This is a genomic window from Stenotrophomonas sp. 3(2025), assembly GCF_052665395.1.
The window spans coordinates 1-56,978 of sequence record NZ_JBQOIF010000017.1; the positions used below are offsets into that span (position 1 = coordinate 1).

51 protein-coding genes (1 of these 51 running past the window's edge) are annotated in these 56,978 nt (G+C 65.6%); 31 read left to right on the forward strand and 20 right to left on the reverse strand.

From position 1 onward, the window contains the following. Positions 1 to 340: 340 nt before the first annotated feature. Positions 341 to 2,452 carry a glycosyl hydrolase family 18 protein gene (locus ACUXVE_RS13525; protein ID WP_445514573.1) on the forward strand — a complete coding sequence of 704 codons (2,112 nt, stop codon included), beginning with the start codon at positions 341 to 343 and terminating at the stop codon, positions 2,450 to 2,452. A gap of 117 nt (positions 2,453 to 2,569) precedes the next feature. On the opposite strand, the gene ACUXVE_RS13530 is transcribed toward ACUXVE_RS13525, so the two are convergent. Next, entirely contained in the window at positions 2,570 to 3,361 is a 792-nt protein-coding gene (locus tag ACUXVE_RS13530; RefSeq protein WP_032977259.1) for a thioredoxin fold domain-containing protein, read from the reverse strand. A gap of 100 nt (positions 3,362 to 3,461) precedes the next feature. Then, entirely contained in the window at positions 3,462 to 4,439 is a 978-nt protein-coding gene (gene xerD, locus ACUXVE_RS13535; RefSeq protein ID WP_222390798.1) for a site-specific tyrosine recombinase XerD, read from the reverse strand. 56 nt (positions 4,440 to 4,495) lie between these two features. Between xerD and ACUXVE_RS13540 the strand changes: the two genes are divergently transcribed. Beyond that, entirely contained in the window at positions 4,496 to 4,984 is a 489-nt protein-coding gene (locus tag ACUXVE_RS13540; RefSeq protein WP_025879355.1) for an RDD family protein, read from the forward strand. A gap of 82 nt (positions 4,985 to 5,066) precedes the next feature. Here ACUXVE_RS13540 and lptG read toward each other — a convergent pair whose 3' ends face one another. Beyond that, positions 5,067 to 6,173: an LPS export ABC transporter permease LptG gene (lptG, locus tag ACUXVE_RS13545; protein ID WP_132825998.1), complete on the reverse strand. Its 1,107-nt coding sequence runs from the start codon at positions 6,171 to 6,173 to the stop codon at positions 5,067 to 5,069. Further along, positions 6,170 to 7,252 (reverse strand): LPS export ABC transporter permease LptF, encoded by a 1,083-nt coding sequence (gene lptF, locus ACUXVE_RS13550; RefSeq protein WP_222390800.1) that lies wholly within the window; start codon positions 7,250 to 7,252, stop codon positions 6,170 to 6,172. The genes lptG and lptF overlap by 4 nt, the downstream gene beginning before the upstream one ends. 104 nt (positions 7,253 to 7,356) lie before the next feature. Here lptF and ACUXVE_RS13555 point away from each other — a divergent pair, with 104 nt between their 5' ends. The 5 genes from ACUXVE_RS13555 (at position 7,357) to ACUXVE_RS13575 (ending at position 13,440) form a co-directional block, all read left to right on the forward strand. Further along, entirely contained in the window at positions 7,357 to 8,835 is a 1,479-nt protein-coding gene (locus ACUXVE_RS13555; protein WP_445514574.1) for a leucyl aminopeptidase, read from the forward strand. Positions 8,836 to 8,932: 97 nt separating this feature from the next. After that, positions 8,933 to 9,358: a DNA polymerase III subunit chi gene (locus tag ACUXVE_RS13560; protein ID WP_445514575.1), complete on the forward strand. Its 426-nt coding sequence runs from the start codon at positions 8,933 to 8,935 to the stop codon at positions 9,356 to 9,358. A gap of 19 nt (positions 9,359 to 9,377) precedes the next feature. After that, positions 9,378 to 9,569, forward strand: coding sequence for a YqaE/Pmp3 family membrane protein (locus ACUXVE_RS13565; protein WP_025879360.1), 192 nt, complete (start codon positions 9,378 to 9,380; stop codon positions 9,567 to 9,569). A 34-nt stretch (positions 9,570 to 9,603) separates the two neighbouring features. Next, complete coding sequence (locus tag ACUXVE_RS13570; protein ID WP_445514576.1) at positions 9,604 to 12,462, forward strand: valine--tRNA ligase; 2,859 nt, start codon at positions 9,604 to 9,606, stop codon at positions 12,460 to 12,462. A 156-nt stretch (positions 12,463 to 12,618) separates the two neighbouring features. Then, positions 12,619 to 13,440: an EamA family transporter gene (locus ACUXVE_RS13575; RefSeq protein ID WP_222390806.1), complete on the forward strand. Its 822-nt coding sequence runs from the start codon at positions 12,619 to 12,621 to the stop codon at positions 13,438 to 13,440. Between the two features lie 58 nt (positions 13,441 to 13,498). On the opposite strand, the gene rimI is transcribed toward ACUXVE_RS13575, so the two are convergent. Genes rimI through pssA form a run of 3 tightly spaced genes read right to left on the reverse strand, consistent with a single transcriptional unit; the run spans position 13,499 to position 15,281 of the window. Next, positions 13,499 to 13,996 carry a ribosomal protein S18-alanine N-acetyltransferase gene (rimI, locus tag ACUXVE_RS13580; protein ID WP_032952160.1) on the reverse strand — a complete coding sequence of 166 codons (498 nt, stop codon included), beginning with the start codon at positions 13,994 to 13,996 and terminating at the stop codon, positions 13,499 to 13,501. Then, the gene (locus ACUXVE_RS13585; protein ID WP_222390808.1) at positions 13,993 to 14,505 is read right to left on the reverse strand and encodes a hypothetical protein; all 513 of its coding nucleotides are present in this window, start codon (positions 14,503 to 14,505) and stop codon (positions 13,993 to 13,995) included. Before ACUXVE_RS13585 ends, rimI begins: the two co-directional genes overlap by 4 nt. After that, the gene (gene pssA / locus ACUXVE_RS13590; protein WP_025879365.1) at positions 14,502 to 15,281 is read right to left on the reverse strand and encodes a CDP-diacylglycerol--serine O-phosphatidyltransferase; all 780 of its coding nucleotides are present in this window, start codon (positions 15,279 to 15,281) and stop codon (positions 14,502 to 14,504) included. The genes ACUXVE_RS13585 and pssA overlap by 4 nt, the downstream gene beginning before the upstream one ends. Positions 15,282 to 15,361: 80 nt before the next feature. Between pssA and ACUXVE_RS13595 the strand changes: the two genes are divergently transcribed. From ACUXVE_RS13595 to ACUXVE_RS13605, 3 genes are all read left to right on the forward strand, one after another. Next, complete coding sequence (locus ACUXVE_RS13595) at positions 15,362 to 15,739, forward strand: DUF4124 domain-containing protein (RefSeq protein ID WP_093818995.1); 378 nt, start codon at positions 15,362 to 15,364, stop codon at positions 15,737 to 15,739. 633 nt (positions 15,740 to 16,372) lie between these two features. Next, entirely contained in the window at positions 16,373 to 18,076 is a 1,704-nt protein-coding gene (locus ACUXVE_RS13600) for a proline--tRNA ligase (protein ID WP_445514577.1), read from the forward strand. A 223-nt stretch (positions 18,077 to 18,299) separates the two neighbouring features. Continuing rightward, positions 18,300 to 18,683, forward strand: a complete 384-nt coding sequence (locus ACUXVE_RS13605; protein WP_093818833.1) for an H-NS histone family protein — start codon at positions 18,300 to 18,302, stop codon at positions 18,681 to 18,683. A gap of 131 nt (positions 18,684 to 18,814) precedes the next feature. Here ACUXVE_RS13605 and ACUXVE_RS13610 read toward each other — a convergent pair whose 3' ends face one another. Beyond that, positions 18,815 to 20,074: a threonine/serine exporter family protein gene (locus ACUXVE_RS13610; RefSeq protein WP_025878492.1), complete on the reverse strand. Its 1,260-nt coding sequence runs from the start codon at positions 20,072 to 20,074 to the stop codon at positions 18,815 to 18,817. A gap of 92 nt (positions 20,075 to 20,166) precedes the next feature. On the opposite strand from ACUXVE_RS13610, the gene ACUXVE_RS13615 reads away from it, so the two are divergent. From ACUXVE_RS13615 to ACUXVE_RS13630, 4 genes are read left to right on the forward strand one after another with little or no spacing between them, the layout of a single operon-like run. After that, positions 20,167 to 21,288, forward strand: coding sequence for an MlaE family ABC transporter permease (locus ACUXVE_RS13615; RefSeq protein WP_177177018.1), 1,122 nt, complete (start codon positions 20,167 to 20,169; stop codon positions 21,286 to 21,288). 1 nt (position 21,289) lies between these two features. After that, entirely contained in the window at positions 21,290 to 22,117 is an 828-nt protein-coding gene (locus tag ACUXVE_RS13620; protein ID WP_445514578.1) for an ABC transporter ATP-binding protein, read from the forward strand. A 3-nt stretch (positions 22,118 to 22,120) separates the two neighbouring features. Further along, the gene (locus ACUXVE_RS13625; protein ID WP_093818830.1) at positions 22,121 to 23,047 is read left to right on the forward strand and encodes an MlaD family protein; all 927 of its coding nucleotides are present in this window, start codon (positions 22,121 to 22,123) and stop codon (positions 23,045 to 23,047) included. Next, positions 23,044 to 23,685, forward strand: a complete 642-nt coding sequence (locus tag ACUXVE_RS13630; protein WP_445514579.1) for an ABC-type transport auxiliary lipoprotein family protein — start codon at positions 23,044 to 23,046, stop codon at positions 23,683 to 23,685. Before ACUXVE_RS13625 ends, ACUXVE_RS13630 begins: the two co-directional genes overlap by 4 nt. A gap of 85 nt (positions 23,686 to 23,770) precedes the next feature. Here ACUXVE_RS13630 and ACUXVE_RS13635 read toward each other — a convergent pair whose 3' ends face one another. Genes ACUXVE_RS13635 through ACUXVE_RS13645 form a run of 3 tightly spaced genes read right to left on the reverse strand, consistent with a single transcriptional unit; the run spans position 23,771 to position 25,770 of the window. Beyond that, positions 23,771 to 24,358, reverse strand: coding sequence for an alpha-ketoglutarate-dependent dioxygenase AlkB family protein (locus tag ACUXVE_RS13635; RefSeq protein WP_222390817.1), 588 nt, complete (start codon positions 24,356 to 24,358; stop codon positions 23,771 to 23,773). A 46-nt stretch (positions 24,359 to 24,404) separates the two neighbouring features. After that, a complete protein-coding gene (locus tag ACUXVE_RS13640) occupies positions 24,405 to 25,037 on the reverse strand; it encodes a CoA transferase subunit B (RefSeq protein WP_032976348.1) in 633 nt (210 codons plus the stop codon). 1 nt (position 25,038) lies between these two features. After that, a complete protein-coding gene (locus ACUXVE_RS13645) occupies positions 25,039 to 25,770 on the reverse strand; it encodes a CoA transferase subunit A (RefSeq protein ID WP_222390819.1) in 732 nt (243 codons plus the stop codon). A gap of 173 nt (positions 25,771 to 25,943) precedes the next feature. Between ACUXVE_RS13645 and ACUXVE_RS13650 the strand changes: the two genes are divergently transcribed. From ACUXVE_RS13650 to ACUXVE_RS13660, 3 genes are all read left to right on the forward strand, one after another. Continuing rightward, complete coding sequence (locus tag ACUXVE_RS13650; RefSeq protein WP_445514580.1) at positions 25,944 to 28,565, forward strand: DEAD/DEAH box helicase; 2,622 nt, start codon at positions 25,944 to 25,946, stop codon at positions 28,563 to 28,565. Between the two features lie 96 nt (positions 28,566 to 28,661). Then, a complete protein-coding gene (locus ACUXVE_RS13655; RefSeq protein ID WP_445514581.1) occupies positions 28,662 to 30,008 on the forward strand; it encodes a phosphomannomutase in 1,347 nt (448 codons plus the stop codon). Between the two features lie 12 nt (positions 30,009 to 30,020). Beyond that, on the forward strand, positions 30,021 to 31,424 hold the full coding sequence (locus tag ACUXVE_RS13660) for a mannose-1-phosphate guanylyltransferase/mannose-6-phosphate isomerase (protein ID WP_445514582.1): 1,404 nt from the start codon (positions 30,021 to 30,023) through the stop codon (positions 31,422 to 31,424). A gap of 91 nt (positions 31,425 to 31,515) precedes the next feature. Here ACUXVE_RS13660 and rfbD read toward each other — a convergent pair whose 3' ends face one another. Genes rfbD through rfbB form a run of 4 tightly spaced genes read right to left on the reverse strand, consistent with a single transcriptional unit; the run spans position 31,516 to position 34,920 of the window. After that, positions 31,516 to 32,412, reverse strand: a complete 897-nt coding sequence (gene rfbD / locus ACUXVE_RS13665; protein WP_445514583.1) for a dTDP-4-dehydrorhamnose reductase — start codon at positions 32,410 to 32,412, stop codon at positions 31,516 to 31,518. Further along, entirely contained in the window at positions 32,409 to 32,966 is a 558-nt protein-coding gene (gene rfbC / locus ACUXVE_RS13670) for a dTDP-4-dehydrorhamnose 3,5-epimerase (RefSeq protein ID WP_132826018.1), read from the reverse strand. The genes rfbD and rfbC overlap by 4 nt, the downstream gene beginning before the upstream one ends. After that, positions 32,963 to 33,850 carry a glucose-1-phosphate thymidylyltransferase RfbA gene (gene rfbA / locus ACUXVE_RS13675; protein WP_093818822.1) on the reverse strand — a complete coding sequence of 296 codons (888 nt, stop codon included), beginning with the start codon at positions 33,848 to 33,850 and terminating at the stop codon, positions 32,963 to 32,965. The genes rfbC and rfbA overlap by 4 nt, the downstream gene beginning before the upstream one ends. Positions 33,851 to 33,864: 14 nt before the next feature. Next, positions 33,865 to 34,920, reverse strand: coding sequence for a dTDP-glucose 4,6-dehydratase (gene rfbB, locus ACUXVE_RS13680; RefSeq protein ID WP_445514584.1), 1,056 nt, complete (start codon positions 34,918 to 34,920; stop codon positions 33,865 to 33,867). 285 nt (positions 34,921 to 35,205) lie between these two features. On the opposite strand from rfbB, the gene ACUXVE_RS13685 reads away from it, so the two are divergent. From ACUXVE_RS13685 to ACUXVE_RS13750, 14 genes are all read left to right on the forward strand, one after another. After that, on the forward strand, positions 35,206 to 35,952 hold the full coding sequence (locus ACUXVE_RS13685; protein WP_093818820.1) for an electron transfer flavoprotein subunit beta/FixA family protein: 747 nt from the start codon (positions 35,206 to 35,208) through the stop codon (positions 35,950 to 35,952). Beyond that, positions 35,952 to 36,893, forward strand: coding sequence for an electron transfer flavoprotein subunit alpha/FixB family protein (locus tag ACUXVE_RS13690; protein WP_445514585.1), 942 nt, complete (start codon positions 35,952 to 35,954; stop codon positions 36,891 to 36,893). The genes ACUXVE_RS13685 and ACUXVE_RS13690 overlap by 1 nt, the downstream gene beginning before the upstream one ends. Before the next feature lie 189 nt (positions 36,894 to 37,082). Beyond that, entirely contained in the window at positions 37,083 to 39,626 is a 2,544-nt protein-coding gene (locus tag ACUXVE_RS13695; protein ID WP_445514586.1) for an LTA synthase family protein, read from the forward strand. Between the two features lie 127 nt (positions 39,627 to 39,753). After that, positions 39,754 to 40,812, forward strand: a complete 1,059-nt coding sequence (locus ACUXVE_RS13700; protein ID WP_445514587.1) for a glycosyltransferase family 2 protein — start codon at positions 39,754 to 39,756, stop codon at positions 40,810 to 40,812. 2 nt (positions 40,813 to 40,814) lie between these two features. After that, positions 40,815 to 41,567, forward strand: coding sequence for a GNAT family N-acetyltransferase (locus ACUXVE_RS13705; RefSeq protein WP_445514588.1), 753 nt, complete (start codon positions 40,815 to 40,817; stop codon positions 41,565 to 41,567). Continuing rightward, positions 41,564 to 41,812, forward strand: coding sequence for an acyl carrier protein (locus ACUXVE_RS13710; RefSeq protein ID WP_315830338.1), 249 nt, complete (start codon positions 41,564 to 41,566; stop codon positions 41,810 to 41,812). Before ACUXVE_RS13705 ends, ACUXVE_RS13710 begins: the two co-directional genes overlap by 4 nt. Before the next feature lie 2 nt (positions 41,813 to 41,814). Then, positions 41,815 to 42,558: an SDR family NAD(P)-dependent oxidoreductase gene (locus tag ACUXVE_RS13715; protein WP_445514589.1), complete on the forward strand. Its 744-nt coding sequence runs from the start codon at positions 41,815 to 41,817 to the stop codon at positions 42,556 to 42,558. Next, positions 42,559 to 43,959 carry an AMP-binding protein gene (locus tag ACUXVE_RS13720; protein ID WP_445514590.1) on the forward strand — a complete coding sequence of 467 codons (1,401 nt, stop codon included), beginning with the start codon at positions 42,559 to 42,561 and terminating at the stop codon, positions 43,957 to 43,959. It begins immediately after the preceding gene. Continuing rightward, positions 43,956 to 45,062 (forward strand): LuxE/PaaK family acyltransferase, encoded by a 1,107-nt coding sequence (locus tag ACUXVE_RS13725; protein WP_445514591.1) that lies wholly within the window; start codon positions 43,956 to 43,958, stop codon positions 45,060 to 45,062. Before ACUXVE_RS13720 ends, ACUXVE_RS13725 begins: the two co-directional genes overlap by 4 nt. After that, the gene (locus ACUXVE_RS13730; protein WP_445514592.1) at positions 45,059 to 46,291 is read left to right on the forward strand and encodes an acyl-CoA reductase; all 1,233 of its coding nucleotides are present in this window, start codon (positions 45,059 to 45,061) and stop codon (positions 46,289 to 46,291) included. Before ACUXVE_RS13725 ends, ACUXVE_RS13730 begins: the two co-directional genes overlap by 4 nt. After that, entirely contained in the window at positions 46,288 to 46,653 is a 366-nt protein-coding gene (locus ACUXVE_RS13735; RefSeq protein WP_315830333.1) for an EamA family transporter, read from the forward strand. Before ACUXVE_RS13730 ends, ACUXVE_RS13735 begins: the two co-directional genes overlap by 4 nt. A 3-nt stretch (positions 46,654 to 46,656) precedes the next feature. After that, positions 46,657 to 47,280, forward strand: a complete 624-nt coding sequence (locus ACUXVE_RS13740; protein WP_445514593.1) for a class I SAM-dependent methyltransferase — start codon at positions 46,657 to 46,659, stop codon at positions 47,278 to 47,280. Between the two features lie 29 nt (positions 47,281 to 47,309). Next, positions 47,310 to 48,443, forward strand: a complete 1,134-nt coding sequence (rffA, locus tag ACUXVE_RS13745; protein ID WP_445514594.1) for a dTDP-4-amino-4,6-dideoxygalactose transaminase — start codon at positions 47,310 to 47,312, stop codon at positions 48,441 to 48,443. 65 nt (positions 48,444 to 48,508) lie between these two features. Beyond that, complete coding sequence (locus ACUXVE_RS13750; protein ID WP_445514595.1) at positions 48,509 to 50,347, forward strand: hypothetical protein; 1,839 nt, start codon at positions 48,509 to 48,511, stop codon at positions 50,345 to 50,347. 98 nt (positions 50,348 to 50,445) lie between these two features. Here ACUXVE_RS13750 and ACUXVE_RS13755 read toward each other — a convergent pair whose 3' ends face one another. The 5 genes from ACUXVE_RS13755 to ACUXVE_RS13775 all read right to left on the reverse strand — a co-directional run. Then, positions 50,446 to 51,441: an acyltransferase family protein gene (locus ACUXVE_RS13755; protein ID WP_445514615.1), complete on the reverse strand. Its 996-nt coding sequence runs from the start codon at positions 51,439 to 51,441 to the stop codon at positions 50,446 to 50,448. A 51-nt stretch (positions 51,442 to 51,492) separates the two neighbouring features. Next, positions 51,493 to 51,963, reverse strand: coding sequence for a hypothetical protein (locus tag ACUXVE_RS13760; RefSeq protein WP_315830328.1), 471 nt, complete (start codon positions 51,961 to 51,963; stop codon positions 51,493 to 51,495). Between the two features lie 156 nt (positions 51,964 to 52,119). Beyond that, complete coding sequence (locus ACUXVE_RS13765) at positions 52,120 to 55,518, reverse strand: glycosyltransferase (RefSeq protein WP_445514596.1); 3,399 nt, start codon at positions 55,516 to 55,518, stop codon at positions 52,120 to 52,122. Continuing rightward, a complete protein-coding gene (locus tag ACUXVE_RS13770; protein ID WP_445514597.1) occupies positions 55,518 to 56,873 on the reverse strand; it encodes an ABC transporter ATP-binding protein in 1,356 nt (451 codons plus the stop codon). Before ACUXVE_RS13770 ends, ACUXVE_RS13765 begins: the two co-directional genes overlap by 1 nt. After that, on the reverse strand, positions 56,863 to 56,978 hold the 3' portion of the coding sequence (locus ACUXVE_RS13775; RefSeq protein WP_445514598.1) for an ABC transporter permease. The gene runs 679 nt beyond the window's last position; only the last 116 of its 795 coding nucleotides appear in the window; its start codon lies off the right edge, out of view; it ends in the stop codon at positions 56,863 to 56,865. The genes ACUXVE_RS13770 and ACUXVE_RS13775 overlap by 11 nt, the downstream gene beginning before the upstream one ends.

A 56,978-nucleotide genomic window follows, 5' to 3' on the forward strand; every position in this document is an offset into this window, starting at 1 on the left:
CCCCCCCAGCCGGCCCCCCCCCCCCCCCCCCCCCCCCCCCCCCCCCCCCCCCGGCCCAACCCCAGAACATGCTCTAGATGCCAGCCACGAGGGGGCTCCGCCGATGGCTGCCGAGCGCGCGCCAGCGCCGCTCTCCGTCAAATCCCCGAACCATGCACTCGCTCACGGATTGACCACGCAATTGATGACAACGTTGTCCCCACCTGGCGCCGGACTCTCTCCCCGGCCCACCAGGTACCTCCGTCCGCCCCCTCCGTCGCCTTCCCGGGCGATGTCCGGACCCTGCGTTACGTGCGGCGCCGTCCTGGCCCGCGCGCCAACCATCGATCGGAGACACACCATGTACGACCCGCTTGTGCAGAGTGCCGATGTACGCAGTGCCCACCCTTCCCTTCATCGCTGTCGCCCGCGCCGTCTGGCCTGGCTGCTGGCCCTGGCCGGGGCGGTCGCCCTGCCCGGCCTGGCCCAGGCCGCCAGCTGTGCCGGCGTGGCCGAATGGGACCAGGCCAGGATCTACCGCAGTGGCGACACCCTGCAGAAGGGAGGGGTCCTCTACCGGGCGAACCAGGACATCTGGAATGCGCCGCCGGACCATCCGGCCGGGGCGCCCTACTACACCAACCTCGGCGCCTGCGACGGCGGCGGGGCCAACCAGCCGCCGGTGGTCAGCCTGACCTCGCCGGCCAACGGCGCCACCTTCAGCGCCGGCAGCACGGTCAACGTGACCGCCAACGCCAGTGATGCGGACGGCAGCGTCAGCAAGGTCGAGTTCTTCCGCGATGGCAGTTCGCTGGGCATCGACACCAGCGCGCCGTACAGCGCCAGCTGGGCCAACGCCAGCGCCGGCAGCCACACCCTGCGCGCGGTCGCCACCGACAACAACAACGCCACCGCCAGCACCGCGACCATCACCATCACCGTCAACGCGGCCAGTGGCGATACCACCGCGCCCAGCGTGCCCGGCGGCTTGGCCGTGGGCACCCGCACCGCCAACAGCATCGCCCTGAGCTGGAGCCCGTCCACCGACAACACCGGTGGCAGCGGCGTGGCCGGCTACGACGTCTACCGCAACGGCAGTCTGGTCGGCTCGCCGTCCAGCGCCAGCTATGTCGATGGCGGGCTGACTGCATCGACCAGCTACAGCTACCGCGTGCGTGCCCGCGACAACGCCGGCAATGCGTCGGCACAGGGCACGGCAGTGACCGCCAGCACCCTGGCCGGCGACGGTGGCACCACCGGCAAGCGGGTCATCGGTTATTTCACCCAGTGGGGCATCTATGGCCGCAACTACCGGGTCAAGAACATCGACAGCAGCGGTTCGGCCGCGCGCCTGACCCACATCAACTACGCCTTCGGCAACGTGCGCAACAACCGCTGCGAAGTGGGCATCACCCAGGCGTCGGACCCGAACAGTGGTGCCGGTGGCGATGCCTTCGCCGACTACACCAAGGCCTTCGGTGCCGGCGAAAGCGTGAGCGGCAGCGCCGATACCTGGGACCAGCCGCTGCGCGGCAACTGGAACCAGCTCAAGCAGCTCAAGGCCAAGTACCCGGGCATGAAGGTGCTGATCTCGCTGGGTGGCTGGACCTGGTCGCGCGGCTTCTCCAGCGCGGCGCAACCGGCCAACCGCCAGGCCTTCGTCGCTTCGTGCATCGACGCCTACATCAAGGGCAACCTGCCGGTGACCGACGGTGCCGGTGGCCCCGGTGCGGCGCTGGGGGTGTTCGATGGCATCGACATCGACTGGGAATACCCGGTGGCCTGCGGTATCGCCTGCGGCACGCCCGAGGACAACGCCAACTTCACCGCGCTGATGGCCGAATTCCGCCGCCAGCTCGATGCGGTGCGTCCGGGCCTGCTGCTGACGGTGGCAGTCGGCGCCGGCATCGACAAGATCCGCGTCACCGATCCGGCCGCGTACCACCCGTACCTGGACTACATCAACGTGATGACCTACGACTTCCACGGCGCGTGGGATGCGAAGACCAATCACCAGTCGGCGCTGTTCGATTCGCCGAATGATCCGTCCACCGGCGACCAGAAGCTGTACAACAGCAACGACGCCATCGAGGCCTTCATCAGCCGTGGTGTTCCCGCCGCCAAGCTCAACCTGGGCATCGGCTATTACGGACGCGGCTGGACCGGGGTGACCAACGCCAACAACGGCCTGTACCAGAGCGCCACCGGTGCGGCACCGGGTACCTACGAGGCTGGCATTGAAGACTGGAAGGTGCTGAAGAACCTGGCGTGGCCGAGCTACACCGACAACACCGCCGGTGCCACCTGGATCTACAACGGCAGCACGTTGTGGAGCTTCGATACCCCGGCCAACATCACCCGCAAGATGGGCTATGTGAAGACCCAGGGACTGGGCGGTGCGTTCGTCTGGGAGTTCAGCGGCGACGATGCGCAGGGCACGCTGACCAAGGCGGTCAGTGATGGCCTGAAATAAGGAAAAAGCCGAGGGCGCGTCGCGCCCCCGGCTTTCTGTGTGATGCATCCGCCGGGCATGGCCCGGCGCTACCCGCCCATCCACGGTAGCGCCGGGCCATGCCCGGCGGCGTTTCAATCAGCGCTTGGCCGACAGCTTCTCCAGCGCGGCGCGCAGCTGCGCCGGCGGCAGGTAGCCGCCGAGCTGGGTGCCATCAGGCGCGAAGATCGCCGGCGTGCCATTCACGCCCAACTGCTGGCCCAGGGCGTACTGCATCGCCACCGGGTTGGTGCAGTTCTTCGCTGCCACCGTGCCACCACGCTTGGCATTGGTCAGCGCCTGGCGGCGATCGGCCGCGCACCATACCGAGATCATGTCGGTGTAATCCTTGCTGCCCAACCCCATGCGCGGGAAGGCCAGGTATTCGACGGTGATGCCGTTGCGGTTGAGCTCGGCGATGTCCTGGTGCAGCTTGCGGCAGTAGCCGCATTCGATGTCGGTGAACACGCTGATGGTGTACTTCGCGTTCGGCGCGGCGAACACGATGCGGTCGCCATGGTTGGCCTTGGCCAGCAGGTCGCGACGGTAGCCCAGCAGGCCTTCGCTGTTGGCCGGGCTCTTGGCGCGGGTGTCGTAGGGCTGCGACTGGAACAGGTAGCGGCCGTCGTCGGAGACGTACAGCAGTTGGCCGGAGACCACCACTTCACGGAAGCCCGGGAAGGGCGCGGCACCGATGTAGTCCACCTGGAAGCCGGGGTTGAGCTCGGTCAGCGCCTTGCGCACGGCCTGCTCGGCCGGAGCATTGGCCGTGGCGGCAGGGCCGGCCTTGGCTGCCGCTGCAGCGGGGGCCTTTGCGGCGGGCGGGGCGGGCTGGGCGCAGGCACTCAGGCTGAGCGCGCCGAACACGGCGGCGATGGCGAATCGGAGCATGGAGCAGTCCGCAGCAGAAAGAAGACCCCGGATTCTGACACAGCCATCCTGAGCGGTCCGCGATGCCGCGCACAGGCCCGGCAGGGGTTCAGCGGCGGGCTCAGCCGCGTGGATGATGGCGGGCGTGCAGTTTCTGCAGGTGTTCGCGTGCGACCAGCGTGTAGATCTGCGTGGTGGACAGCGAGCTGTGGCCCAGCAGCATCTGCAGCGCGCGCAGGTCGGCGCCACGGTTCAGCAGGTGGGTGGCGAAACTGTGCCGCAGGCCGTGCGGACTGATCCGCGCCGGGTCGATACCGGCCACTGCCGCATAGCGCTTGACCAGGTGCCAGAACGCCTGGCGGGTCAAGCCATGCAGCGCCGGTTCAATGAACAAGGGCGTCTGCCCGTCGGCCAGCGCCTGCACCTTGCCCTTGCCCACCAGCTGCGGTCGCGACTGCTGCAGGTAGCGTTCCAGCCAGTACTGCGACTCCTCGCCCAGCGGCACCAGGCGTTCCTTGCTGCCCTTGCCGGTCACCCGCAGCACGCCCTGGCGCAGGTTCACCGCCGTGGCGGGCAACAGCACCAGCTCGCTCACCCGCAGCCCGGCGGCATACATCAGCTCCAGCATGGCGCGGTCGCGCAGACCGAGCGGACTGTCGATATCCGGTGCCGCCAGCAGCGCGTCGACCTGGCTCTCGGCCAGCGCCTTGGGCAGCAGCCGCGGCAGCTTCGGCGGGTCCAGCAGTGCGCTGGGATCCTCGCTGCGTTCGCCACGGCGCACGGCGTCGGCGAAGAACGCACGCAGCGCCGACAGCAGCCGCGCGTTGCTGCGCGGCGACCAGTTGTGGCGGGTGCGCCAGGCCAGGTAATCGAACAGACCGGCGCGTTCAATACCGGCCAGACCACCGTCGCGCCCGTCACACCAGCGCGCCAGGCCTTCAAGGTCGCGGCGATAGCTGTCCAGGGTGGCGCGGGCCAGACCGTGCTCGGCCCAGATCGCATCGAGGAAACGCTGGATGCGCTGGCTGTCCTCGCCGCGCAGCTCGGGCAGTTGCTGGACCAGCTGACGACGTTCGGCGGGGGTGGAAGTGACGGCCATGCACGCAGGATACGAGGCCAACTGCGGGCACGGCCAGCATTGCGTATGCTCGGCACATGTCGAGCCCCGCCACCGATGCGGCCCACGTCGCCGCTGATACGCCCCGCCCGCGCGCGCTGCTGCTGTGGCGCCTGCTGGCGATGATCTATGACGCGCTGCCGGTGCTGGCCTTGTGGATGCTGGCCGGCACGGCCTTCACCCTGGCCTATACGTTCAGCGGCCATGCGCAGCGCGACAACATCGCGCCTTTCAGTGCCTGGCAATGGCTGCTGTGGGCGGTGTGCTGGGCCATGACCGGGTGGTATGCCACCGCCAGCTGGCGGCGCGGTGGGCAGACGCTGGGCATGCGCCCGTGGCGCTTGAAGCTGGAATCACGCGATGGCACGCCGTTGCGACGCGGCCAGCTGTGGCTGCGCTTTGCGGTGGCCACGCTGTCGTTGCTGCTGGGCGGATTGGGCTTCTGGTGGGCCTTGGTGGATCGCCAGCGGCTGACCTGGCACGACCGCGCGAGTGCCACGCAGCTGCTGCGGATGCCAAAGCGCTGACCTGTCCTGGCAGCGCCGGGCCATGCCCGGCGGACGCGGGATATCGCACAGCTTCGCCGGGCATGACCCGGCGCTACCGGAATCAGCCCGATTTGCGCCGGAACAACAACCCGGACACCGCCAGCATCACGATCGGCGGCAGCGCATAGGCAATGCGGTAGTCAAACTTGAGCGCACCGGCCATGCGGCCGAAGAACAGCTGCAGCAGCCAGAACGCCAGCGCGAACAGGATGCCCAGGAACAAGCGCTTGCCCATGCCGCCACTGCGCAGCGAACCGAACGCGAACGGCACCGCCGCCAGGCACAGCGCCAGCACATTCAACGGATAGAACCAGCGGCTCCAGTACACATCCTCGTAGTCGCGTGCATCCAGCCCGTTGCGCTCGCGGTAGGCGATGCTGGTGCTCAGCTCGGACACGCTGAGGTTGCGCGGCTTGGCGATGCCGGTGGCCAGGGCGCCGGCGTCCAGCTTGGAATTCCACGGCTCACGGGCCGCTTCCTGGCGCGTTGCCGAGCGCTCGCCGAAGGTGTCACGGCGCACGCCGGTCAACACCCAGCCATCCTTGTCATGCTCGGCGGTGGCCGCATGGGTCAGCGTGCCGATCCGACCCTCTTCGTCGATCTTGTACAGGCGCACGTCACGCAGAATCAGCCGGGTGCCCTTGTCGCCGACCAGCTGTTCTTCGCCACTCTGTGCATTGAGGAACGTGTCACCTTCGCGCGCCCACAGGCCGGAGTAACGCGCCACCGCCACGTCGGTGCCCCACTTGGCACTCATCTTCAGCGAATCGGCGCGGTTCTGGCCCCACGGCCCCAGGGTCTCGGCGCTGATCACCATCAGCCCGGTCAGCAGCGACAGGGCAATCGCCACCGACACGCTCAGGCGCTTGCGCGACAGGCCCAGCGCGCGCAGCGCGGTCAGCTCCGAGGTCGCGGCCAGCTGGCCCAGGCCCATCAGTGCGCCGATCACCGCCGCGGTCGGGAACATCGTGTAGGCCCGGCGCGGCACGGTGTACAGCACCCAGGCGGCCGCATGGCCCAGCGAATAGCCGTTCTTGCCGATGTCCTTGAACTCACCGGAGAAGGCCATCAGCACGTCCAGGCCGACCAGCACCGCCCAGGTCAGCAGCACGGTACCCAGCACTGCCCGGCCCAGGTACAGATCGAAACGCATCGGTCGCAGCATCATGCGCGGGCTCCCTTCGGGCGGGCCATGCGGCCGTCACGCGCGTACATCCAGATCGCCAGCGCCAGCAGCGGCAGGGTCAGCCACCACAGGCCAAGCGCCGGCGGAATCTGGCCATTGGCGATCCAGCCACTGCCGATGAACATCAGGTTGGTACCGACCATGTAAGCCATCAGGGCCAGCATCATCCGCCCATAGCGCTGCTGGCGCGGCGAACTGCGTCCCAGCGGCACGGTGAGCAGGGCAAAGGCCAGCGCGATCAGCGGCGGCGCCAGGCGACGGTGCAGCTGTGCCTGGGCCTCGGGGCGCTTGTCACCGAACAACGCGGTGGTCGGCATCAGTTCGGGATCATCACTCTTGCGGGCCTCACTGCCGTCGGGCAGCGCCACGTCGTTGCGGGCGAAGGTCGCCAGACGGTAGTCCAGTGCGCCGGCCGCCGGCCCTTCCAGCTGGTGGCCATCATCCAGTTCGAGGAAACGCTGGCGGGCGCCTTCGAAGTACATGCGGCCGCTGGCGGCGGACACCACTTCAAGGCGATCCTCCTTCTGCCGCTGCAGGAAGACCCGGCCCAGCTGGCTGCCATCGGGCGAGATCGAGGCGACATAGACCACCCCGCCATTGGGCAGCGGGGTGAACCGGCCCGGCTCCAGGCCGGCCATCAGCACGCTGCGGTTGGCGTCCTGCACCATCTGTTCGGCGGTGCGCCCGGCCCAGGGGCCGAGCCACAGCGAACAGGCACCGACCGCCGCGATCACCGGCAGCACCAGCATCAGCAAGGGCTTGAGCAGGCGCCGGGGGCCGACACCGATGGCGGTGATGACCGCCATTTCCGAGTCGCGGTAGAGGCGGGCGATGGCCAGCAGCAGGCCCAGCATCAGTGCCAGCGGCAGGATCAGCGGCATGTAGACGATGAACTGCAGGCCCAGCTGCGAGAACAGCAGCTTGGCCGGCAGCCGCCCGTCGGCGATGTTGCCGAGGATGTCCACCAGCACGCCGCCCACGCTGACCACCAGCAGGACGATCAGGGTAGCCAGGAAACTCTGGACGAAATCGCCCAATAGATAGCGGTCGAGCTTCAACATGGGGCGGTGGTTTAAACTCTCAGGTTCGTTCGCGGTGCCGCCCAGTCTAGCGTCTGGGCGTAAACGGTCCGCGATTGTACGGACTTGCCAATGGAATCTGCTCAATGGCTCTCGAATTCACCCTGAACCACCTCGCTGCGGCTTCGGCCGCCGTTGACTGCATCGTCGTCGGCGCCTATGCCGACCATACCCTGACTGCGTCCGCGCAGGCACTGGATGCTGCAAGCGGTGGCCGCCTGGCCGCCCTGGCCCAGCGCGGCGACCTGTCCGGCAAGACCGGCGCCACCACCCTGCTGCACGACCTGCCGGGCGTGACCGCCCCGCGCGTGCTGGTGGTCGGCCTCGGCGATGCCGCCCGCTTCGGCGTGCCGCAGTACCTGAAGGCGGTCGGCGATGCCGTGCGCGCGCTGAAGGCCGGCGCTGCCCGCAGCGCGCTGTTCACCCTGTCCGAAGTGGCAGTGAAGGACCGCGACGCGGCCTGGGCGATCCGCCAGGCGGTGATCGCCGCCGACCACGCGGCCTACCGCTACACCGCCACCCTGGGCAAGAAGAAGGCCGACGATGCCGGCCTGGCCCAGCTGGCCATCGCCGGTGATGACGCGCAGGCCCTGGCCCAGGGCCAGGCCATCGCCGCCGGTGTCGAGTTCGCCCGCGAGCTGGGCAACCTGCCGCCGAACTACTGCACCCCGGCCCACCTGGCTGAAGTGGGCGTGAAATTCGCCGGCGAGCATGACGGTGCCGAAGCCGAGATCCTCGACGAGACCCAGATGGAAGCGCTGGGCATGGGCTCGCTGCTGGCCGTGGCCCGTGGCTCGGCCAACCGCCCGCGCCTGGTCGTGCTGAAGTGGCGCAATGGCGGCGACGCCAAGCCCTACGTGCTGGTCGGCAAGGGCATCACCTTCGATACCGGTGGCGTCAACCTGAAGACCCAGGGCGGCATCGAAGAGATGAAGTACGACATGTGCGGTGGCGCCAACGTCATCGGCACCTTCGTCGCCGCGGTCAAGGCCAAGCTGCCGTTGAATCTTGTGGTGGTGGTCCCGGCGGTGGAAAACGCCATCGACGGCAATGCCTACCGTCCGTCCGACGTCATCACCTCGATGTCGGGCAAGACCATCGAAGTGGGCAACACCGACGCCGAAGGCCGCCTGATCCTGTGCGACGCACTGACCTACGCGCAGCGCTTCGAGCCGCAGGCGCTGGTCGATGTGGCGACCCTGACCGGTGCCTGCATGGTCGCCCTCGGCCACCAGACCGCAGGCCTGATGAGCAAGCACGACGACCTGGCCAACGAACTGCTGGCCGCCGGCGAGCAGGTCTTCGACCGCGCCTGGCGCCTGCCGCTGTGGGACGAGTACCAGCCGATGCTGGATTCCAGCTTCGCCGACGTCTACAACATCGGCGGCCGCTGGGCCGGTGCCATCACTGCCGGCTGCTTCCTGTCGCGCTTCGCCGAAGGCCAGCGCTGGGCCCATCTGGACATCGCCGGCGTGGCCAGCGATGAAGGCAAGCGTGGCATGGCCACCGGCCGTCCGGTCGGCCTGCTGAGCCAGTGGTTGCTGGACCAGGTCGCCCGCGCCTGACGCTGTACCTGACCCTGGCCGGCAACCGCCGGCCCGGGCCTCGCCGGTCCAGCCGCCACCCGGCATGGATCGGCACCTGCCTCACCTGGATGCCGCCATGCCCCGCGCCGACTTCTACCTGATCGCCAAGCCCCGCTTCCTGACCGAGCCGTTGCGCCTGGTCTGCGAGCTGGCGCGCAAGGCCAACGACGCCGGGTTGTTCACCCTGGTCCTCGCCCGCGACCAGGCCCAGGCCGAAGAACTTGACGAATTTCTCTGGTCGTTCGACGACGATGCCTACATTCCGCACCAGATCGTAGGTGAGGACGTGGACGAGGAAGAAGCCCTGGTACTGATCGCCCCGCCCGGTGGCGAGGCGCCCGTGCGGCCGCTGGTGATCAACCTGCGCGACGAACCCTGGCTGGGCCAGTGCGAGCGCGTGCTGGAAGTGGTCCCGGCCGATCCGGAAGCACGCGAACCACTGCGCGAGCGCTGGCGCCAGTACAAGACCGCCGGCTACGACCTGAACAAGCACGACATGTAAGCCCTGCGAGGACCCCTTGATGCGCCTGCTGATCGCCCTGATTCTTCCCTGGCTGTCCTTTTTCACCATCGGCCGGCCGTTTGCCGGCATCGTCTGCCTGATCCTGCAGATCACCCTGATCGGCTGGCTGCCCGCCGCGATCTGGGCTGCCTATTCGGTCAGCCAGTACCACACCGACCAGAAGATCCGGCGCACCCTCGGGTCGCGCTGATCTCCCTTCCCGCCTTGATGACTGGTTCCCCCGCATGACCCAACTCGCCTCCAGCTACGACCCGAAGTCCTTCGAGACCGACCTCTACGAGGCCTGGGAGAAGGCCGGCCATTTCAAGCCGTCCGGCAAGGGCGAGCCGTACACCATCCTGCTGCCGCCGCCGAACGTGACCGGCACCCTGCACATGGGCCATGCCTTCCAGCAGACCCTGATGGATGCGCTGGTGCGCTACCACCGCATGCGCGGCTACGACACGCTGTGGCAGGTCGGTACCGACCACGCCGGCATCGCCACCGAGATGGTGGTCAGCCGCAACCTGGCGCTGGAAGGCAATGGCGAGACCCGCGATTCGCTGGGCCGCGAGGGCTTCATCGGCAAGGTGTGGGAATGGAAGCAGCAGTCCGGTGACATCATCGAGCGGCAGATGCGCCGCCTGGGCACGTCGGCCGACTGGTCGCGCAGCACCTTCACCATGGACCCGCAGCCGTCCGAAGCGGTGATCGAAGCCTTCGTGCGCTGGCACGAACAGGGCCTGATCTACCGTGGCCAGCGCCTGGTCAACTGGGATCCGGTGCTGAAGACGGCGATCTCGGACCTGGAAGTGGAGAGCGCCGAGGAAGAGGGCTTCCTGTGGTCGATCGCCTACCAGCTGGATGAGGGCCTGAGCTACGAACACGTCGAGCGCGATGCCGACGGCGTCGAGACCCTGCGCGAAACCCGCGATTACCTGGTGGTCGCCACCACCCGCCCGGAAACCCTGCTGGGTGACACCGCGGTGATGGTGCATCCGGAAGACGAGCGTTACCTGCACCTGATCGGCAAGCGCGTGGTGCTGCCGCTGACCGGCCGCCGCGTGCCGGTGATCGCCGATGACTACGTGGACCGTGCGTTCGGTACCGGCGTGGTCAAGGTCACCCCGGCGCATGACTTCAACGATTACCAGGTGGGCGTGCGCCACAGCCTGCCGATGATCAACCTGTTCACGCCGGTGGCCGCGATCAACGACAACGCGCCGGAACGTTTCCAGGGGCTGGACCGTTACGACGCGCGCAAGGCCGTGCTGGCTGAACTGGAAGACCTGGGCATCCTGGTCGAGACCAAGGCACACAAGCTGCAGGTGCCGCGCGGCGACCGTACCGGCCAGGTGATCGAGCCGTACCTGACCGACCAGTGGTTCGTGAAGATGGACGAGCTGGCCAAGCGTGGCCTGGAGCTGGTCGAAGGTACCGATGGAAAGCCGGGCAGCATCTCCTTCGTGCCGCCGAACTGGATCAACACCTACCGCCACTGGATGACCAACATCCAGGATTGGTGCATCAGCCGCCAGCTGTGGTGGGGCCACCGCATTCCGGCGTGGTTCGATGCCGCCACCGGCAGCTGCTACGTCGGCCGCAGCGAAGACGAGGTGCGGGCGAAGAACAATCTCGGCAGCGACGTCGTGCTGAGCCAGGAAAGCGACGTGCTGGAGACCTGGTTCTCCTCGCAGCTGTGGCCGTTCTCCACCCTGGGCTGGCCGAACGAGCAGGCGATGGCCGAGCGCGGTTTCGACCGCTACCTGCCGTCGTCGGTGCTGATCACCGGCTTCGACATCATCTTCTTCTGGGTGGCGCGCATGATCATGGCCACCGACAACCTGACCGGGAAGATCCCGTTCAAGGACGTCTACTTCACCGGCCTGATCCGCGACGGCCAGGGCCAGAAGATGTCCAAGAGCAAGGGCAACGTGCTCGACCCGCTGGACATCATCGACGGCATCAGCATCGATGATCTGGTGGCCAAGCGCACCGGCGGGCTGATGCAGCCGCGCATGGTCGAGAAGATCGAGAAGGCCACGCGCAAGGAGTTCCCGGACGGCATCGCCGCCCATGGTGCCGATGCGCTGCGTTTCACCATCGCCGCGCTGGCCACCCATGGGCGCGACATCAAGTTCGACATGAACCGCGCCGAGGGCTACAAGAATTTCTGCAACAAGCTGTGGAATGCCAGCCGCTTCACCCTGATGAACACCGAAGGTGCAGCGTTCACCGGTGCGCCGACGCCGCGGACCGATGCCGAGCGCTGGATCCTCTCTCGCCTGGCCGCCACCACCGCCGAGGCGCAGGGCCATTTCGCCGCCTATCGCTTCGACCTGCTGGCGCAGTGCCTGTACGAGTTCGCCTGGAATGCGTTCTGCGACTGGTTCCTGGAGCTGAGCAAGCCGGCGTTGAACGGCGCCGATGCCGCCGACGCCGACAGCACCCGCCACACCCTGCTGTACGTGCTGGAAGCGCTGCTGCGCCTGCTGCACCCGCTGACGCCGTTCATCACCGAACAGCTGTGGCAGCAGCTGGCACCGCGCCTGGGCCTGGCCGAAACCACGCTGTCACTGCGCCCGTACCCGACCGCCGCCGAATTCGAGGGTGATTTCACCCAGGCCGAGGCCGACGTGGAATGGTTGAAGGCGGTGATCAGTGCGGTGCGCCGCGTGCGCAGCGAACTGAACGTCGCCCCGTCCAGACTGGTGCCGCTGCGCCTGCTGGCCGGCCAGGAACATGCCGGGCAGAGCCAGGACCGCGAGCGCATCGAGCGCTTCAGCGCTTCGCTGTCGTTCCTGCTGAAGCTGGACAGCATCCAGTGGCTGGCCGACGCACAGAGTGCGCCGCCGGCCGCCGCCGCGATCGTCGGTGAGCTGAAGCTGCTGGTGCCGCTGGAAGGCCTGGTTGATCTCGATGCCGAGCGCGCGCGCCTGGACAAGGAGATCAAGCGCGTGGAAGGCGAACAGGAGAAGAGCGAGACCAAGCTGGCCAGGTTCTCCGACAAGGTTCCGCCGGCGGTGATCGAGCAGGAACGCGTGCGCCTGGTCGACTGGAACAACCAGCTGGCCGGCCTGCGCGAACAGCGCGCGAAGCTGTAGCGCCGCCCGGGTAGGTGCGGACCGTGGTCCGCACCGCTGTGATGTGCCAACCAAGGTTGGCACCTGCCAAAGCACCAACCCTGGTTGGCACATTCTCGAGGTCGACGCCGGGCAATGCCCGGCGTTTCCTTTTGCCACGCGTGGCATCATCGCTTGATGCCGCTTTCCATCTTCCTGCTGGTCCTCGCCGCCGCCGCACTGCACGCCAGCTGGAACGCGATCGTCAAACGCGGGCCGGACAAGTTCCTCGGCACGGTGCTCGTCACCGGCAGCGCTGCGCTGTTGTCTGCGCTCGTCTTGCCGTGGCTACCCTTCCCCGCCGCGGAAAGCTGGCCGTGGCTGGGCGCTTCGGTGCTGCTGCAGGTGACGTACTACGCATTGGTTGCACGCTGCTACCAGCAGGTCGACATGAGCCTGGCGTATCCGATGATGCGTGGTTGCGCGCCCATCCTCGTTGCGCTGGCCGGCGCCGTGCTCGGCGAACGCCTGCCGCCGTCGGCCTGGCTCGGTGTCCTCCTGGTGAGTGGCGGCATCCTGTGCATGGCCCGCGGTGCACGTGGCGGCCAGCTGCGGCTGCCGTTGCTGACGGCGGCGATGATCGCCACCTACACCCTGGTCGATGCGCAGGGCGCCCGACTGTCCGGCAATGCGCTGAGCTACACGTTGTGGCTGTTCCTGCTGTCGGGCATTCCGTTGCCGTTGTGGGCGCTGCATCGGCAGCGCGGCAAGTTGCTGGCGTATGCGCGCCGGCACTGGCCACTGGGCGTGGCCGGCGGCATCGGTACCACCGCCTCGTATGCGATGGCGCTGTGGGCGATGACCCAGGTGCCGGTGGCAATGGTGTCGGCGCTGCGCGAATCGTCGATCCTGTTCGCGCTGCTGATCTCGGTGTTCCTGCTGCGCGAGCGGGTACCGCGTGCACGCTGGATGGCGGCAGCATTGATCGTGGCTGGCGTGTTGGCCCTGCGGCTGGCGTAAACAACGCATCGGTAGCGCCTGGCCATGCCCGGCGAGCGCAGCGGCCACGCGACGCCGATTACAACGGCGGCATTGTCTCCAGCTCGCCGTCCACCAGTTCGATCGCCATCACCAGCGCATCTTCGCGCCCCTGCGCAGCAGGATAGTAGCGGGGGCGCCGGCCGATCTCGTTGAAGCCTTCGCTGTGATACAGCGCCAACGCCGGGGTATTGGACGGACGCACTTCCAGGAACACCCGCTGCGCGCCTCGATCACCGGCCAGGCGGACCAGCGCACGCAGCAACTGGCGGCCGAGCCCACGCGACTGCACCAGCGGATCGATGCAGATGTTCAGCACATGTGCCTCATCGGCAGCGAGGCTGAGCACGCCATAGCCGATCAACAGGCCATCGCGCTCCATGGCCAGGCCGGGGTAACCGGCACGCAGGCAATCCAGGAAAATGCCGCGGGTCCAGGGATAGGGGTAGCCACGCACTTCGATGGCCATCACCGCGTTGAGATCGCTCTCGCGTAGCGCACGCAGCGCCACCGGCCCGGGCTGGCTGACCGCACTCATGCGGTTCCGCCCTTGCGCAGCGCGCGCAGCTGCGGCCACAACGCGCGCTTGGCAGCAGGGTCGCGACGCAGTTGCTCCAGCGGCCAGCTGTCCATCAGTGCCTGTGTGGCCGGGTCGTTGGGATTGCAACCCGAGGCACGCAACAGCGCGATCTGCAGGCGGTCAGGCAGGCGCACCAGCGGCTGGCGCGCGTTGCCGGTGGGCAGCGGACGGGCCGCAGCCGGGACGGTGTCCGGCGCCGCTACCGGCACGGCAGTGCGTGGTGGCGCGCGCTCGGGCCGAGGCTCCGGCGCCGCGCCGCGCTGGCTGGGTGCGTGCTGCATCGAGGGCGGAGCCGCGCGCGTCGCCTCGACCGGCACGGTTGCCGATGCCGTGGCTTCAGCCACGCTCAGCTGCAGTGCCGCGTCCATTTCGGCGGCCAACTGGCCGTCGTGATAGACGGTGTAGCCCATGGCCAGCAGCCATGCCTGCTGGGCCGGGGACCACAACACGGGCAGGTCCTGGCTCACGCCGCCTCGGGCTTCTTGCGCAGGCGCTGCACGCCCCACATCACCGGGCCTGACAGGGCGTACAGGATGCCGACGACAAACAGCACGCGGGGCAGGTCGATCACCGCGATGGCGATGGCGATCGGCACCAGTGCCAGCACCAGGAACGGGACACGGTCCGAGCGCGCGCCCTGCTTGGCCGCGCCGCCCTTGAAGCTCCAGAAGCGGATGCGGCTGACCATCAACAGTGCGGCGACCAGGGTCACCGCCAACGCCACGAAGCGCAGCTCGTTGCCGTTCCAGCCCAGCGTGCCATCGGCGAAGGCCCAGACGAAGGACATCATCAGGCCGGCGGCAGCCGGACTGGCCAGGCCAACGAACCAGCGCTTGTCGACCACGGCCACCTGGGTATTGAAGCGCGCCAGGCGCAGCGCCGCGCAGGCGGCGTACAGGAACGCCACCGCCCAGCCGAGGCGACCGACCAGCTCACCGTCGTATTTCAGTTCCGACAGGGACCAGTGATACATCACCAGGGCCGGCGCCATGCCGAAGCTGACCAGATCGGCCAGCGAGTCGTACTGCACGCCGAACTCGCTGCTGGTACCGGTCAGGCGCGCGACACGGCCGTCGAGACCATCCATCACCGCCGCCACGAACACGGCGATGCTGGCATTGACGAAATCCCCGTTGGCCGCGGCGATGATGGCGTAGAAACCAGAGAACAGCCCAGCCGTGGTGAACAGGTTGGGCAGCAGGTAAATCGTGCGCGAGCGCGGCGGCGGTGTGATCGGGTCCATGGAATCCAGTTTAATCGACTTGCCAGCGCTCGGCGCCAATGCTGCAATCGGCGTTCTACGCCCATTCTGCGGAGTTTGCCATGCGTGCCCTGTCCTGCCTGGGTTGCCTGCTGCTGTTGGCCAGTAACACTGCGCTGGCCGGCCCTGTCTACAAGTGGAAGGATGCCAAGGGCGTGACCCAGTATTCGGAAACGCCGCCGGCCGGGGCAAAGTACGAGACCCGTGCCCAGGCCAGGACACCGATGGCGGAAGAAGTGGAGGCGGCCAGTGCAGTGCCGGTGTCCAAGGAGTGCACCACCGCGCGGGCCAACCTGGCGCTGCTTGAGGGTGGCGGCCCGGTGATGCAGGACACCAATGGCGACGGCAAGGCCGATACCGCGCTCACCGCCGAACAGCGCGGCACCCAGAAAGGCTTGGCCGAGGCCACGATCAAGGCGTACTGCCCTCCGGCGGGTTGAGGGGGGGATCGGCCGGGCGGCGCCCGGCACCCGCAGAGGCAACGGCCGAAGCAACTGCAACAGCGGCTTCCTGGGATGGCGGGGCGGTGTGGGTGTGCAGGACACGCCGTAAACCCATCCATGGGGGCTCGATGGCGCCATTCATGGCGCCAACGGTCCTGCACACCCACACCGCCCCGCCTTCGACAGTTTCCCGGGGGCCAGTAGATCCACGCCATGCGTGGATGAATCTCCATCGAAATCGAATATTTCGAAGATTGATCGAATGAACGAAGAGCATCCACGCATGGCGTGGATCTACGTGTCGAGCAAGGTCGCCACCCACCAAGAGCAGGCCATGCCATTCCGGCAGATCGCAGAAATCTGTCGAAGGCGGGGTGGGTCCGGTTGCGGGGGCGTGAGCCGCATGGATGCGGCGACCGAGCTTACATGGACGTACTTGCAGCGGCCCCCGCAACCGGACCCACCCCGCCATCCCACAGAAATCCCGCTTTTGACGCTGCCGTTGCTGTTGCTGTTTAGGTTGCCGGCCAGCGGCCGGCACTACCGCGGGTGCCGGGCGCAGCCCGGCCGATACCCCTCCCCCGGCCGGGCTGGCAGAATAGGTATCTCTGCCGTAATCCGAAGCCGACGATGCGCCTCTCCCAGTTCCACCTGCACACCACCAAGGAAACCCCCAGCGACGCCGAGCTGACCAGCCACCGGCTGATGCTGCGCGCGGGCATGATCCGCAAGCTCGCATCCGGCCTGTACACCTGGTCGCCGCTGGGCCTGCGCGTGCTGCGCAAGGTCGAACGCATCGTCCGCGAGGAAATGGACCGCGCCGGTGCCGTGGAATTCCAGATCCCGACCATCCAGCCGAAGGAACTGTGGGAGCAGACCGGTCGCTGGCAGAAGTTCGGCCCGCAGCTGCTGAAGATCAAGGACCGCAAGGAACAGACCTTCTGCTACAGCCCCACCGCCGAAGAAGCGGCCTGCGATTTCGCGCGCAGCGAACTGTCCAGCTACAAGCAGCTGCCGGTGAACTTCTACCAGATCCAGACCAAGTTCCGCGACGAGATCCGTCCGCGCTTCGGTGTCATGCGTGCGCGCGAGTTCCTGATGAAGGACGCCTACTCGTTCCACCTGCACGACGAAGACCTCGTGCGTGAGTACGAAAACATGAAGGTAGCCTACAGCCGCATCTTCACCCGCCTGGGCCTGGACTTCCGCATGGTGCAGGCCGATTCCGGCGCGATCGGCGGTGACGCTTCGCAGGAATTCCACGTGATCGCCGACTCCGGTGAAGACGCGCTGGTGTTCTCCACCGGTTCGGACTACGCGGCCAACATGGAAGCGGCCATTGCCGCCGATCCGGCCGCGCGTGCCGCAGCCAGCGAAGCGCTGCGCAAGGTCGAGACCCCGACCCAGAAGACCTGCGAAGACGTCGCCGCGCTGCTGGGCATCGATCTGCAGCGCACGGTGAAGTCGGTGGCGCTGATCGCCGGCGAAGGAAAGGCGCAGCAGTTCGTCCTGGCGCTGGTGCGTGGCGACCACGAAGTGAACGAGATCAAGCTGGGCAAGGTTGCTGGCCTGGACGAGCAGCGTTTTGCCAGCGAAGCAGAGATCGCCGAATACCTCGGCAGCGTGCCGGGCTTCCTCGGTCCGATTGCACCGGCCAAGCCGATCCGCGTGGTCGCCGATCGCGAAGTGGCGGCGATGTCCGACTTCGTCGTCGGTGCCAATGAGGCCGGTTTCCACCTGGCCGGCGTCAACTGGGGCCGCGACCTGGCCGAACCGGAAGTGGCCGATATCCGCAACGTGCGCGCCGGTGATCGTGCGCTGGACGGCGGCGAACTGAAGATCGCCCGCGGCATCGAAGTCGGCCACGTCTTCCAGCTGGGCCGCACCTATGCGAAGGCGCTCGATGCCACCGTGCTGGACGAGAATGGCAAGGCCGCGGTGATGACGATGGGCTGCTACGGCATCGGTATTTCGCGTGTGGTCGCCGCAGCCATCGAGCAGAACCACGATGACGCCGGCATCATCTGGCCCGACGCGATGGCGCCGTGGCAGGTGGTGGTCTGCGTGATCAATCCGAAGGGCGACGCAGGCGTGGCCGATGCAGCTGCAGCTCTGCTGCAGGAGCTGCGCGATGCCGGCCTGGATGCCGCACTGGACGACCGCGGCCTGCGCCCGGGCGCGATGTTCGCCGACATGGAACTGATCGGCATCCCGCACCGCGTGGTGGTCAGCGAGCGCGGCCTGGCCGCAGGCACCTTCGAGTACCGCTCGCGTCGCGCCGCCGAAGCGGAGAGCCTGGACAAGGCCACCCTGCTGCAGCGCCTGCAGGGCTGATCGGAAAAAGACCGGGGTATACCCCGGTCTTTTTTTTAGCGGCTGGCCGCGCCGGGAAAACCGCAACGGACATAATCCGGTCAAAATGGTCGCAACCGGGCCAGCCAGCCGACAGACGGTGACCGCAACTGTTTGTGCTGGGATTAATTCCTCATTACTCTGTCCTGCGACGCCACGGACCGGCTCGTCCCTGTCCCTAAATTAGTTTCTGGAGTAATCGTTGATGAGCATCGACCTGACCGGCCTGTCTGCACGTGAGCTGGGCGCATTGATCCGCACAGCCAAGAAGCAGCAGACCATCGTCGCCAAGCGTCGCCCGATCACCAAGGTGCGTGCCCAGCTGAGCAAGCTGGCCAAGACCGAGGGTTACACCATCGAGGAACTGTTCGGTGGTGAGCCCGCACCGCGCGCGCGCAAGGTCGCCAAGGCCACCAAGGCCCCGTCCAAGGCTGCCGGCCGCAAGCTGGGCAAGGTTGCGCCGAAGTACCGCAACCCGGCCAACCCGAAGGAAACCTGGACCGGTCGTGGCAAGCAGCCGCGCTGGATGGCCGAGCTGACCGCCAAGGGCAGCAAGAAGCCGGAAGATTTCCTGATCAAGAAGGCCTGAGGCCGGCTGCATCGGGAATGAAAAACGCCGGCGAAAGCCGGCGTTTTTTTTGGGGTAGCGCCGGGCCATGCCCGGCGATCGCAGCGGTTGGTTTCCCGATCCTCCGGGCATGGCCCAGCGCTACCGCCTGGTCACAGCGTCTTGCGCGCCGGCATCAGCAGGTTGCCGAACAGCAGGCCGGCGACCAGCGCCATCACCACGTTCAACACGGTCAGGAACACGCTCTGGCCCGCGCCCACGTCCTGTTGCTGGACCAGGGTCAGTACGCCGCGCAGGCTGGTGCTGCCGGGCACCATCATGATGATGCCCGGCAGGCGGATGATCGCACCGGGGCGGCCGACCACGCGCCCGAACAGGTTGCCGCCGGCGGTCAGCAGCATCGCCGACAGGAAGATGCCGGCCGGCGTCCCCCAGGCATGACCACCAAATTTGGAGATCGCGTAGCCGGCCACCGAGGCGGCGATCACCCACGGATAGTCGCGGCGGTTGGCCTTGAACAACATCGCAAAAGCGAACGCCGCCGTCAGCAGCGAGCCCCACTCCACCCACGGCCCCTGTGGCCGCGAGGCTCGGATCATCGGGTCCAGCCCCAGCACATCGGCCAGGGTCACCGCAATCATCGCGCCAACACTGAGCTTCATGATCGTGGTCAGCGCGCCGGCAAAACGCGCGGTGCCGGACACCCAGTGCTGGCTGGCCAGTTCATTGACCGCATTGGTCAGGGACATGCCCGGCAGCAGCACCACCAGCGAGGCGATGATCACCGTGTTGAGATTCAGGGCGCCCACGAACGTGGCAACCACGGTGGCGACCAGGCCGGCCAGCAGCGCCGCCAGCGCTTCGGCCGCTTCCCGGCTGGCCGGACGCTTGTCGGTGACCATGCCGAGCAGGCCGATCAACAGGCCGATCACGCCGGCGGTGGCGATGTCCAGCCACGGCAGCTTCCACATGCCCGCCACGCCGGCCGCACCGAGGGTGAAGGACAGGATGGTGCGCAGCTTGCCGCGCCGGCCCGGATCCTTGTCCAGCTGGCGCAGCGCGGTGTGGCCCTGGGCGATGCTCATGCGGCCGTTGGCCACTTCTTCGGCGATCCCGTCAGCCACGCTGAGCTTGTGCAGGTCGTTCTCGCCCGGCGCCAGCCGGATCACCCGGGTGATGTCGCTGGAGCCGATGGCCTGTGCCGGATCGCTGAAACTGAGGATGATGCCGGTGGGGTTCGACCACGGTTCACAATCCAGATCGAGTTGCCGGGCCAATGCAACCACCGCCGCTTCCAGGCGCTGGGCCGTGGTGCCATAGCTGTGCAGGCGGCCGGCGATCTCGGAAACGAAGGCCACGCGCTGCGCGTAGGTGGCCTGGGGCGTGGGGATCGTGTGAGCATCTGCGGACATGCGCCGTAGTATTACCTACGTCAGGCTCTGCTGGAGAAATTCATCCTGGTTCGACGCGACGTGCAATTCAGAACGGTTATGCTGCGACCCGAATGGCCCCCATGACCCCGACCCACGCCCCCCAGCTCGAACAGGACGCTCAGGATCCGGGACTGATCCGGCTGTCCGGCCACTGGACCCTGAAGACCGCCCTGGCCGCGGCCGAAGTGCTGCGTGGCGTTCCGGACAAGCTGACCGGCATCGACGCCACCGGCATCGAGCTGCTCGACTCGGCCGGCGTGCTGCAGGTGCTGCGCGTCGCCCATCGCGCTGACCTCAGCGAAGACGCGTTGCAGTTCCGCCCGGACCACCAGGCGCTGGTGTGCACCATTGAAGAAGTAGCCGACGACCGCCCGAAGCCGAAGCGTGACTTCGGCGTGCTGGCCGCACTGGAGCGGCTGGGTGTCAGCGTCCATGCCACCGGCCACAACATCAAGGCACTGTGCAGCTTCCTGGGCGAGAACCTGGTCAAAGGTGCGCGCCTGGTCAAGGAACCTCGACGTTTCCGCCTGACCGCGACCGTGCACCAGATGGAACAGGTCGGGCTGGATGCGGTGCCGCTGGTGGCGCTGCTGTCCTATCTGGTCGGCGCGGTGATCGCCTTCCTCGGTTCGACCATCCTGCGCGACTTCGGTGCGGAGATCTATGTGGTCGAGCTGGTGAACATCGCCTTCCTGCGCGAGTTCGCCGTGCTGCTGACCGCGATCGTGCTGGCCGGCCGCACCGCCAGTGCCTTCACCGCGCAGATCGGTGCGATGAAGGCACGCGAGGAAATCGATGCGATGCGCACCCTGGGCCTCGACCCCATCGACCTGCTTGTACTGCCGCGCCTGGTCGCGCTGCTGTTGACCCTGCCGCTGCTGACCTTTATCGCGATGGTCGCTGGCCTGGCCGGCGGCATCACTGTCGGCGCGTTCGACCTGGACATCCCGCCGCAGATGTACATCGCGCGCATGCACGAAACGATGGAAGTGCGGCACATGCTGGTGGGCCTGTCCAAGGCGCCGGTGTTCGCGCTGGTGATCGGCCTGATCGGCTGCCTGGAAGGCCTGAAGGTGGAAGGCACCGCGCAGTCGGTCGGCGAACGCACCACGTCAAGCGTGGTGCAGACGATCTCGCTGGTGATCATCATCGACGCCTTCGCGGCGTTGTGGTTCATGCACATGGACTGGTGACATGAGCACGCATCCGATCCCCGAAGACGTGCCCATGCAGGACGACGACGGCCACGACCTGGCCATCCGCGTGCGCGGGCTGGTCAACCGCTTTGGCAGCCAGACCGTGCATGAAGGGCTGGACCTGGACGTGCGCCGTGGCGAGATCCTTGGCGTGGTGGGCGGCTCGGGTACCGGCAAATCGGTGCTGATGCGCTCGATCCTCGGGCTGCGCGTGCCGGATGAAGGGCAGATCGAGGTGCTCGGCCGCGATGCGCGCGCCGACGATCCCGAGAGCCGCCTGCACATCGAGCGCAACACCGGCGTGCTGTTCCAGGACGGCGCCCTGTTCTCGTCGCTGACCGTCGGCGAGAACGTGCAGGTACCACTGAAGGAACACCACCGCGAACTGCCCGAGCGTTGGCATTACGAGCTGGCACTGCTGAAGGTGAAACTGGCCGGCCTGCCCGCCGATGCCATCAACAAGCTGCCCTCGCAGCTGTCCGGCGGCATGCGCAAGCGCGCCGGCCTGGCACGTGCGCTGGCGCTGGATCCCCCCCTGCTGTTCCTGGACGAGCCCACCGCCGGCCTGGACCCGATCGGTGCGGCGGCGTTCGACCGCCTGATCAAGACCCTGCAGGAAGCGCTGGGGCTGACCGTGTTCCTGATCACCCACGACCTGGACACGCTGTATGCCATCTGCGACCGGGTGGCGGTCATCGCCGACCGCAAGGTGGTAGCCAATGCGCCGCTGCCGGACATCGAGAAACTGGATCATCCGTGGATCCAGGAATACTTCCACGGACCCCGCGCACGCGCTGCGCGTGGCGAACAGATCGAGAGTGCCTGAGCCATGGAAACAAAAGCCAACTACGTGCTGATCGGCGCGTTCACCCTGATCACCGGCCTGGCCCTGCTGGCCTTCGGCCTGTGGGCCGCCAAGTACTCCTCCGACCGCACCTGGCAGGAATACCGGGTGGTGTTCCGCGAAGCGGTGACCGGCCTGTCGGTCGGCAGCCCGGTGCAGTACAACGGCATCGCGGTGGGCTCGATCACCGAACTGAACCTGGTCCCGGATGACCCGCGCCAGGTGGTCGCACGCATCCGCCTGAACTCGACCACGCCGGTCAAGACCGATACCCGCGCCAAGCTGGCGATCACCAGCCTGACCGGCCCGTCGATCATCCAGCTCAGCGGCGGCACGCCGCAGTCGCCGGCGCTGACCACGGTCAACAAGGACCCGGCACCGATCATCCCGACCACGCCGTCGGCGCTGCAGAACATCACCGACGTGGCCAACCGCATCGTCGAGCGCATGGACCAGATCCTCAGCGACCGCAACGTCGCCTCGATCAACGCGACGCTGGCCAACCTGGAGACGATCAGCGGCGGCCTTGCCGACCGTGACCAGGGTACGCAGGCGCTGCTGCTCAGCGCGCGCGATGCAGCACGCAGTCTGGACACCACCCTGAAGACCACCAACGGCACCATCGAGCGCCTGGACAAGAACCTGGTGCAGCAGCTGCCGGGCATCATCGACAAGCTCGACGCCACCTTGGCCAAGCTTGATTCGGCCGCCGGCAATGCCGATTCGATCCTTGGCGAGAACCGCGCCGCCATCAACAGTTTCGCCAATGATGGCCTGGGCCAGCTCGGCCCGACGCTGGGTGAACTGCGTGGCCTGATCCGCGACCTGCGCCGGGTCAGCGACCGCCTCGAGAACAATCCCGCACGCTACCTGCTCGGCCGCGACGCACCGAAGGAGTTCGAACCCAAATGAGCCCGACCACCCTTTCGCGCCTGCTGATTGCAGCGTCGCTGGCCACCCTGCTGGGTGGCTGCTCGATCCTCGGCAGCAGCGACAAGAACCCCGTGACCCTGTATTCGCCGGCAGTGCAGGTCAAGGTCGACCCCAGCTGGCCGCAGGCCGACTGGCAGCTGGTGCTGGCCAAGCCCAGCGCCGCGCGCATGGTCGACAGCCCGCGCATCAACGTGCGGCCGACGCCGTCGGAGCTGGAGATCTACAAGGGCGCCAGCTGGGCGCAACCGGCCACCGACATGATCGAAGACACCCTGCTGCGCGGCTTCGAGGATTCCGGCCGTATCCACGGCGTGGCCCGCGTTGCCGCCGGCATCCGCGCCGACTACAAGCTGTCCACCGACATCCGTCGCTTCGAATCGGATTACCAGGGCCAGGCGACGCCGACGGTCGTCATCGAGATCAACGCCAAGCTGATCGACGTCAGCAACCAGCGCGTGGTCGGCGACCGCACCTTCCGCCAGCTGCAGCCGGTGGGCAGCACCGAGGTGTCGGCAGTAGCCGCCGCCTTCGAGCGTGGCCTGCAGCAGGTGGCGCAGGACGTGGTGGGCTGGACGCTGACCAGCGGGCAGAATGACAAGCAGGCGCTGAAGCGCTGAGGTTGCCGGTTTCGCACGCCGGGCATGGCCCGGCGCTACCGCCACCGGTTCCTGGTAGCGCCGGGCCATGCCCGGCGAACCCCGGTCAACGCGGATGGATCAAGCGGAACGTCAGGTTGATGCGTTCGCCCTGCACCCGTGCCATCTTCGGCAGCGCGTGCTGGTAGTGGCGCTGGGTGGCGCCGCCCATCAGCAGCAGGTCGCCATGACCGAGCAGGAATTCCGCCTTGCGCGTGGTGTCATCGCGGCGGCGCAGCAGGAAGCGACGGGCTGCGCCGAGGCTCAACGAAGCGATCAGCGGCGCCGGCCCCAGCTCGGGCTCGTCATCGCTGTGCCAGCCCATGTAGTCGGTGCCGCCGCGATAGCGGTTGAGCAGTACGCTGTTGAATCGACCGACGCCCTCGGCCTGCAGCCGGTCACGCAGCGCGGACAGCCGTGGCGCCCAAGGATGCGGGACGAACTCGGCACCGGAATATCGGTAGCGCGCCTGCGGATCACCGATCCAGCAGCTCAACCGCGGTGAATCCACCCAGTTGCCGAACATGCGGATGCGGTGGGTTTCCCACGGGATTTCCTGCGCCAATGCCTGCTGCAGGGCATCAGCTTCAGCTGCGGGCAGCCATCCGGCCAGGTGGCGGACGTCGGCATCTGGCAGGTCGTGGGGGAATAGCATGGGAGATTCAGGGAAAGGGGGCAGCGACGCGCTGCCCCGTGGATGCTCAGCGGCGCTTGAACGCGACGCCGGTCTTTTCCTTCAACTCATCCTCGCCCACACCCGCCGCAGTCTCCACCAGCACCAGGCCGTCATCGGTCACATCGAATACCGCCAGGTCGGTGATGATGCGGTCAACCACGCCCACACCGGTCAGCGGCAGCGTGCATTCGGCCAGGATCTTGTGCTCGCCGTTCCTGGCGGTGTGCTCCATCAGCACCACCACGCGCTGCACGCCGGCCACCAGGTCCATCGCACCGCCCATGCCCTTGACCATCTTGCCGGGCACCATCCAGTTGGCCAGGTCGCCCTTGTCCGTCACCTGCATCGCACCGAGGATGGCCAGGTTGACGTGGCCACCGCGGATCATCGCAAAGCTGTCATGGCTGCCGAAGTAGCTGGCGCCCGCACGTGCGGTGACGGTCTGCTTGCCGGCATTGATCAGGTCGGCGTCCACCTCGGCCTCGGTGGGGAACGGACCGATGCCCAGCAGGCCGTTTTCCGACTGCAGCCACACGTCCACGCCTTCGGGAATGTGGTTGGCCACCAGCGTCGGCAGGCCGATGCCCAGGTTCACGTAGGCGCCATCGGTCAGTTCACGCGCAGCGCGCGCCGCCATCTCATCGCGGGTCCATGCCATGTCAGTTGCCCTCCGCACGGATGGTGCGCTGTTCGATACGCTTTTCAGGGGTGGGGTTGTGCACGATGCGGTGCACGTAGATGCCCGGCAGGTGTACCTGGTCCGGATCGATGCTGCCGACCGGCACCACCTCCTCCACTTCCACGATGCAGACCTTGCCGGCCATTGCGCAGGCCGGGTTGAAGTTGCGCGCGGTCTTGCGGAACACCAGGTTGCCGGCCTCGTCGGCCTTCCAGGCCTTGACCAGGGCAACGTCGGCGCGCAGCGCGGTTTCCATCACATAGTGCTTGCCATCGAACTCGCGGGTTTCCTTGCCTTCGGCGACCACGGTGCCGTAACCGGTGGCGGTGAAGAACGCCGGGATACCCGCACCGCCTGCACGCAGGCGCTCGGCCAGGGTGCCCTGCGGATTGAATTCCAGCTCCAGCTCGCCGGCCAGGTACTGCCGTTCGAATTCCTTGTTCTCGCCCACGTACGACGAAATCATCTTCTTGATCTGCCGGGTTTCCAGCAGCTGGCCCAGGCCGAAGCCATCGACGCCGGCATTGTTGGAGATCACGGTCAGGCCCTTGGCGCCACTGTCGCGCAACGCGGCGATCAGTGCCTCGGGAATGCCGCACAGGCCGAAGCCCCCCACGGCCAGGGTCTGGCCATCGGCGACCACGCCCTGCAGGGCCTGCGCCGCAGAGGCGAAACGCTTGCTGCGCGTGCCGCTGGAAGTTGATTGCTGCATCTCTACTGCCCTACCCGGTGAGAATGCCGCCATTCTAGCGGCACACCCGACGCCGGCTGGGATGCGCCGCAGCATGAACCGGCATGCCGGGCTGCCAATCCGTAGAATGTCCGTTTCCCCGCTTGCGGTGCCCTTGGCAACGCGTGCTGTAGATGGAGAGGACAGGACGACGCATGGCCGAAGTATTCACCGGAGGGGAACTGTCCCGCTGGCTGGATGCCGGGACGCTGGAAACGGGCAACCACCACGTGCCGGCAGTGCGCGAACTGCGCTACCGGTCACCGCTGCTGACCGCCCAGGTCGAGGGCTGGCAGGTGGTGATCGACCTGGATGCCAGCGCCCGCACCCCGCACAGCCCCCTGCAGAGTCGCTGCACCTGTCCGGCTGGCACGCACTGCGAGCATGTCGCCGCGGTGTTGCTGGCCGCACTGCAGAACTCACTGGAGGGTGAACCGGGTTCGCTGCGTGCGGCCGCCGATCCGATACTGCCCACCCTGCAGATCCAGGCGATGACACCGATCCTGCATCTGCACAGCATGGAATACCGGCCTGCCTGGCTCACCGAACGTGACCCCTCGCAATGGCTCGACGTCGCCACCGTCGCGTTCGAGTACGACGAACACGTGCGTTTTCTCGACGACCCCTCGCTGTTCGTGCACGACGCCGAGGGCCAGCTCTACCTGCTGCCACGTGACCTGGCCGGGGAGGCTCGGCGCGAGGCTGAACTGCACAGCGTCCACCTGCACCGCGAGCGGCAACCGCGCATCGTGCTGGACGGCGGCGGCCCGTTGTTCGAGCTGCGCAGTTTCGACTGGACCCGCTTCCTGCTGGAGGACGTGCTGCGGCTGGAAGCACTGGGCTGGAAGATCGAGACTGACGACGCCTTCCGCCACCGCATCACCCGGGTGGAGGACATCGACCTGGATGTCCGGTCGGTGTCCGCCGACAGCAACGAGCTCGACCTGGCCCTGACCATCGACGCCGATGGCCGCAGCATTGCGCTGGTTCCGCTGTTGCAGGGTGTACTGCAGTCCGATCCGCGCTGGCTGCGCGGCCAGCTGGATGCCATTGGCGATGACGAGAACGTATTGCTGACGACGGCAGACAATGAACGTCTTGCCCTGCGGGCAGCGCGGCTGAAGCCGGTGATCGCGCTGCTTGCGGATCTGTTCGGCGACCGTGGGCAACCGCTGCGCCTGCAGGCGCATGATCGCGGCCGCCTGCAGGCCCTGCAGGACGCTGCGCAGTTACGGCTGCACAGCAGCAACGATACCCGTGCACGCGTGCAGCGCCTGCTGGACGCCCCGGCGATGACCGCTGTGCCAGCGCCCCAGGGTTTGCGCGCGACGCTGCGCAGCTACCAGCTCGAGGGCCTGTCCTGGCTGCAGTACCTGCGCCAGCAGGGCCTGGGCGGCGTGCTGGCCGATGACATGGGCCTGGGCAAGACACTGCAGACCCTGGCCCATCTGCTGCTTGAAAAGCAGAGTGGCCGCCTGGACAAGCCGGCGCTGGTGGTCGTGCCAACCTCGTTGCTGCACAACTGGCAGAGCGAAGCGGCGCGCTTCGCCCCGGATCTGCGTGTACTGACCCTGCACGGCCCCGCACGTGACACGCGGTTCGACGCCATTGCCGCCCATGATCTGATACTGACCACCTATCCCCTGTTGTGGCGCGACGAACCGGCGCTGCAGGCGCATTCCTACCATCTGCTGATCCTCGACGAGGCGCAGCAGGTGAAGAATCCCAGATCGCGCGCGGCGGCCACGCTGCGCACGCTGCAGGCGCGGCATCGGCTGTGCCTGACCGGTACCCCGCTGGAGAACCATCTGGGCGAGCTGTGGACGCAGTTTGACTTCCTGCTGCCCGGCCTGCTCGGCAGCGAAAAGCAGTTCAACCAGCACTGGCGCCATCCCATCGAGCGCGGCAGCGACCAGCGCCGTGCACAGCTGCTGGCCCAGCGGCTGCGACCTTTCATCCTGCGCCGGCGCAAGGACCAGGTCGCTTCCGAGCTTCCACCGAAGACGGTCATCACCCGCACCGTGGCAATGGAAGGCGCCCAGCGCGACCTATACGAAACCGTGCGTGCGGCGATGGAAAAGCAGGTCCGCGATGCGATCAACGGCAGCGGGCTGGCGCGCAATCACATCGTGGTACTGGACGCGTTGCTGAAGCTGCGCCAGGTCTGCTGCGATCCGCGCCTGCTGCCAGGCGGGACACCCGCGCGCGCTGCCGGTTCGGCCAAGCTGGAGCTGCTGCGCGAGATGTTGCCTGCCATGGTCGAGGAAGGGCGGCGCATCCTGCTGTTCTCGCAGTTCACCGGCATGCTGGCGTTGATCGGCCAGGCCCTGCGGGACCTCAGCCTGCCCTACGTCCAGCTCACCGGCGATACCCAGGACCGGGTCACGCCCGTGCAGCGCTTCATGCAGGGCGAGGTTCCGGTGTTCCTGATCAGCCTGAAGGCCGGTGGCGTGGGCCTGAACCTGACCGCTGCCGACACCGTCATCCATTTCGATCCCTGGTGGAATCCGGCCGCCGAGAACCAGGCCACCGACCGTGCCCATCGCATCGGCCAGGACCAGCCGGTGTTCGTCTACAAGCTGATCACCGCCGGCAGCGTCGAGGAACGGATCGCCGAGCTGCAGCAGCGCAAGGCCGACCTGGCCGACGCGATCCTGGAGGGTGGTGGCGGAACCGGCCCACGATTCGATGCGGCCGACCTTGATGCCCTGCTGTCTCCCCTGCCCGGCGCGCCGGCCAAACGCGCGGCAGGCAGACGCAGGGCCACTCGTGCGTGACCTCTTCGGCGGTCAGGCAGCGTTGGGGCTTTGGAAACGCTTCCCATACAGCGCTGGGATTACACTAGCCAACTGATCTGACAAAGGATTCCAGCGATGCCCCTGCCCGCCTTCAAGGCTTATGACATCCGCGGCCGCGTGCCGGAAGAACTGAACGAAGACCTCGCCCGCCGGATCGGCGTGGCCCTGGCCGATCAGTTGTCGCCCGGGCCAGTGGTGGTGGGGCACGACGTGCGCCTGACCAGTCCGGCGCTGCAGGATGCGCTGGCAGAAGGCCTGCGCGGCGCGGGCCGGGAAGTGATCGACATTGGCCTGTGCGGCACCGAGGAAGTCTATTTCCAGACCGACCATCGCGGTGCAGCGGGCGGTGTGATGGTTACCGCCAGCCACAACCCGATGGACTACAACGGCATGAAGCTGGTCAAGGAGAATGCCCGGCCGATCAGTTCCGATACCGGCCTGTTCGCAATCTCCGATGCCGTGGCGGCTGACAGCGCAGCACCGCAGCCGCCGACCGCAGGCCAACGCAGCGAGCACGACAAGAGCGCCTACATCCGGCACCTGCTGTCCTATGTGGACAGCACCAAGCTCAAGCCCCTCAAGCTGGTGGTCAACCCAGGCAATGGGGGCGCCGGCGCCATCGTCGACCTGCTCGCACCGCACCTGCCGTTCGAGTTCATCCGCATCTGCCACGAACCCGATGGCAGTTTCCCCAACGGCATTCCCAATCCGCTGCTGCAGGAGAACCGCGCCGCCACGGCCGAGGCGGTCCGCCAGCACGGCGCCGACTTCGGCATTGCCTGGGATGGCGATTTCGACCGCTGCTTCTTCTTCGACCACAGCGGGCGCTTCATCGAGGGCTATTACCTCGTCGGCCTGCTGGCCAAGGCGGCGCTGGACCGTAACCCGGGTGGCAAGATCGTGCATGACCCACGCCTGGTCTGGAACACCGTGGAGATGGTCGAACAGGCGGGTGGTGTGCCGGTGCTGTGCAAGAGCGGCCATGCCTTCATCAAGGAGAAGATGCGCGCAGAGGACGCGGTGTATGGCGGCGAAATGAGTGCCCATCACTACTTCCGCGAATTCGCCTACGCCGACTCGGGCATGATCCCCTGGCTGCTGATCGCCCAGCTCATTTCCGAAAGCGGCCGTTCGCTGGCCGACTGGGTTGAGGACCGCATGGCCGCCTATCCGTGCAGTGGCGAGATCAACTTCAAGGTCAGCGATGCGAAGGCGTCCGTGGCCCGCGTGATGGAACACTTCGCCGCACAGTCTCCGGTGCTGGACCATACCGATGGCATCAGTGCCGACTTCGGCGACTGGCGCTTCAACCTGCGCAGTTCCAACACCGAGCCGCTGCTGCGCTTGAATGTGGAGTCGCGTGGGGATGCGGCGCTGATGCAGGCACGCACCGACGAAATCTCTGCCCTCCTCCAGTCGTAAGCAAGGAAGATCATGAGTACCATCCAGCCCGTCATTCTCTCCGGCGGCTCCGGCACCCGCCTGTGGCCACTTTCGCGCGAGGCCTATCCCAAGCAGTTCCTGCCGTTGGCCGGTGAGCTGACGATGTTGCAGGCAACCTGGCAGCGCGTGGCGCCGATCGCCAGCCGAGGCCCGCTGGTCATCGCCAATGAGGAACACCGCTTCGTTGCCGCCGAACAGCTGCAGCAGGTCGGCGCCGAGCCTGCGGCGATCATCCTCGAGCCGGTCGGCCGCAACACCGCCCCGGCCATTGCCGTGGCCGCGCTGGAGGCCACCCGCGACGGCGCCGATGCGCTGTTGCTGGTACTGCCTTCCGACCACGTGATCACCGACGAAGCCGCGTTTCGCGCTGCGGTGCAGGCGGCTGCCGGCGCCGCTGAAGCCGGCAAGCTGGTCACCTTCGGTATCGTGCCGACCGGCCCGGAGACCGGCTACGGCTACATCAAGGCCGCCCATGGCCAGGACGTGCGCGCGGTCGAGCGTTTCGTCGAAAAGCCCGATCTGGACACCGCCACCGGCTACGTGGCCAGCGGCCAGTACTACTGGAACAGCGGCATGTTCCTGTTCAAGGCCTCGCGTTACCTGCAGGAGCTGGAACGCCTGCAGCCGGTCATGTTGTCGGCCTGCCGCAACGCATGGCAGAGCGCACGCCGCGATGCCGATTTCACCCGGTTGGACAAGGACGCGTTCACTGCCGTGCCGTCCGACTCGATCGATTACGCCGTGATGGAAAAGACCGCCGATGCAGTGGTGGTGCCGTTGGATGCCGGCTGGAACGATGTCGGTTCCTGGACCGCACTGCGCGATGTATCGCAGCAGGACGGCGATGGCAATGCGCACCAGGGTGATGTGATCGCCATCGACTGCCGCAACACCTACGCCTACGGCCAACGGCTGGTGGCGATGGTCGGGCTGGATGATGTGATCGTGGTCGAGACCGACGACGCGGTGCTGGTCGGCAAGGCCGACCGCATGCAGGAGGTCAAGACCGTGGTGGCGCAGTTGAAGGCCGACGGCCGCAGCGAAGCGACCTGGCACCGCAAGGTCTACCGCCCGTGGGGCGCCTACGATTCAATTGACAACGGCGAGCGTTTCCAGGTCAAGCGGATCACGGTCAAGCCCGGCGGTACGCTGAGCCTGCAGATGCACCACCACCGTGCCGAGCACTGGATCGTGGTCAGCGGCACCGCCGAAGTCACCCGTGGCGACGAGGTGATCCTGCTGAGCGAAAACCAGAGCACCTACATCCCGCTGGGCGTGACCCATCGCCTGCGCAACCCCGGCAAGCTGCCGCTGGAACTGATCGAGGTGCAGTCCGGCAGCTACCTCGGCGAGGATGACATCGTGCGGTTCGAGGATACGTACGGGCGGAGTTGACCCGGAACCCGCTGCATTCTGGGTGGCGCCGGCCCATGGCCGGCGAACGCAGCGGTAATGTGCATCCGCCGGGCATGGCCCGGCGCTACCTTCAGCTGGCCAGTTCGGCCATGACCCGCTTCAGGCCGTCCTGCCACGTTGGCAGCGCGATGCCAAAGTCCTGCTGCAGCTTGCGGTTGTCCAGCACCGACCACGCCGGACGCTTGGCCGGGGTCGGGTATTCGGAACTGGGGATGGCTTCAACCGACGGCACCTTGGCCAGCACGCCCGTCGCCAGTGCTTCAGCGAAAATCGCCTCGGCAAAACCATGCCAGCTGGTCTGGCCCGACGTCGTCAGATGCCACGTTCCCGACAGCGCGCCCGGATGCTGCAGCGCCTGCACGGTGACATCCGCGATCAATGCCGCCGGCGTCGGCGTGCCGATCTGGTCGGCCACCACACGCAGCTGATCGCGCTCAGCGCCCACCCGCAGCATCGTGCGCAGGAAATTGGCACCGTGCGAGGCATACACCCACGCCGTGCGGAAGAGCAGATGACGGCCGCCGGCAGCGCGCACGGCGTCTTCGCCATCACGCTTGCTGGTGCCATAGACCCCCAGCGGCGCGGTCGGTTCATCCTCACGGTACGGGGCCGTGCCCTGGCCATCGAACACGTAGTCGGTGGAGTAATGCACGAACGGCACACCATGCGCCGCGCACCAGCGCGCGATGACGCCTGGCGCCTGCGCGTTGGCCGCAAAGGCGGCGTCCACCTCCTGTTCGGCACGGTCGACGGCGGTGTAAGCGGCCGCATTGACCACCACCGACGGCTGCAGGCGATCCAGCAGTGCCGGCAGGCTGTCAGGCCGGCCGAAATCAGCGGTTTCACAGGCGCTGCCATCGGGCAGGACGCCGCTGCGGGTGGTCGCAACCATCTTGCCCAGCGGTGCCAGCGCGCGCAGCAGCTCCTGGCCGACCTGGCCGTTGCCGCCGAACAGCAGCACCGTCATGGCTGGTACACCGGCAAGCGATCTTCGGCGATGTCCTTCAGGAACGGGGCATTCTCGTCCTTGGCCGAAAGGGTCGGGGTGCTGATCGGCCAGTCCACGGCGATATCGGCATCGTTCCAGCGGATGCCGGCATCCACCTCCTTGACGTAGACATCCGTGCACAGGTAGCTGAACAGTGCGCGCTCGGACAGCACGGCAAATCCGTGGGCGAAGCCTTCGGGAATCCAGAACTGCTTCCTGTTTTCAGCGCTCAACACGACCGCTTCCCAGCGGCCGAACGTCGGCGAGCCGCGGCGGATGTCGACGGCGACGTCGTACACCTCGCCTTCCAGCACTGATACCAGTTTTCCCTGGGGCCGCGGCCACTGGTAATGCAGCCCGCGCAGTACACCCCGGCTGGAGGTGGACACATTGCTCTGCACGAAGCGATCCGGCAGGCCCAATGCAGCGAAGCGCTCAGCGTTCCAGGTCTCGTAGAAGAAACCACGCTCATCACCGAAAACCGCCGGTTCGATCACCCGGCAACCCGGCAGTGAAGTTTCGATCACTTTCACGGAACGACTCCCCGCAGGGCGAGCGTGTGCAGGTACTGGCCATAGCCATTCTTGATCAGCGGCGCAGCCAGCGCTTCCAGCTGCTCGGCGTTGATCCAGCCCTGACCGAAGGCGATTTCTTCCGGACAGCAGACCTGCAGGCCTTGGCGGGTCTGGATCGTCTCGATGAAGTTGGACGCTTCCAGCAGCGACTGGTGGGTACCGGTATCCAGCCACGCATAACCACGTCCCAGCGCTTCCAGGTGCAGATTGCCCTCCTGCAGGTAGCGCTTGTTGAGATCGGTGATTTCCAGTTCGCCACGCGGCGAGGGCTTGAGCTCGGCAGCGTAGTCGCTGGCCTTGCCGTCGTAGAAATACAGCCCGGTGACCGCATAGTTCGAACGCGGATTCTCCGGCTTCTCGACCAGGTCGATCACCTTGCCGCTCTTGTCGAACTCGGCAACACCGTAGCGCTCCGGGTCATTGACCCAGTAGCCGAACACGGTCGAACCGTCCACGCGTTCGTCGGCGCGCTTGAGCACCTCGCGCAGGCCGTGGCCGTGGAAGATGTTGTCCCCCAGCACCAGGCAGCTTGGTTTGCCGGCCACGAAATCGCGGCCGATCAGATACGCCTGGGCCAGGCCATCAGGGCTCGGCTGCACGGCGTACTGGATGTCCATGCCCCACTGCGAACCATCGCCCAGCAGCTGCTGGAACAGCGCCTGCTCGTGCGGGGTGTTGATGATCAGCACTTCACGGATGCCCGCCAGCATCAGCACGCTGAGCGGGTAATAGATCATCGGCTTGTCATACACCGGCAGCAGCTGCTTGCTGACGCCCTTGGTGATCGGATACAGCCGGGTGCCGGAGCCACCGGCGAGGATGATGCCCTTGCGCTGGGTCATGTCGTCTCCTGGGTTCAGGCCGCGGTGCCGATGCGCTGCAGGCGGTAGCTGCCGTCGAGCACGCCGTTGACCCATTCCTGGTTGTCCAAGTACCAGTCGACGGTGAAGCCGATGCCCTGTTCAAAGGTGTAGGCCGGCTCCCAGCCCAGGTCGTTCTTCAGCTTGGAGGCATCGATCGCGTAACGGCGGTCATGGCCCGGGCGGTCGGCCACGTAGGTGATCTGGCTGCTGCGCGGCTGGCCGTCCGCACGCGGGCGGCGTTGGTCCAGCAGCGCGCAGATCGCCTGCACCACTTCGATGTTCTGCTTTTCGGAGTTGCCGCCGACGTTGTAGGTCTCGCCGACCTGGCCCTTGGCCAGCACGGTACGGATCGCTTCGCAGTGGTCGGACACGAACAGCCAGTCACGCACCTGCTTGCCGTCGCCGTATACCGGCAGCGGCTCGCCGGCCAGCGCCTTGGCGATCACCAGCGGGATCAGCTTCTCCGGGAAGTGGTACGGACCGTAGTTGTTGGAGCAGTTGGTGGTCAGCACCGGCAGCCCGTACGTATGGTGGAAGGCGCGGACCAGGTGGTCCGAGGCGGCCTTGGACGCCGAGTACGGCGAGTTCGGGGCATACGGGGTGGTTTCGCTGAACTTGCCGGTCTCGCCCAAGGTGCCGTACACCTCGTCGGTGGAGACATGCAGGAAGCGGAAGGCCGCGCCCTGCTCGGCCGGCAACGCCTTCCAGTAATCGCGCACGGCCTCGAGCAGGCCGAGGGTGCCGACGACATTGGTCTGGATGAACGCGCCCGGGCCGTCGATGGAACGGTCGACGTGGCTTTCGGCGGCGAAGTTCAGCACCGCATCGGGCTGGTGCTCGGCCAGCAGGCGGGTAACCAGCGCGCTGTCACCGATGTCGCCCTGCACGAACACGTGATTCGGGTTGCCCTCCAGGCTGGACAGGGTCTTCAGGTTGCCGGCGTAGGTCAGCGCATCAAGATTAACGACTTTGACGCCACGTGCGACCGCCTCGAGAACGAAGTTACCGCCAATGAATCCGGCACCGCCGGTGACAAGCCATGTAGGCACTACTCGTTCTCCTGTAGAAGTTTCGGCTGCGGGCCACGCGCAGAGGCCCGATTCAGCGTTACAGGATACATCGGCCCTGTCTTCACGACTGCCTGCTGCACGTGAACGCAGGTCGCTGCGGGCGCTTTCCATGCGGCATCGCAGCATAACCATACGCATTCGCATGGTCACCCCAAGCCAGCTAGAATCAGGGTCCCACCCCCGAACCGGTTGCTGTGCGAGGACCGGACGTTTCCCGTTACTGTGAGCCGGCCAGCGGCCGGCACTACAAGGATCGAGTACCAGATGAAAATCCTCGTCGCGTACAAGCGCGTGGTGGACTACAACGTCCGCATTCAGGTCAAGCCGGACGGCTCCGGCGTGGTCACCGATGGCGTCAAGCTGTCCCCCAATCCCTTCGATGAAATCGCCTTGGAAGAAGCCCTGCGCCTGCGCGACAAGGGCATCGCCAGCGAAGTCGTGGTCGCCACCATCGCCCCGGCCGACGCTCAGGCGCACCTGCGCAACGGTCTGGCCATGGGCGCCAATCGCGCCATCCACGTGGTCACCGACCAGGCCATCCAGCCGCTGACCGCTGCCCGCACCCTGCTCAAGCTGGTCGAGAAGGAACAGCCGGACCTGGTGATCCTGGGCAAGCAGGCCATCGACGACGACGCCAACCAGACCGGCCAGATGCTGGCCACGCTGTGGGGCCGTCCGCAGGCGACCTTCGCCAGCAAGCTCGAGATTGCCGACGGCAAGGCCACCGTGACCCGTGAAGTCGACGCCGGCCTGGAAACGCTGGAAGTGGACCTGCCGGCGGTGGTCACCACCGACCTGCGCCTGAACGAGCCGCGCTTCATCAAGCTGCCCGACATCATGAAGGCCAAGGCCAAGCCGCTGGAGACGCTGCAGCTGGCCGACCTCGGTGTTGAAGCCGCCGATACGTTCAAGACCACCCAGTACGCCGCGCCGTCCAAGCGCAGCAAGGGTGTGATGGTCAAGGACGCGGCCGAACTGGTTGCCGCACTCAAGCAGAAGGGGTTGCTGTAATGAGCAAGATTCTCGTCATCGCCGAGCACCACGACGGCAAGCTCAACGCCGCCACCGCCAAGACCGTCAGCGCGGCCGCCGCCATTTCCGGCGCCAGCATCGACGTGCTGGTGCTGGCCGCCGACCCGACTGCCGTTGCGGCTGAAGCGGCCAAGATCGCCGGCGTCGCCAAGGTCCTGTCCGTGGCCAATGCCGCCAACGCGCAGGCGCTGGCCCAGGTACTGGCCCCGCAGATCGCGCAGCTGGCCAAGGGCTACACCCACGTGTTCGGCCCGTCGACCACCTTCGGCAAGGACCTGATGCCGTGCGTAGCCGCCCTGCTCGGCGTCAACCAGGTCTCCGACCTGATGGCCGTCGAAGGCAGCCACAGCTTCAAGCGGCCGATCTACGCCGGCAACGCGATCATCACCGTGGAAGTGCCGGCCGACCAGATCGTGGTCGCCACGGTGCGCGCCGCCTCCTGGCCGGAAGCCGCTCAGGGCGGCAGTGCCGCCGTTGAAGCGGCCAGCGTCGATGCAGCGCTGCCGACCCACACCCGCTTCGTCGGCCTGGCCGCTGGCGCCAGCGACCGCCCGGACCTGCAGAGCGCCAAGCGCGTGGTCTCCGGTGGCCGTGGCGTCGGTTCGGAAGAGAACTTCAAGGTCATCTTCCAGCTGGCCGACAAGCTCGGCGCCGCCGTCGGTGCCTCGCGCGCTGCGGTCGATGCCGGCTACGTGCCGAGCGACCTGCAGGTTGGCCAGACCGGCAAGATCATCTCGCCGGAGCTGTATGTGGCCGTCGGCATCAGCGGCGCCATCCAGCACCTGACCGGCATCAAGGATGCCGGCACGATCGTGGCGATCAACAAGGATGCGGATTCGCCGATCTTCGAGATTGCCGATATCGGTCTGGTGGGGGATCTGTTTGCGATCCTGCCGGAGCTGGAAGCGGCGCTCGGCTGATTCGCGTTCACTCGCCGCAAAGCAGGCAGCAGCAGGCGCAAGCCCGGCCGGAGCGGCGCTCCCGCCGGGCTCTTGTGCGCATCCAAAAGTAGCCGGACAAGATTTGATACATGGCGATACGCCTACGGGGTGGCCCTTCGTTGCGTCTCAGACCAGAATGCTTACGTTTTTCACGCGATTGTTACATTAATGAAATCAGGAACAAGGGCGATCGCCCGGGCATTTGCCAAGGATTTGGCGGCTTCATGGAAGTACCTGCCGATCGGCCTGATGGCCTGCATCCTCATGGCTGCCGTGGCGTGGATCAGTTTTGGATTCGTGTATGGCGCCGGAGCAATCATTGCGACCGGGCTATTGCTGGGCTGCGCGTTGTGGTTGCTAGGCCCTGCCCTGCGCAATCATTGGTGGGGCGCCGCATTGGCAGCGGGGCTGGCGAGCCTGCTGTTGGTTGGCAACGCGGCAAAGGTGGCGATGCTGCACATGCCGCTTTCCATCGCAGATGCACAGGCCCTCCCCATCCTGCTGGCCACTCTGTCTGGCCGTCCCCTGCTGCTGGCGACAGTTCTGATTGCCGTTGCCGTGCTGCTCCTGCTGGGCAGCCTTCGTCCACGCCGGCGCAGTCTGCTGGGCCTGGCCGCGGCTACCGTCGTCGTCTTCCTGCTGCCTACAGCATACGGCGTGTTGCGTCCGATCTCCGAAAGCCTGCTTCCTGTGGGAATCGAAGAACTGAAAATGCCAAATGGCGAGATCGTGCAGATTCCCGGCCGTGAGGATCAGATCAACCTGCTGCGGGTGCGCGGTCCGCTGCTGTACCTGCTTGAAGACTGGCGGGTAATGCGTGAAGACACCCGCAAGGTTCCTACAGCTGCAGAGATCAACGCGCTGGCGCTGCAGGCGTGGCGCCCGGGCAACATCGGCAAACCGCGCAACGTACACGTCGTCCTGCTCGAAAGTGTCTGGGACATCACACTCCTGGACCGTTACAACAGTTCCCGCAGTCCGCTCGACCCACGCTTGCTGGCATTGTGGGAAAGCGCTGGGCGCCCCTATGTACTGTCACCGGAGATGGGCGGTGCCACCGCCAACGCCGAGTTTGAAGTGCTGTGCGGCCTGCCCGCCCCGCGCAACTCTGTCGCCTTCGTCAACCTGATGCGCAATCCCTCGCCCTGCCTTCCCGCAGTACTGGCGCGCTCGGGTTACCGCACGGTGGCCAGTCATGCGCATCGTGCCGATAACTGGAACCGGGTACGTGCCTATGACCACGCAGGCTTCGATCTGTATCGGCCGATCAGCGCTTTCGAGCTCGATGATCTGGAGGGTGGGCTGCTGGCCGACAGCTCGTTCTTCCGGCAGAACCTGCAGTACCTGGATGAGAACCGCTTCGACGGCCCCGTGTTCAACTATCTCGTTTCGCTTTCGTCACACTGGGGTTTCGTCCGCAATACCGAGCGCCGCCCCGACCTGGTGGCGATCAGCCCGGCCGATGCTCCGGTGCTTCATGCCTATGCCAATGCAGTGGCCTACACCACCAAGGCCTTCATGGACTGGACCGAGACCATCCTGGCGCGCGATCCGGAGGCCCTGATCATTGCCTTCGGCGATCATTCGCCATCGCTTGATGTGGATCCGGACCCATACACCGCGGTCAACGGGAGGGACAAGGCAGCATTCGACACCCCGGCAACGCGACGCAAAGTCGGCATCAGCCGTACTCCGCTGCTGATCCTCGACGGCAACCGCGGGGCGCTGCGCACCGCTACCGATCTGCCCATGTACGAACTGCCGGGCCTGATCGGCCAGTTGCTGGGCAGCGCCGCCCTGCTTCCGCAGTCGGCCCAGCGCGGCCCGATGACGCTGCGCCCCTTCCGCGGGCACCTGCTCACCAGCAACGACGGCAGCTGGACCGACTGTGCCGGCCGCGATAGCTCCCCGCGCACCCCGACCTGCAATGCCGCCTGGAAGCAGTTCGATCAGCTGCGTGCTCTCCGCCAGGACACCGTCCTCGGCGATGGCCACTACCTGCACGCCCAGCATGCCGAGACGTACCGTGTGCCTCGCCTGCAGCCAATGGTGGTCGAAGCAAGCCATGCAGACTGCGAGTTCGAGGTCGATCAGTGGGGCCCGCACCGGGCGATGCCGGGACAGGGATTCAACGTGCAAACCGACGGCTCCAGCGCCATGTGGTTTACCATGAAGCATCTGCGCGGCCTGCCCCAGGTGAAGATAGGCAACACTGTCGGTCAAGCCAATGCGGGCGAGCGTCTGATTACGGCCGCCTTTGCTACCGACGCCATCGCCAAGCTCGCAGGTCCCACGCCGGTCATCCTCAGCTGTCCCGGCCAACCACCGGTAAAGGTGGGCATTCTCGTGGTCTCCGCTGCGCCCGAGCCGGCGTCACCAGCTGCTGCCGACGCGTGCAGCTTCACGATTGACCAGTGGGGCCCGCGCACTGGCACGGCAGTACAGGGATTCAACCCCCAGCCCGACGGTAGCAGTGCGATGTGGATCACCATGAAACAGCTGCAAGGACATCCTCAGGTACGAATCGGGACCACGACCGGGACCAGTGCCTATGGCGATCTGTTGGTGACTTCCGCGTTCAGCGACCCTGCCTTGCTCGCCGAGCCAGGCCCGCTGCCCGTATCGATCGCCTGTCCGGGGCAAGCCGCCGTCGAGCTGGGTACGATCCAGCTTGAGGCCCGCCAGCCATCGACCCAGCCGGACAGAAACTGAACGCGCGGTCCCACGTCCGGCCCGGCGAAGGCGACACCCGGCCAGTGTGAGACAGCCGGTAACGCTATAATCGGCGACTGCCGTCACTGATCGTCGCGCGGGCGGATGCCGGGGTACGCAGCTTCCCGTGCATCCGGCCACCTGTCGCGAGATGGTGACATTCACGTGCCGAGGCAGGGCGCCCTCAGGATCCCTCTACGCCATGACAGACGCGATGCCTTCCTCTCCGATCCGCAGGCATTCCAGCCTTGAGATTTCAGTGGTGGCGCCGGTTTATGGCTGCCAGGGGTGCCTGGAAGACCTTGTGGATCAGGTGGAAGCTGCGATCGCGACGATGGGTGTCAGCTTCGAGATGATCCTGGTCGACGACGCCAGCCCCGACGGGGCCTGGTCCCGGATCGAGGAACTGGCCGGCAGCCGCCCCTGGCTGCGTGGCCTGCGTCTGTCACGCAACTTCGGCCAACATTCAGCCATCTCCGCCGGTATCGAGCACGCGCGTGGCAAATGGACCGTTGTCATGGACTGCGACCTGCAGGACGTGCCCGCGGAAATTCCGGCGTTGTATCGCAAAGCCAATGCCGAACAGCTGGATGTGGTGTTTGCCCAGCGTCTGGAACGTCAGGACACCCCGCTCAAGCGCCTGTCCTCTTGGACCTTCTTCAGCGTACTGGGTTGGTTGACCGGCGTTCCGCAGGATCCGAGCACGGCCAACTTCGGCATCTATCACCGCAAGGTCATCCAGGCGGTGTGCCAGATGCCCGAACGCGACCGTTCATTCCCGTTGATGGTCAAGTGGGCCGGCTTCCGCATCGGCAAGTTGCCGGTGCAGCACCAGGCCCGTACCGTCGGCGAGACCTCCTATACCCTGCGAAAGCTGCTCAAGCTGTCGATGAACATCGCCTTGGGCTACTCCGAAAAGCCGCTGCGGATGGTTGCCGGCACTGGCATCGTCTGCTCCCTGGTCGCATTTGTGCTGGTGGCCATGAGCCTGCTGCGCTGGTGGGATGGGGACATCGAGGTGGCTGGCTACACCTCCATCATCGGTTCGGTCTGGCTCATCGGCGGCCTGGTGATGTTCTGCCTCGGCGTGGTGGGACTGTATGTCGGCCAGGTGTTCCGCAACGTGCAGAAACGCCCCTACTACATCGTCGCAGATGCAGTGAACGACGCAGAGGAAGCACGTTGAACATGATCATCGACAACGGTCAGGGGCGTATTGCCGCACGCCTGACGCCCTGGGACGAGCGCGCTCTGGGCTTTGTCACCGCCGAGGTGACCTCCCTGGAGATTTCCAGCGCCGAACAGGCGGTTCCGCTGCTTTCCGAGCTCGATCAGTGGTGCGCCGCACATGCGGTGCACTACCTGTTCGGCCGCATCGACGCGACCCAGGCGGTGGCCAAGTCGGCCCTGCTTGGGCAGGGCTATGCCTTCGTGGAAACGTCACTGACCGTCTCGCGCAGTGGGTTTGCCAACCTGCCACCGGTACCGCGCGGCATGCTGCCGACGCTGCGCCCAGCAACCTCCGCGGACGTGGCTGAACTGCGACGTATCGCTGCGACCGATTTCGCCCACGGCCGCTTCCTGGAAGATCCCGCCATCGACCCGCAGCGCGCCGCGTTGCGCACCGCCAACTGGATCGAAGACCTGGTCAGCGGCGGGTTGGTCCAGGTCGCCGAATCGCGGGGGCGAATCATTGGTTTCCATGCCGAACGCGTTGCCGCCGACAAAAGCAACTGCGAGCTGCTGCTGACCGGTGCCACCGGGCCTTATGCGATGCTGGCCCTGCCGCTGTGGATCACCGCACTGGAATCGCTTGCCGCACGCAGCATTCCACAGTGCACTACCCTCGTTTCCGCCGCCAATACGGGCATTCTCAACCTCTATGCCCGCCTCGGCTTCCATTTCAACAGCACCCTGTTTGGGTTCAGGAAATTTCTATGAATGACACCGTTACCGAAGACAAGGTCGTTGCCGTATTCGCCCGCGTGCTCGGCATCGCGGCCGACAGCGTGAACGATGAGCTGCGCTACGCCACCATCCCTCAATGGGACTCGATCGCCCACATGTCGGTGGTGGCCGCGCTGGAAGAGGCGTTCGGCGTGATGATCGACATGGACGAAGTGATCGACATGAGTTCGGTAGGCAAAGCCCGCGAAATCCTGCGCAAGCACGGCGCGGCCGTCTGACCATGAGCGACGCCGCGCCCGTCATCCTGGTCACCGGCGCATCGCGCGGTATTGGCCGGGCGATCGCCCTGCAGCAGGCTGCACAGCACGCGCAGCTGGTGCTGGTGGCCCGCGACGAACAGGCCCTGGCCCAACTGGACACACAGATCCAGGCCCTCGGTGCACCGGCTGCGTTGTGCGCGGCGCTGGACCTCGCAGACGCCGAAGCCATTGCCGGCCTGTTCAAACAGGTCTTCGCACGCTTCGGCCGGTTGGATGGACTGGTCAACAACGCTGGCGTGCTGCACGAAGGCCTGCTGGGCATGATCCGTGGCGAAGACATCGACCATGTGCTGGCAGTCAACGTCAAGGCGCCGCTGATGGCGATGCAGTACGCCTCACGCCTGATGGCCCGCAGCGGCGCAGGCAGCATCGTCAACCTGGTGTCGATCATGGGCATCAACGGTGCCGCCGGGCTCAGCCTGTATGCCGCCAGCAAGGCCGCGCTGCTCGGCGCCACGCGCTCGGCCTCCAAGGAACTGGCACCACGTGGTATCCGGGTCAATGCCGTCTCGCCCGGCTTCATCGATACCGACATGACCCGCGACATGCCCGAAGCAGCGCACGCCAAGCGCGTTGCTTCGATTGCGATGGGCCGCGCCGGTACCCCCGAAGAGGTCGCCGCGCTGGTGGCCTTCCTGCTCAGTGATGCCTCCACCTATGTAACTGGACAGGTGATCGGCATCGATGGACAGATGGTGGTCTGAATGTCGTTCTGGAACCTGGAACAGCATGGCGCACGCATCGCGCTGATCGATGGCGAGCAATCGCTGGACTACGCCGCATTGGCCAATCTGGCCGACAAGTGTGCCGCACAGCTGCCCGACGGGCGCGGCATGGGCCTGCTGTGCATGCCCAGCCACGTCGAGGCCGTTGCCCTGTACCTGGGTGCGCTGCGTAGCGCACGCCAGGTTCCATTGCTGCTGCAGCCGGACACCGACCCGCAGCTGCTGGCCGCGCTGGTGGCGCACTACCAGCCTGACTGGGTCGCCAGCCCCGACGGGCCTGCCCACGGCTACCGAACTGTGCATCAGGGCGCGGCGCTGTCCCTGCACGTACGCGACGCGACCGCAGCACTCGAAGCGCCGCACCCGGAACTGGCACTACTGCTCAGCACCTCCGGCAGCACCGGCTCGTCCAAACTGGTACGCCTGTCCTCCTCCGGTCTGGACGCCAATGCCAGCGCCATCGTCGAGTACCTGGGCCTGCATGCCGATGATCGCGCGATCACCACGCTGCCGCTGGCCTACTCGTTCGGCATGTCCATCCTCAATAGTCACCTGGCCGTGGGCGGATCGGTGGTGTTGAGCGAGGACAGCCTGATGACCCGTGAATTCTGGGACAGTGCGCGCCGTCACGGCATCACCTCGTTGTCCGGAGTTCCGGCCACCTTCGAGATCCTGCGACGCATGGGGCTGGCCCGGCTGCAGCTGCCCAGCCTGCGCATGCTGACCCAGGCCGGTGGCCGCCTGCGCGATGAACTGGTGGCCTACTTCGCTGAATCCAGCAAGGCCCATGGCGTGGAGTTCTTCGTGATGTATGGCCAGACCGAGGCATCGCCGCGAATCAGCTACGTCCCGTCCACACGCATCATCGACAAAGTCGGCAGTATCGGTGTTCCGGTCCCCGGCGGCCGCATGCAGATCGATGCTACGACCGGTGAGCTGATCTATTGTGGCCCCAATGTGATGATGGGTTACGCCAGCACCCGCGCCGACCTGGCCAAGGATGACGAGCTGCTGGGTGTGCTGCGCACCGGCGACCTTGCCCGCGTCGACGAAGACGGTTTTCATTACATTACTGGACGCGCCAAGCGCTTTCTGAAAATTTCCGGCAACCGGGTCAATCTCGACGAAGTCGAGGCCATGCTGTCGTCTGCGCTGAGTCAGCAGATCGTCTGCTCAGGCAGCGATGACGACCTGGTGGCCTTCAGCCACGGCCCCCATATCGCCGAACAGACGCAGGTCCGCCAGCTTGTGCAGGAACGCTACAAGTTGTTCGGTGGCCATATCCGTACCCTCCATCTGGATGCGCTGCCCCTGATGGCCAGCGGCAAGGTGGATTACCAGAGCCTCCGGCAGATGGCCGGACAAGGAGTTGCAAGGTGACCCTGCCCGCTGCGCCGGCTGCCGATGCGGCCGCCGCCCTGGATGTCGATGTCTTCGGCCTGGACCGCGCACAGAAGCGCGCCTGGCTGCTGGACGGGCTCAATCGCCTGACCGGCCACCACCGCGCGCAGTGCGCCCCTTATGCGCGCATTCTCGACGGCCTGTGGCCGGCCGACGACGCGGCCAGCCTTGAGCAGGTACCGTGGCTGCCGGTGCGCATGTTCAAGCTGATGGACCTCAAGAGCATCGAGGATGACAAGGTTTCGCGCACACTGGTATCCAGTGGCACCACCGGTGCCGCGGTATCGCGCATTTTCCTCGACGCCGACACCGCACGCGCGCAGGCCCGTGCCCTGACCCGCATCTTCTCCCACTTCGCAGGTGCCAAGCGCCTGCGCATGCTGGTGGTCGACGACTCCAGCTTCCTGCGCGACCGCAGCCGCTTCAATGCGCGCGCCGCAGGCATCCTCGGCTTCTCCAATTTCGGCCGTGACCACCTGTACCTGCTGGACGAAGACCTGCAGCCGGACTGGGCCGCACTGGAGCAATGGCTGCAGGCCCAGCCAGACGAGCCGGTATTGCTGTTCGGCTTTACCTTCATCGTCTGGCAGTCGTTCGTGCAGGCCGCACGCCGCGACGGCAAGCAGATCCGCTTTCCGGCCGGCAGCATGCTGGTACATGGCGGCGGCTGGAAGAAGATGGACGAGCAGAAAGTTGACAATGCAGCCTACAAGACCGCGCTGTCGCAGACCTTCGGCATCGAGCGCGTGCACAATTACTACGGAATGGTCGAACAGGTCGGCTCGATCTTCTTCGAATGCGAGCAGGGCCACCTGCATGCACCGGCCTATGCAGACGTGATCGTGCGTGACCTGCAGGACCTGCGCCCGGTACCACATGGCACCACCGGTGCCATCCAGGTGCTGAGCCTCCTGCCCGAAAGCTATCCCGGCCACAGCCTGCTGACCGAAGATCTCGGCGTGATCCACGGCGAGGACGACTGCGCCTGTGGCCGTCCCGGCAAGCACTTCGCGGTGCTTGGCCGTATCAAGAACGTGGAAATCCGCGGTTGCAGCGATACCCGCACGGTACCCAACGCATGACAAGACTGCTCTTCTCAATCAACCCGGACGCCGCGCTGGACGCTGAACTGCAACGCCTGTCAGCACTGCCGCCGCTGCTGCCGTTCAGCGCACCGCTGCGCGAGTTCGTCGCTGATTTCTCCCGGCGTGTATTCGCACTGCCGCAATTGCGCCAGCACCCCGAGCTGGCCACCCTGGGCCACTGGTTCCGCGGCGCTGCGGTCAACCAGCTGTCGCAACGCATCGGAACGCACCCGACCGAACTGGACCTGGCCCGCGGCCTGATCTTCCATCTGGCGCCGGCCAACGTGGACGTACTGTTCGCATACGCCTGGCTGATGTCGGTGCTGTCGGGCAACACCAACGTGGCGCGCCTGTCGCAGAAGCAGAGCACCCAGCGCGATGCGTTGGTTTCGATCCTGCACGACATGCAGCGCGAGGGCCTGCACTCGAGGGTTCTGGAACGTGCAGTGCTGTTGACCTATCCCCACGACGATTCGATCACCACGGCGATCTCCCGTCACTGCCACGCGCGCATCATATGGGGCGGTGACGCCACGGTCGCCAAGATCCGCTCGCTGCCGATCTCCCCGCTCGCCGTAGAACTCGCGTTCCCGGACCGTTTCGGCATAGCGGTGATGCGTGCAGCGGCCCTCACCGAAGGCAGCGATGCCGATCTGCAGGAACTGGCTCGCCGCTTCTGCAACGATGTGCTCTGGTTCGGCCAGCAGGCCTGCTCTTCGCCACGCACACTGTACTGGGTCGGGGATGAGTCCGGAATCGCGGCAGCCAAGGCGCGCTTCTGGCCGGCAGTGCGCATGCAGGCCGCCACGCTGGAAGACGAGCCGGCCGCACTGATGGCACGGGTGACCGACGCCAACCTGCTGGCTGCGACGGGTCATGGCGTGCGCTCGGCCGATTCCATCGGGCTGTACCCGCTTCGTCTGGACGCGATGCGGGCCGATGGCGGGATCCGCGAGATCCAGTCCGGCCACGGCCTTGTGGTCGAAATCGACTTGCCCGCACTTGATGCGCTGGCAGCACAGCTTGATGACCGCGACCAGACTCTGGTACAGCACGGCTTCACGACTTCGGCGCTGCGTGACTTCCTTTGCGGTCTCGGCAATCGCGCCATCGACCGCGTCGTGCCGTTCGGCCGCGCCTTGGACTTCCATCCGGTCTGGGACGGTACCGACCTGCTGGACGTTCTCACCCGCAAGATCACCCTGCCAGCGAATCTGAGCCGATGAGCTACGTTTTCATTGCCCTGACCATCCTGCTGACCGTCTATGGCCAGCTCATGCTGAAGTGGCAGGTCAGCCTCAATCCAGGGGCAACCATCGACGGCCTGAACCTACGCGCGATCATTACCCTGCTGCTCAATCCGTGGGTGATCAGCGCCTTCGCGGCGGCATTTGGTGCTTCGCTGTGCTGGATGGCCGCCATCGGCCGGATGCCCTTGAGCAAGGCCTACCCGTTCACCGCGTTGAGTTTCCCACTGGTGGCAACCCTCGCAGTCCTCCTCTTCCGCGAGTCCTTCGACTCGCATAAGATCGCCGGCACCGCCTTGATCATCCTGGGCGTCATTGTCCTGTCTCGCTCGGGAGCCTGAACCATGTCGCAGAAGACCGATGGGTTGCACGCAGTGCTTTCACACCCAGCGGTCTACGACCTGCTGCAGAACCTGCTGGGGGCCCGCCGTTCCCGTGCACGGCTGATCCGCGATCATATCCGCCCCCGCCAGGGCGATCATGTTCTCGATATCGGCTGCGGTACCGGCGAACTATTCAGTCAGCTGCCAGCGGGCCTTCGCTACGTCGGGTTCGATCTGTCCCAACCCTACATCGACGCCGCCCGGAAACGCTTTGGTGATCGCGCGCGCTTTGAATGCATGGACGTGGCCGACTACGAGGTCGGGCACGAACAGCAGAAGGCTGACATCGTGCTGGCCATAGGCATCCTTCATCACCTTGACGATTCACACGCACGGTCGCTGATGCACACCGCGCATGCCGCCCTCAAGCCGGGCGGCCGTTTCATTTCGCTCGACGGGGCCTACGTTGATGGTCAGTCGGCCATCGCCCACAGCCTGATCGCACGCGATCGCGGCCAGAACATCCGCACACCATCTGCCTACCAGGCCCTCGCTGAGGCGGAATTCGGCACGGTCATGGGGCAGATCAGAAGCGATATGCTTTTCGTCCCTTATACACACTACATCATGGAATGCGTGCGCTAGGCCAACACCAGCCACGATCAGGAGCAGCAGTGATTCCTTTCAACAAGCCGTTCATGACTGGCCAGGAACTGGTCAACATCACCCATGCGCATGCCAATGGGCATCTCAGCGGCGATGGTCCCTTCACCAAACAATGCCACGCCTGGCTGAACGAGCGTACCGGGGCCAGCGCTTCGCTGTTGACCCACTCGTGCACGGCTGCACTGGAGATGGCAGCCCTGCTGCTGGATCTTGAAGCAGGCGACGAAGTGATCATGCCGTCGTACACGTTTGTCTCCACGTCAAATGCCTTCGTGCTGCGCGGCGCGGTGCCGGTCTTCGTGGACATCCGCGCGGATACGCTGAACATCGACGAGACGCTGATCGAAGCCGCCATTACGCCGCGGACCAAGGCCATCTGCGTGGTGCACTATGCCGGCGTGTCCTGCGAAATGGACGAAATCCTGGCCATCGCCGCACGCCATGACTTGGCCGTGGTCGAAGATGCCGCGCAGGGCATCATGTCCACCTACAAGGGGCGACCGCTGGGCACCATCGGCGACCTCGGCGCTCTCAGCTTCCACGAAACCAAGAACATCATCTCCGGCGAAGGCGGTGCGTTGCTGTGCCGGGACAACACCTACGCCGAACGCGCCGAGATCATCCGCGAAAAGGGCACCAACCGCAGCCGCTTCTTCCGCGGCCAGGTCGACAAGTACACATGGGTGGATGTGGGTTCCTCGTTCCTGCCCGGCGAGATCACCGCCGCTTTCCTGGCCGCGCAGATGGATGCAGCCGAGGATATCACCGCCCGTCGACTGGCCATCTGGGATCGCTATCATGCTTGGGCAGCACCGCATGAGGCGGCAGGTCGCCTGGTACGGCCGACCATTCCGGCCCACTGCAGCCACAATGCGCACATGTACTACATGCTGCTGCCCTCGCTGGAGGCGCGGACGAACTTCATCCAGGACCTGAAAGCACGTGGCGTGCAGTCCGTATTCCACTACATCCCGCTGCATTCCTCCCCGGCCGGCATCTCCCATGGACGCACCGGCTCGGCCATGCACGTCACCGACGATATCAGCCTCCGGCTGGTGCGCATGCCCCTGTGGATCGGTGTTGAGCCAAAGCTGGATGCAGTGATGGAGGCGGCCGACGCGGCACTGAGGCAGTTCGCATGAATGCAGCATCGAAGACAGGTGCCTCGCGCCACGAAAGAGCGCTGTCGTTTCCAGTGACAGAGCCGTTGGCCGCGGTTCTGCGCGCCTTCGGCATACTGCTGGTGATCGTGGCTTCGGCAAATGCACTGCTGTACAGTGACGCCGTTGCCACGCCGCTGGTGCAATCGGACGCCTGGTACTTCCTCGAGAAGTTCCTGCCGCGCTATCTCGATGGTTCGCTGACCTTCTTCGATCTGTTCATGCAGCGCGGCGCAGGAGATCACGCGCAACCACTACAGAAGCTGGTGCTGCTGTTCCACACCAAGTATTTCGATCTGGACTTCCGTATCGAGGGGTTGATCGGAATCGCCATCGGCATTGCCTGGTGCTGGGCCATTTCCCGCGAAATGACGCGCAAACCGCAGGCTGACCCCCTGCGCAACGGGTTCTCCTGGGTATGCATCGGGCTGGTATTCGCGCTTGGCCTGTCGCTCAACAGCTCCAACATATTCACATGGCCGCTGGCGACACTGGGGTACATCCCATTGCTGCTGGGCACGCTGTACTTTTCGCTGGTAATGGGCGAGCTGGGGAAGACCAGACCCCTGCTGGTGCTTGTGGCGACCCTGCTGCTGGGGTTGTGCACCGATGAGATCGCACTGGTACTGGTGATCGCCGCGGCGCTTGCCTGCGTACCGCTGCTCACCTGCTCGCTCGGCAACAAGCTCAGGATGCTCGCTGCCGGCGTGGGCGGCCTCATTCTGGCGCGTGTTTTCCTGTGGTGGGTCGCGCAGCATGCAGGCACGGGATCGGCGGTGCTGCTTCCCAGCCGTGGTCTGGTCGAATCGTTGTTCACCGCGGACGCATTCAGCGGGCTGTTGATCCCCTTCTCCGACAGCCTGGTGCATCTGCAACTGCTTGCCTCACGCTTTCCCTCCACCACCGGCAAGGCCGCGATGGTCTGTGCCGCTGTGGTGCTGGCCCTGCAGGTGTTCTTCTGGGTGACCGTATTCGGTGCCTGGCGTGCCCGTGCCTACGACCGCACGTTGGCCATGGCCACGTTCCTGATGCTGGTGGCGTATGCCCTGACCGCCGGCATCATCCTGAGCAGAGTGCCGGCGTTCGACTGGAACTACCTGCACCAGCCACGGTATGTCATGTCTTACCAGATCAACCTGGTGGCCATCGCGGTGATGTTCCATCATCGTCTTACCCGGGCCACGCCACCGGCGTCGACGAGGACGGGTCGGTTCGAACGTGGCGCCATCATGTTGATGATCGCCGGCCTGCTCACCGTCCAGTGGCATGCCTCGGTCTACAACTGGAACCTGCCGCACTACCTGATTCCATATTGGCAGAACACCGCACTGGCAATGCAACGGCTGGCTACCGACCCGCGCAACCCGCCGAAGGCCTGCCCGGACATCATGACCGTATGCGGCTACCCCGAGGAACAGCGAGTGAAACTGATCTCGCTGCTGGTGGACAAGCAGTTGAACATCTTCTCCAACAGGTTCCAGATCCGCAATCGCCTTTACCCGTCACTGGCCACGGTGCCTGGTTTCTGGCCAGGCACCGTCCAGGAACAGCGTTTCGATCAACGCATCATGCAGGCAACAGCGGAGGCTACGCTGGTGGTCACTCCGATGGCTGGCGGTTGCGCCGGCAGCACTGCTGCACAGCCGGTTCGCATCCAGTTTGATACCCGGGACCTGGCACCTTTCGGCGCTCAGTTGTGGGTGGATTCAGTGGGTGCACAGCGCACGATGCTGGCCAGCACGACGCCACAGCAGACGACACTTGCGGTGGAACACGCGTTGCCGGATCACTCCGTGCTGTCACTGGTCCGCTCCGACAGCCAGGGCGTACTCAGCCAGCAGCAGATCGACCTGCCCCCCTGCCCGGCGGCTGTACCGGCACACTGACCCCGCTGGGTCAGCTCATGCAGGCAAGCAAAATGCCGGCGCGGAACCCCGCGCCGGCATTTTGTTGTCCGATGCCCGTGCTTCTGCGCAGCTTCTCTCTAATGCGCCTCAACCACATGCACCGGCGGCTTGCGCTTCAGGCGTGAAAGCGGGCGATCAATCAGTACGACGATCAGCCATGACAATGCAACGGTGGCTGCAAAAGCGGGCAGGAAGAACGTGGTGAACGGGCGGGTAAAGCCGCAGGCACAGACGAACCAGGCCGCCACCGTGGTGTGGATCAGGTAGACCGGATAGCTGAGGTCACCGAGCATCTTGTCCAGCTTGCCACCGCGCTGTTGATGCAGCGATACCACCATCCAAGCCGACAGCAGGAGCGACACGTACAGGCCCCAGTCCCAAGGCCAGCTGGGAACGAAGAACCATACTGCTCCGTGCAGCAGCCACACCGCGCAACTGATGAACGGCATACGGATGCGCGTCAGCGATTCACGGTACTGGCAGACCAGCGCGCCGACCGCAAAGGGCAGAAGACACGGCAGGAACGTGGCGTAACGCTCACCGAAACTGTCCTGGTGAATGCCCAGCTTCAGGTTGAGCAACGCGCCAATTACCACGCCGAGCACAGCGGCGCCCCGGGAGGTCGCCATCATCGGCATCAGAAGGTAGAACCCTACTTCAATGGCCAATGCATTGGCGACCGGCACAGGAAGGCCACCGCGGGTGATGCCCGGGAACAGGGTGACCACATAGGCCCAATCCTGCAATCCGCGCGGCATGTGGAACTCACCGTTGATGGGGCGAAGATCGATTCCCACGCTGCCGTAGTACCACAGCGTGAGCAGGCCCATGATCGCAGCCAGCCAGTAAAGCGGGAAAATGCGCATGAAACGATTGAACGCGTAGGCCTTCAGCCCTGCCCCGTCGAAACCGTACTTGGTCGTCAACACCAGGGTCATGAGAAAGCCGCTGAGCACGAAGAATGCCCACACCGCATAGGCCGCGTAGCCGTGCGGCATGTTTGACCATAGATGCGAGGCTGCCACCAGCGACGCAAGCACGAAACGGCTCGCGCCGAATCCAAAGACAGGCATTTTCAAGGTACAGCTCCGGTGGACGGGAAAAGGTAGTGCAGACCGCCCCGGTCAGGGCGACGGGCAGGCCGTAGCTGTGGCACGGATGGTGGCCAGGATCCGACCGTTGCCATCACTCAGGGTCAACTCGGAACCGTCATTGATCCAGGGCCCTGTGACCTCGTCACCCGCAGCGCCACCCTCGACCCAGACCTTCGGCGCCTGGGTCAGACTTCCCACAGTGGTTTTGACAAATGACACGCCCGAGACCTCGGACGCCCACACAACCCGCACTTCGGCGGACGAGCCGGCCGCACCTCGGCAATCAAGCTTGATTACCTTCGGTTGAACCACCATACCCTGCACACTTGCATGGACCAGGCTCATTCCGGCAACAGATGCATCGGTCACAGCAGCCTGCAGGCCGGGCACTACGGGGGCGGTCCCGGCCGCGCCAGCGCGTCGACGTCCGGCTTCGTCACAACAGCCGACCAGTGTCAGCACCAGTGCGCAGACCCACAGCGCACGCGATTGAGTCCGCATGGAATGCTCCTAGAGATCGCCAGCAACCGAGGCGAAGACGCCGCATTCTTACGCATGCGACCGGCAGCGTAAAGCCTGTGTTCACTCACCCGCGCTTTCCGCAAGGCTTCGGACAAAGGCCCAGCCGGTGTGGTTCACCGGCTGGGTCCGGGATGCTCAGCGATCGGCGATGGCCTGGGACAGGATGCGCCGCAGGGCAGCATCGGAATAGTGGCGGGTGATGAATCTGCGGCCATCGTCCGATACCTGCTGCCACCGTACGTCGTCCTGCAGCAGCAGCACGATATGCGCAGCCATGCCAACGGCATCATCAGCGGCAGGCATGAAGGTGGCTGCCTCGCCCAGCCCCTGCATACCGACCGAAGTGGTTACACAGGGAAGGCCGTGTCGCAGGCTCTCCAGCACCTTGCCCTTGACCCCGCCACCGAAACGCAGGGGTGCCACTGAAACACGAGCCTTGCGGTACCAACCATCCAGCACCTTGTCGCTTACATAGCCGGTGACGTCGATGCTGTCCGACGCCATGGCCAGGATCTCCGGACGCGGGTTGGATCCAACCAGGCTCACGCGCACCGCTGGCAATTGCGCCTGCACCAGTGGCAAGACCTGGTCGATGAACCATTGCGCCGCGTCCACGTTGGGCGCATGCGCAAAACCTGCGACAAACAGGATATCCCGCCGCTCCTTCGCGTCCGGCACGTCGGCATCGGCAACCGGCTCAAAGGCATAGAGCGGGATGGTGTCCGCACGAACGGTCGCGTCCGGCGCGTTTCTCGCAAGCCAGTCGCGGACGTAAGAGGTCTCGTCACTCGACGGGTACAGCACCACGTCGGTTTCCCGCCAGAGCGCGTGCTCGAAATCGCGGAAACGATCCGCCTCGCGTGCCAGGGCAGCATCCGGCTGCAACTGCAACTGCTGCTGCATTCGCAGATGATGGATGTCGTGGCCGTAATAAACCAAGGTCGCCTTGCTGTGCCGGCGAACACTGGCGACAAGTTCTGCCGATACGTGTGGGCGGTTGAGGATGACCGCGTCCAGGTAGCGCCCATTGCTGGCCATCCACGCATCGAACCCGTCCACACCGACACAATCCGCACCGTGCATCACCTCGATGCCAATACGCTGCAGCGGCGGGGCGTAGACCGAATCGAGGTAGGCGTTTGCAGGCCAGAAGGTCACTTGGCAACCCTCCTGCAGCAGCGTATGCATCACCTGGCAGGTCGCACGCGAACCCGCGTCGCGATCCGGCTGCGGGATGTAATGATCAACCACCAGCACGTGGCGCTTGCTGCGCGAGCGATCGCGCGCAAGGAAGACGTGTTCGCCGTTGGCGAACTGGTCCTGCTCCAGCGTGGGCTTCCAGCGGGCAAGGAATTTTTCGCGATTGACCGCCTGCCACGCCTTTACGCCGCTCCCTTCATCTGTACCGCTGGAAACTCCTTCGTAGTGCACTACCACCGATGCAGGCTGCATGTAGACCTTCAGCCCGCGTGCGCGCACGCGGAAGGCAATATCGGTGTCTTCGTAGTAAGCCGGCGCGAAGTGCTCATCAAAGCCGCCCAGCTCTCGGAAGAGCGCCATCGGCAGCATGATCGATGCGCCAGACACATAGTCCACTTCCTTCAGGTAGTTGTAGGCCGGACACGCCGGATCCTGCAGACGACCAAGGTTCCATGCGCTGCCATCGGACCAGACGATACCGCCAGCTTCCTGCAGCCGTCCGTCCGGATACACCAGTTTGGAACCCACCAGACCGGCATCGGGATGGCTGTCAAACACTTCGACCAGGGCATCAAGCCAGCCCGGGCGCACTTCGGTGTCGTTGTTGAGCAGGTAGACATACTGGCCCTTGGCCAAGCTCAGCGCCTCGTTGCAGGAGCGCAGGAAACCCAGGTTCTTTGCATGAGCGTGGTAGCGGAGACCGGGAATCGTTGCCAACGCACCGATCCCGGGATCTCCTGATGCATCTTCCAGTACCAGCACTTCAAAGGACACCTTCGCGCCAACGCGGGCGATGGACGCCACGCATGTCAGACTCTGCTCGTAGTTGCCATAGGTGGGAACCACGATGCTGACGACCGGATTTTCGACCTCTGCAAAGCGCACATCCTTCTGGATCGCCTGCGGATCTCGCTTCACCTCGTCCAGCAGCAGCCCTTCAAGTTCCGCCGGCGCAGAGGCTTCCTGCCGCAGCAGCATCCTCTTGGCCATCGGCACCATCGGCTTGAGCAGCGGGTGTCGCGCCAGTCCGGATGCGCGCAGTGAATGCAGCACCGTGCGCCATTCACCGCGCAGTAGACGACCTGCCAGCCGCAACGGCTTGGTAATTCGCCAGGATCGGGAACTGATCAGCGACGTAGTCAGCTGCTGAAGCCCCTCGAGTTCGGCCCGGTAGGACTTCAGCAAAGCAGATACTTCGTCTGCGTCTGCGCCGCCGCCCAGAACCTGCACAGCGTCGCCATGGCTCACACCGGAACGCTCCATCAGTTGCTGGATCTGCTGATGGTGTTGCTGCAGTGCCTGACGTGCTGCATCCGTCAGACCCGTCACTGCGTTGAGCCGTTGTTGAAGGCCCGCGCGTGCAGCCCAGATTTCGGCCATGGCAGCCTCCAGCCGTTCGGCCCTGGCCCTCTCGTCCGACAGTTCAGCTTGAAGCGAATTGGCCAGCGCATGCTGGCTCTGCTCCTGTCCACGCAACACCTCAAGTTGCCCATGCAACTCAGCCACCAGCGACTGCTCGCGCACCACGTGTTCACGAAGTTCGCCGATCTCGGCATCCTGGGCCTGCGCCCAGCGCGCCACCTCGTGGTGATGCGCATAGAGATCCTCTGCTTCGGCATACAGCACCGATGCAGGCAGCTGCGGCAACAGCGACGGGGCGGCCGCAGCGACAACGACGAAATACACCGCGTCGGGAATGACCGCTGTCCGCTCCATTACCCCTTCGCCGGTATCGGTCAGGGCCTGGTAGACCTTCTGGTCCTGGCCCCCATCCAGCGAAGTGATCGTCGAGCAGACCGACATCCGATGACCGCACAGGCGCGAGGCGGGAAAATGGCGGTCCACCAATGCCTGGAACTCCTGCAGGTACAGCTCCTTGACGTGGTACTCGTTGTGGTAGCCAGCGCGATCGGAGTACACCTCCTTGTTCGGCGAAGACATGACCATCACGCCATCCGGCCGCAGCACGCGGCGGATCTCGGACATCATCTCTTCCTGCTCGTACAGGTGTTCGATCGTCTCGAAAGACACCACCACATCCACGCTGTCATCGGGCAACGGGATAGCGGCCGCCGATCCCTGCAGGTAACGCAGGTTGGACACATCGGCGTAGCGCTCCGCCGCATGGGCGACTGCGTCGGGCGAAATATCCACGCCGCGCACCGACCGCGCAACGCCGGCCAGCATCGCACTACCGTAGCCTTCGCCGCTGGCAACGTCGAGCACATCCTTGCCCGCGACCAGCGGCAGGCACCAGGCGTACCGGTGCAGATGCTCCTGGCGTATCACACCGTGTTCGGTGGGTACGAAACGTTCGCCGGTAAACTCGATCATCAGGATTCCTTGTTGACATCGATGGCCAGCATGGGCAAGCCCACCAGGCCAAACCGCATGGTCTCGTCGATCGCGCGGAACTCCAGCGCGTCATGGATCCAGTGCTGCTGTGTGTGGTCGTGCTGGTCGCCGGAGGCCACCGCTGCATCGATCATGTAGGAGCCGGAAGGCATCACCGGCATGCGGAACAGGAACGAGGCCGCAATGCATTCGCCTGGCAGGCCGCCTACCGGCGCATCCTTGCAGGCGAAGTAGCTGTTGTCGCCGAAAAGGCGCTGGCCCAGGCGATCCTTGACGTAGAAGCCGACGATAAGACTGTCCAGCGCCTGCACCAGCTCTACGCGGATGCGCAGACGCACCAGCTCGCCGCCTTCGGCCATGCCCAGAGGCGCACCATCTTCGTCGGTGAGCGCCACATCAATGATGCGTGCCCCTTGGGCACCAAATTCCTGCCCGACATTATCAGGGTCGAACTGGAACAGCGCGATACGGTTGCTTGCGCCAGCCTCCAGCAATGCCTGCTGACGGAAGTCCGGGGCGTCGCCAGCCAGGCGCCGCTGCTTCCGTTCGACCACTACCTCGTCCGCACCAGATTCGCGGCGTCCGACCACATGCTGTTCGGTCATGTACGCCTCGATAACCTCCTGCGACGTGCCGGACAGGCGCATCTGGCCATTCTGCAGCCATACCGCACTCTCGCAGAGGTTGGTCACCGCTGCCGCATCGTGACTGACGAACAGCAGGGTGCCGCTCTTCTGGAACTCGCGCAGGAAACGCATGCATTTCTGCGAGAAGAAGGCATCGCCTACGGCAAGCGCCTCGTCGATGATCAGGATGTCGGCATCGACATGGGCGATCACCGCGAATGCCAACCGCACCGACATGCCACTGGAATAGCTGCGCACCGGTTGGTCGATGAACTCTCCGATGTCGGCGAAGGCCAGGATGCTCTCCATGCGCGCTTCGATCTGGGGCCGGCTAAGGCCAAGGATCGTAGCGTTGAGGTAGACGTTCTCGCGCCCCGTGAATTCCGGATTGAAGCCGCTGCCCAGTTCCAACAGCGCCGCCACTCGCCCCTTGACCGTGATGTGGCCTTCGGTCGGGTTGAGGGTACCTGCGATCATCTGCAGCAGGGTGGACTTGCCCGAGCCGTTGCGGCCGACAATGCCCACGGTCTGTCCGCGGCGTATCGAGAAACTGACGCCGCGCAGTGCCCAGAAATCCTTGTAGAAGGACCTGCGCTTGCCCGCCAGCGCCTGTAGAAGCCGATGTGAGGGGCGCTCGTACATGTGGTACGACTTGCCCACGCCCTGTACCTCGATCACGACTTCCTGTTCGACGCGTTCAGAGCACATCGGCAAACCCCACACGCAACTTGTTGAACATGCGATGGCCCAGCAGTGCGACCGTGCATGCGATCGCGGTGTAGATACCCAGGCCGCCCCAGTTGGGCAATCGAC

Excerpts from the sequence above, each read along its gene's own strand:
- ACUXVE_RS13740 (WP_445514593.1), top strand. The coding sequence starts at position 46,657 with ATGTCGCAGAAGACCGATGGGTTGCACGCAGTGCTTTCACACCCAGCG.
- ACUXVE_RS13570 (WP_445514576.1), top strand. The coding sequence starts at position 9,604 with ATGACCCAACTCGCCTCCAGCTACGACCCGAAGTCCTTCGAGACCGAC.
- ACUXVE_RS13720 (WP_445514590.1), top strand. The coding sequence starts at position 42,559 with ATGTCGTTCTGGAACCTGGAACAGCATGGCGCACGCATCGCGCTGATC.
- ACUXVE_RS13630 (WP_445514579.1), top strand. The coding sequence starts at position 23,044 with ATGAGCCCGACCACCCTTTCGCGCCTGCTGATTGCAGCGTCGCTGGCC.
- ACUXVE_RS13735 (WP_315830333.1), top strand. The coding sequence starts at position 46,288 with ATGAGCTACGTTTTCATTGCCCTGACCATCCTGCTGACCGTCTATGGC.
- ACUXVE_RS13710 (WP_315830338.1), top strand. The coding sequence starts at position 41,564 with ATGAATGACACCGTTACCGAAGACAAGGTCGTTGCCGTATTCGCCCGC.
- ACUXVE_RS13690 (WP_445514585.1), top strand. The coding sequence starts at position 35,952 with ATGAGCAAGATTCTCGTCATCGCCGAGCACCACGACGGCAAGCTCAAC.
- ACUXVE_RS13715 (WP_445514589.1), top strand. The coding sequence starts at position 41,815 with ATGAGCGACGCCGCGCCCGTCATCCTGGTCACCGGCGCATCGCGCGGT.
- ACUXVE_RS13760 (WP_315830328.1), bottom strand. The coding sequence starts at position 51,963 with ATGCGGACTCAATCGCGTGCGCTGTGGGTCTGCGCACTGGTGCTGACA.
- ACUXVE_RS13660 (WP_445514582.1), top strand. The coding sequence starts at position 30,021 with ATGAGTACCATCCAGCCCGTCATTCTCTCCGGCGGCTCCGGCACCCGC.
- ACUXVE_RS13605 (WP_093818833.1), top strand. The coding sequence starts at position 18,300 with ATGAGCATCGACCTGACCGGCCTGTCTGCACGTGAGCTGGGCGCATTG.
- ACUXVE_RS13595 (WP_093818995.1), top strand. The coding sequence starts at position 15,362 with ATGCGTGCCCTGTCCTGCCTGGGTTGCCTGCTGCTGTTGGCCAGTAAC.
- ACUXVE_RS13650 (WP_445514580.1), top strand. The coding sequence starts at position 25,944 with ATGGCCGAAGTATTCACCGGAGGGGAACTGTCCCGCTGGCTGGATGCC.
- ACUXVE_RS13565 (WP_025879360.1), top strand. The coding sequence starts at position 9,378 with ATGCGCCTGCTGATCGCCCTGATTCTTCCCTGGCTGTCCTTTTTCACC.
- ACUXVE_RS13525 (WP_445514573.1), top strand. The coding sequence starts at position 341 with ATGTACGACCCGCTTGTGCAGAGTGCCGATGTACGCAGTGCCCACCCT.
- ACUXVE_RS13755 (WP_445514615.1), bottom strand. The coding sequence starts at position 51,441 with ATGCCTGTCTTTGGATTCGGCGCGAGCCGTTTCGTGCTTGCGTCGCTG.
- ACUXVE_RS13640 (WP_032976348.1), bottom strand. The coding sequence starts at position 25,037 with ATGGCATGGACCCGCGATGAGATGGCGGCGCGCGCTGCGCGTGAACTG.
- ACUXVE_RS13530 (WP_032977259.1), bottom strand. The coding sequence starts at position 3,361 with ATGCTCCGATTCGCCATCGCCGCCGTGTTCGGCGCGCTCAGCCTGAGT.
- ACUXVE_RS13575 (WP_222390806.1), top strand. The coding sequence starts at position 12,619 with ATGCCGCTTTCCATCTTCCTGCTGGTCCTCGCCGCCGCCGCACTGCAC.
- rfbD (WP_445514583.1), bottom strand. The coding sequence starts at position 32,412 with ATGACGGTGCTGCTGTTCGGCGGCAACGGCCAGGTCGGCCAGGAGCTG.
- ACUXVE_RS13645 (WP_222390819.1), bottom strand. The coding sequence starts at position 25,770 with ATGCAGCAATCAACTTCCAGCGGCACGCGCAGCAAGCGTTTCGCCTCT.
- rfbA (WP_093818822.1), bottom strand. The coding sequence starts at position 33,850 with ATGACCCAGCGCAAGGGCATCATCCTCGCCGGTGGCTCCGGCACCCGG.
- pssA (WP_025879365.1), bottom strand. The coding sequence starts at position 15,281 with ATGGACCCGATCACACCGCCGCCGCGCTCGCGCACGATTTACCTGCTG.
- ACUXVE_RS13635 (WP_222390817.1), bottom strand. The coding sequence starts at position 24,358 with ATGCTATTCCCCCACGACCTGCCAGATGCCGACGTCCGCCACCTGGCC.
- ACUXVE_RS13620 (WP_445514578.1), top strand. The coding sequence starts at position 21,290 with ATGAGCACGCATCCGATCCCCGAAGACGTGCCCATGCAGGACGACGAC.
- ACUXVE_RS13705 (WP_445514588.1), top strand. The coding sequence starts at position 40,815 with ATGATCATCGACAACGGTCAGGGGCGTATTGCCGCACGCCTGACGCCC.
- ACUXVE_RS13615 (WP_177177018.1), top strand. The coding sequence starts at position 20,167 with ATGGCCCCCATGACCCCGACCCACGCCCCCCAGCTCGAACAGGACGCT.
- ACUXVE_RS13730 (WP_445514592.1), top strand. The coding sequence starts at position 45,059 with ATGACAAGACTGCTCTTCTCAATCAACCCGGACGCCGCGCTGGACGCT.
- ACUXVE_RS13770 (WP_445514597.1), bottom strand. The coding sequence starts at position 56,873 with ATGTGCTCTGAACGCGTCGAACAGGAAGTCGTGATCGAGGTACAGGGC.
- xerD (WP_222390798.1), bottom strand. The coding sequence starts at position 4,439 with ATGGCCGTCACTTCCACCCCCGCCGAACGTCGTCAGCTGGTCCAGCAA.
- ACUXVE_RS13600 (WP_445514577.1), top strand. The coding sequence starts at position 16,373 with ATGCGCCTCTCCCAGTTCCACCTGCACACCACCAAGGAAACCCCCAGC.
- ACUXVE_RS13555 (WP_445514574.1), top strand. The coding sequence starts at position 7,357 with ATGGCTCTCGAATTCACCCTGAACCACCTCGCTGCGGCTTCGGCCGCC.
- ACUXVE_RS13685 (WP_093818820.1), top strand. The coding sequence starts at position 35,206 with ATGAAAATCCTCGTCGCGTACAAGCGCGTGGTGGACTACAACGTCCGC.
- ACUXVE_RS13765 (WP_445514596.1), bottom strand. The coding sequence starts at position 55,518 with ATGATCGAGTTTACCGGCGAACGTTTCGTACCCACCGAACACGGTGTG.
- ACUXVE_RS13655 (WP_445514581.1), top strand. The coding sequence starts at position 28,662 with ATGCCCCTGCCCGCCTTCAAGGCTTATGACATCCGCGGCCGCGTGCCG.
- ACUXVE_RS13560 (WP_445514575.1), top strand. The coding sequence starts at position 8,933 with ATGCCCCGCGCCGACTTCTACCTGATCGCCAAGCCCCGCTTCCTGACC.
- lptF (WP_222390800.1), bottom strand. The coding sequence starts at position 7,252 with ATGTTGAAGCTCGACCGCTATCTATTGGGCGATTTCGTCCAGAGTTTC.
- lptG (WP_132825998.1), bottom strand. The coding sequence starts at position 6,173 with ATGATGCTGCGACCGATGCGTTTCGATCTGTACCTGGGCCGGGCAGTG.
- ACUXVE_RS13540 (WP_025879355.1), top strand. The coding sequence starts at position 4,496 with ATGTCGAGCCCCGCCACCGATGCGGCCCACGTCGCCGCTGATACGCCC.
- ACUXVE_RS13695 (WP_445514586.1), top strand. The coding sequence starts at position 37,083 with ATGAAATCAGGAACAAGGGCGATCGCCCGGGCATTTGCCAAGGATTTG.
- ACUXVE_RS13610 (WP_025878492.1), bottom strand. The coding sequence starts at position 20,074 with ATGTCCGCAGATGCTCACACGATCCCCACGCCCCAGGCCACCTACGCG.
- ACUXVE_RS13625 (WP_093818830.1), top strand. The coding sequence starts at position 22,121 with ATGGAAACAAAAGCCAACTACGTGCTGATCGGCGCGTTCACCCTGATC.
- rimI (WP_032952160.1), bottom strand. The coding sequence starts at position 13,996 with ATGAGTGCGGTCAGCCAGCCCGGGCCGGTGGCGCTGCGTGCGCTACGC.